This is a genomic window from Pseudomonas rhizoryzae (assembly GCF_005250615.1).
GTDB classification, from domain to species: domain Bacteria; phylum Pseudomonadota; class Gammaproteobacteria; order Pseudomonadales; family Pseudomonadaceae; genus Chryseomonas; species Chryseomonas rhizoryzae.
On record NZ_SULM01000021.1, the window covers coordinates 1 to 47,018 of the forward strand.

At 65.1% G+C, this 47,018-nt stretch carries 31 protein-coding genes and 2 pseudogenes; 20 read left to right on the plus strand and 13 right to left on the minus strand.

The genetic code is table 11. From position 1 onward, the window contains the following. The coding region (locus FAZ11_RS23340) for a non-ribosomal peptide synthetase (RefSeq protein WP_137283171.1) at window positions 1-4,941 on the plus strand (4,941 nt) is incomplete at its 5' end. 31 nt (window positions 4,942-4,972) lie between these two features. Next, a complete protein-coding gene (locus FAZ11_RS23345; protein ID WP_058761225.1) occupies window positions 4,973-5,917 on the plus strand; it encodes an alpha/beta hydrolase in 945 nt (314 codons plus the stop codon). Here FAZ11_RS23345 and fhuB read toward each other — a convergent pair. The 5 genes from fhuB to FAZ11_RS23370 form a co-directional block, all read right to left on the minus strand. Beyond that, complete coding sequence (gene fhuB / locus FAZ11_RS23350) at window positions 5,872-7,866, minus strand: Fe(3+)-hydroxamate ABC transporter permease FhuB (protein ID WP_058771992.1); 1,995 nt, start codon at window positions 7,864-7,866, stop codon at window positions 5,872-5,874. The genes FAZ11_RS23345 and fhuB overlap by 46 nt on opposite strands. Further along, window positions 7,859-8,752, minus strand: coding sequence for an ABC transporter substrate-binding protein (locus FAZ11_RS23355; protein ID WP_058771993.1), 894 nt, complete (start codon window positions 8,750-8,752; stop codon window positions 7,859-7,861). The genes fhuB and FAZ11_RS23355 overlap by 8 nt, the downstream gene beginning before the upstream one ends. An 80-nt stretch (window positions 8,753-8,832) precedes the next feature. Continuing rightward, entirely contained in the window at window positions 8,833-11,298 is a 2,466-nt protein-coding gene (locus tag FAZ11_RS23360) for a TonB-dependent siderophore receptor (RefSeq protein ID WP_081319945.1), read from the minus strand. A 117-nt stretch (window positions 11,299-11,415) separates the two neighbouring features. Beyond that, entirely contained in the window at window positions 11,416-13,092 is a 1,677-nt protein-coding gene (locus tag FAZ11_RS23365; protein WP_058771994.1) for a cyclic peptide export ABC transporter, read from the minus strand. 124 nt (window positions 13,093-13,216) lie between these two features. Next, window positions 13,217-14,167, minus strand: coding sequence for a FecR family protein (locus FAZ11_RS23370; protein WP_058761221.1), 951 nt, complete (start codon window positions 14,165-14,167; stop codon window positions 13,217-13,219). Window positions 14,168-14,288: 121 nt separating this feature from the next. Here FAZ11_RS23370 and FAZ11_RS23375 point away from each other — a divergent pair, with 121 nt between their 5' ends. The 4 genes from FAZ11_RS23375 (at window position 14,289) to FAZ11_RS23390 (ending at window position 18,660) form a co-directional block, all read left to right on the plus strand. Beyond that, entirely contained in the window at window positions 14,289-14,762 is a 474-nt protein-coding gene (locus FAZ11_RS23375; protein WP_058761220.1) for a sigma-70 family RNA polymerase sigma factor, read from the plus strand. A gap of 163 nt (window positions 14,763-14,925) precedes the next feature. Continuing rightward, entirely contained in the window at window positions 14,926-16,266 is a 1,341-nt protein-coding gene (locus FAZ11_RS23380; protein WP_058771995.1) for a lysine N(6)-hydroxylase/L-ornithine N(5)-oxygenase family protein, read from the plus strand. 118 nt (window positions 16,267-16,384) lie between these two features. Continuing rightward, window positions 16,385-17,620 carry an alpha/beta hydrolase gene (locus FAZ11_RS23385; protein WP_058771996.1) on the plus strand — a complete coding sequence of 412 codons (1,236 nt, stop codon included), beginning with the start codon at window positions 16,385-16,387 and terminating at the stop codon, window positions 17,618-17,620. 56 nt (window positions 17,621-17,676) lie between these two features. Beyond that, a complete protein-coding gene (locus tag FAZ11_RS23390; RefSeq protein WP_058761217.1) occupies window positions 17,677-18,660 on the plus strand; it encodes a GNAT family N-acetyltransferase in 984 nt (327 codons plus the stop codon). 29 nt (window positions 18,661-18,689) lie between these two features. Here the strand turns inward: FAZ11_RS23390 and FAZ11_RS23395 are convergent, their stop codons facing one another. Continuing rightward, window positions 18,690-19,457 carry an ATP-binding cassette domain-containing protein gene (locus FAZ11_RS23395; RefSeq protein WP_058761216.1) on the minus strand — a complete coding sequence of 256 codons (768 nt, stop codon included), beginning with the start codon at window positions 19,455-19,457 and terminating at the stop codon, window positions 18,690-18,692. 303 nt (window positions 19,458-19,760) lie between these two features. On the opposite strand from FAZ11_RS23395, the gene fhuF reads away from it, so the two are divergent. The 3 genes and pseudogenes from fhuF to FAZ11_RS23410 all read left to right on the plus strand — a co-directional run bounded on the left by fhuF (window position 19,761) and on the right by FAZ11_RS23410 (window position 24,188). Continuing rightward, window positions 19,761-20,507 (plus strand): siderophore-iron reductase FhuF, encoded by a 747-nt coding sequence (gene fhuF / locus FAZ11_RS23400; protein WP_058771997.1) that lies wholly within the window; start codon window positions 19,761-19,763, stop codon window positions 20,505-20,507. Between the two features lie 84 nt (window positions 20,508-20,591). Beyond that, a pseudogene (locus FAZ11_RS25105) lies at window positions 20,592-20,842 on the plus strand (DDE-type integrase/transposase/recombinase); the annotation flags it as partial. A gap of 1,714 nt (window positions 20,843-22,556) precedes the next feature. Beyond that, window positions 22,557-24,188, plus strand: a complete 1,632-nt coding sequence (locus FAZ11_RS23410; RefSeq protein ID WP_058761213.1) for a methyl-accepting chemotaxis protein — start codon at window positions 22,557-22,559, stop codon at window positions 24,186-24,188. Window positions 24,189-24,672: 484 nt separating this feature from the next. On the opposite strand, the gene FAZ11_RS23415 is transcribed toward FAZ11_RS23410, so the two are convergent. Beyond that, entirely contained in the window at window positions 24,673-24,885 is a 213-nt protein-coding gene (locus FAZ11_RS23415; protein ID WP_058761212.1) for a DUF7740 domain-containing protein, read from the minus strand. A 5-nt stretch (window positions 24,886-24,890) separates the two neighbouring features. After that, window positions 24,891-25,313, minus strand: coding sequence for an SOS response-associated peptidase family protein (locus FAZ11_RS23420; RefSeq protein WP_058771999.1), 423 nt, complete (start codon window positions 25,311-25,313; stop codon window positions 24,891-24,893). A 909-nt stretch (window positions 25,314-26,222) separates the two neighbouring features. On the opposite strand from FAZ11_RS23420, the gene FAZ11_RS23430 reads away from it, so the two are divergent. Continuing rightward, window positions 26,223-26,672, plus strand: coding sequence for a DMT family transporter (locus FAZ11_RS23430; protein WP_058772000.1), 450 nt, complete (start codon window positions 26,223-26,225; stop codon window positions 26,670-26,672). Window positions 26,673-26,807: 135 nt separating this feature from the next. Here the strand turns inward: FAZ11_RS23430 and FAZ11_RS23435 are convergent, their stop codons facing one another. After that, window positions 26,808-28,040: a sensor domain-containing phosphodiesterase gene (locus FAZ11_RS23435; RefSeq protein WP_099049410.1), complete on the minus strand. Its 1,233-nt coding sequence runs from the start codon at window positions 28,038-28,040 to the stop codon at window positions 26,808-26,810. A 505-nt stretch (window positions 28,041-28,545) separates the two neighbouring features. Between FAZ11_RS23435 and FAZ11_RS23440 the strand changes: the two genes are divergently transcribed. The 5 genes from FAZ11_RS23440 (at window position 28,546) to FAZ11_RS23460 (ending at window position 36,842) form a co-directional block, all read left to right on the plus strand. Then, window positions 28,546-28,809: a hypothetical protein gene (locus FAZ11_RS23440; protein WP_058761208.1), complete on the plus strand. Its 264-nt coding sequence runs from the start codon at window positions 28,546-28,548 to the stop codon at window positions 28,807-28,809. Window positions 28,810-29,132: 323 nt separating this feature from the next. Continuing rightward, entirely contained in the window at window positions 29,133-31,322 is a 2,190-nt protein-coding gene (locus tag FAZ11_RS23445; RefSeq protein ID WP_058772001.1) for a TonB-dependent siderophore receptor, read from the plus strand. Window positions 31,323-31,422: 100 nt separating this feature from the next. After that, entirely contained in the window at window positions 31,423-32,664 is a 1,242-nt protein-coding gene (fes, locus tag FAZ11_RS23450; protein ID WP_058772002.1) for an enterochelin esterase, read from the plus strand. A gap of 21 nt (window positions 32,665-32,685) precedes the next feature. Further along, window positions 32,686-32,892, plus strand: coding sequence for an MbtH family protein (locus tag FAZ11_RS23455; RefSeq protein ID WP_058772003.1), 207 nt, complete (start codon window positions 32,686-32,688; stop codon window positions 32,890-32,892). Window positions 32,893-32,903: 11 nt separating this feature from the next. Then, window positions 32,904-36,842, plus strand: a complete 3,939-nt coding sequence (locus FAZ11_RS23460) for an enterobactin synthase subunit F (RefSeq protein WP_058772004.1) — start codon at window positions 32,904-32,906, stop codon at window positions 36,840-36,842. Here FAZ11_RS23460 and FAZ11_RS23465 read toward each other — a convergent pair. The 3 genes and pseudogenes from FAZ11_RS23465 to fepD all read right to left on the minus strand — a co-directional run. Next, a pseudogene (locus FAZ11_RS23465) lies at window positions 36,839-37,564 on the minus strand (ATP-binding cassette domain-containing protein); the annotation flags it as partial. The gene FAZ11_RS23460 and the pseudogene FAZ11_RS23465 overlap by 4 nt on opposite strands. A 77-nt stretch (window positions 37,565-37,641) precedes the next feature. Beyond that, window positions 37,642-38,640 (minus strand): iron-enterobactin ABC transporter permease, encoded by a 999-nt coding sequence (fepG, locus tag FAZ11_RS23470; RefSeq protein WP_058772006.1) that lies wholly within the window; start codon window positions 38,638-38,640, stop codon window positions 37,642-37,644. Continuing rightward, on the minus strand, window positions 38,637-39,632 hold the full coding sequence (fepD, locus tag FAZ11_RS23475) for a Fe(3+)-siderophore ABC transporter permease (RefSeq protein WP_058772007.1): 996 nt from the start codon (window positions 39,630-39,632) through the stop codon (window positions 38,637-38,639). Before fepD ends, fepG begins: the two co-directional genes overlap by 4 nt. Before the next feature lie 126 nt (window positions 39,633-39,758). Here fepD and entS point away from each other — a divergent pair, with 126 nt between their 5' ends. Beyond that, window positions 39,759-40,988: an enterobactin transporter EntS gene (entS, locus tag FAZ11_RS23480; protein WP_058772008.1), complete on the plus strand. Its 1,230-nt coding sequence runs from the start codon at window positions 39,759-39,761 to the stop codon at window positions 40,986-40,988. On the opposite strand, the gene fepB is transcribed toward entS, so the two are convergent. Continuing rightward, window positions 40,989-42,062, minus strand: a complete 1,074-nt coding sequence (gene fepB / locus FAZ11_RS23485; protein ID WP_081319948.1) for a Fe2+-enterobactin ABC transporter substrate-binding protein — start codon at window positions 42,060-42,062, stop codon at window positions 40,989-40,991. A gap of 278 nt (window positions 42,063-42,340) precedes the next feature. On the opposite strand from fepB, the gene FAZ11_RS23490 reads away from it, so the two are divergent. From FAZ11_RS23490 to dhbA, 4 genes are read left to right on the plus strand one after another with little or no spacing between them, the layout of a single operon-like run. Then, window positions 42,341-43,528 carry an isochorismate synthase gene (locus FAZ11_RS23490; RefSeq protein ID WP_058772009.1) on the plus strand — a complete coding sequence of 396 codons (1,188 nt, stop codon included), beginning with the start codon at window positions 42,341-42,343 and terminating at the stop codon, window positions 43,526-43,528. Then, complete coding sequence (locus FAZ11_RS23495; protein WP_058772010.1) at window positions 43,525-45,150, plus strand: (2,3-dihydroxybenzoyl)adenylate synthase; 1,626 nt, start codon at window positions 43,525-43,527, stop codon at window positions 45,148-45,150. Before FAZ11_RS23490 ends, FAZ11_RS23495 begins: the two co-directional genes overlap by 4 nt. Window positions 45,151-45,158: 8 nt before the next feature. Beyond that, window positions 45,159-46,019 carry an isochorismatase gene (locus tag FAZ11_RS23500; RefSeq protein WP_058772011.1) on the plus strand — a complete coding sequence of 287 codons (861 nt, stop codon included), beginning with the start codon at window positions 45,159-45,161 and terminating at the stop codon, window positions 46,017-46,019. Window positions 46,020-46,029: 10 nt separating this feature from the next. Then, on the plus strand, window positions 46,030-46,785 hold the full coding sequence (dhbA, locus tag FAZ11_RS23505) for a 2,3-dihydro-2,3-dihydroxybenzoate dehydrogenase (RefSeq protein WP_058772012.1): 756 nt from the start codon (window positions 46,030-46,032) through the stop codon (window positions 46,783-46,785). Window positions 46,786-47,018: the final 233 nt, after the last annotated feature.

Sequence of the window (47,018 nt, forward strand, 5' to 3'; positions counted from 1 at the left end):
TACGTCACTGGCGCGGTCGCGGTCGACGAGCTGCGCGGCTGGCTGCGCGAAGCACTGCCGGACTTCATGGTGCCGGCGCAGTTGCTGGTGCTGGCGGCCATGCCGCTGTCGGCCAACGGCAAGCTGGATCGCAAGGCCCTGCCGGAGCCTGATCCGAGCCAGAGTCTCAGGCCCTATCGGGCCCCGGCCAGCGCCGCGGAGCGCACCCTGGCACCGCTCTGGCAGCGGCTGCTGGGCGTCGAGCGGGTTGGCCTGGACGACAACTTCTTCGAACTGGGGGGAGATTCCATCCTGTCCCTGCAACTGGTCAACCAGGCCCGCCAGGCCGGACTGGAAATCGCGCCGCGTCAGGTCTTCGAACTGCCGACACTCGCCGCCCTGGCCGCGGCCGCCACCTTGCCGCAAGAGACTCCGGCGGCCGCGCCGGCCCAGCGCTTCGCCTTGTTGACGGAGCCGCTGCCGGCGGACCTGGACGCGGCCGCCCTGGACGATGCCTATCCGCTGTCGCCCATGCAGCGCGGCATGCTGTTCCATGTCCTCGACGAACCGACGGCGGGGCTCTATGTCAACCAGCTCAGCGTCTGCGTCCAGGGCCTCGACAACGCCCGCTTCGCCGCCGCCTGGCAGGCCGTGGTGGCGCGCCACGCGGTCCTGCGCACGGCCTTCGTCTGGGAAGGTCTGCGCGATCCCCTCCAGGTGGTCCGCCGCCAGGCGCGGTTGGCGCTGCGCGAGATCGATGGTCGTCGCCACGCCCCGGACCTGGCCGCCCTCGCCGCCGAAGACCGCGGCCGGCCGTTCGACCTGGGCCGGCCGCCGCTGCAGCGCCTGACCCTGGTGCGCCTGGACGAGGACCGCCAGCAACTGATCTGGACCAGCCATCACCTGCTGCTGGATGGCTGGAGCGCCGCCCGCCTGATCAGCGAGGTACTCCAGGCCTATGCCGGCGAGGCCTTGCCGGAGGTGACCGGCCGCTATGCCGACTACCTGGCCTGGCTGGCGCGCCAGGATGCGGCCGCCGCCCAGGCCTTCTGGCAGCAGCGCCTGGCCGGTACCACGCCGACCCTGCTGGCCGAGAGCCTGCCGCGACCGCTCGGCGGCACGGGCCACGGCTTGACCTTCACCCGCCTGGACGCCCAGGCGACCCAGGCGCTGCAACGCTTCGCCCGGGCCGAGCGCATCACCCTCAACACCCTGATCCAGGGCGCCTGGCTGCTGCTGTTGCGACGCTACACCGGCCGCTCCCGGGTGATCTTCGGCAGCACCGTGGCCGGCCGTCCGGCCGAGCTGCCGGGCCTGGAAGAGGTGCTCGGCCTGTTCATCAATACCCTGCCGGTGGCCCAGGTGGTGGACGAAAACCGCCGCGTGGGCGACTGGCTGCGCGAGCTGCAGCAGGAGAACGCCCGCCTGCGCGACTTCGAACACAGCCCGCTGTACGACATCCAGCGCTGGGCCGGGCAGGGGGGACAGGCCCTGTTCGATAGCATCATCGTGTTCGAGAACTACCCGGTGGACGTGGCCCTGCGCCAGCGCACCGGGGCCGGGTTAGGCTTCGGCCCCCTGCAGGTCAAGGATGAGACCAGCGTGCCCATGGACCTGGCCGTACGCCTGGGTGAGACCCTGGAGATCGAATACCAGTACCTGCGCAGCCATTTCGCCGCGGCGGCGGTGGAGCGCATCCGTGCCAATCTGGAGCACCTGCTGTTCGCCCTGGCCACGGCGGCCGAGCGCCCCCTGGGCGAGATCGAAGCCCTTGGCGCCGGCGAGCAGGCCGCCTTGGCGCGGCTGCAAGGCGAGCCCTGGCGCGACTCGGCGACCAGCCTGGCGCCCCAGGCGATCCTGGCCCAGGCGCGCCGCCGGCCGGCGGTGCCGGTACTGGGCGATCCCGAGCGACGCCTGAGCTGGGGCGAGCTGGACGAGCGCAGCGGCCGGCTGGCGAGCTGGTTGCAGGGGCAGGGCGTCGGTGCGGAATCCCGGGTGGCGGTGGCGTTGCGCCGAGGCGTCGATTGGCCGGTGGCGCTGCTGGCCATCTGGCGTGCCGGCGGTGCCTATGTGCCGTTGGACGCCAGCTACCCGGCCGAACGCCTGAGCTATCAGCTGGAAGACGCCGGCGCCGCGCTGTTGCTGACCGAAAGCACCCTGGTCGAGCGCCTGCCGGAGGTGGCCGGTACGCCGCGCGTCTGCCTCGACCTCCTGGACCTGGCGACCTGCTCGCCGTGCCCGGTGGCGCCGCAACTGAGTCCCGAGCACCTGGCCTACGTCATCTATACCTCCGGTTCCACCGGCCGGCCCAAGGGGGTGGCCGTGGCCCATGGTGCCCTGGCCATGCATGGCCGCGCCATCGGCCAGCGCTATGCCCTCGACGAACGTACCCATGAGCTGCTGTTCATGTCCTTCGCCTTCGATGGGGCTCACGAGCGTTGGATCGCCCCGCTGATGCACGGCGGTCGGCTGTTCATCCGTGGCGAAGAGCTGTGGACGCCCGAACGCACCCTCGAGGTACTGGCCGAGGAAGCGATCGACGTGGCCGCCTTCCCGCCGGTCTACCTGCAGCAACTGGTGGCGCGGGTAGCCCGCAGCGGCAATCCGCCGCCCATGCGCATCTACTGCTTCGGCGGCGAGGCGGTGCCCGAGGCCAGCTTCCGCGAGGCGCAGCGGGTGCTCGGTGCCGCGCACCTGGTCAACGGCTATGGACCCACCGAAACCGTGGTCACGCCGCTGTTGTGGAAAGCCGCGCCAGACGACGCCTGCGGGGCGGCCTATGCCCCCATCGGTCAGGCGGTGGGCGAACGCCGGCTGTACATCCTCGACGAAGCCCTGGAGCCGGTGCCCCTGGGCGTGGCCGGGGAGCTCTACATCGGCGGCCGCGGCCTGGCCCGGGGCTACCTGGGCCGCCCGGCAGCCACCGCCGAGCGCTTCGTCGCCGATCCCTTCACCCCGGGCGGGCGTCTCTATCGCACCGGCGACCTGGTGCGGGGCCGGGAGGACGGGCTGATCGACTACGTCGGCCGCCTGGACCACCAGGTGAAGATCCGCGGCTTCCGGGTCGAGCTGGGCGAGATCGAAGCCTGCCTGCTGGAGCACCCGCAGGTACAAGAGGCGGTGGTGGACGCCCGCGCCGGTCTTTCCAGTCGGCAACTGATGGGCTATGTGGTGGGCGAGGTGGACCTCGGCGCGCTCAAGGGTTGGTTGCGCGAGCGCTTGCCCGAGCACCTGGTGCCGGCGCAATTGGTGACGCTCGAACGCCTGCCGCTGACCCCCGGCGGCAAGGTCGACCGGCGTGCGTTGCCGGAGCCCGAACGGGTCCAGGACGCCTACCAGGCCCCACGCAACGAGCTCGAACGGCAGTTGGCCGCGCTCTGGCAGGAGGTACTGCAGGTGGAACGCGTGGGCATCACCGATAACTTCTTCGAACTGGGCGGCGACTCCATTCTCAGTCTGCAACTGGTGTCACGCATTCGCGAGACCCTCGGCGAGCGGCTGCCGCTGCGCCTGCGCGATCTGCTGCAGCAACAGACCATCGCCGGCCTGCTGGCGCGGCAGCCCGAGCAGACCCAGGCGGCGCGTGCCGACCTGAGCCCTGAAGGTGTCGACTTCGGTCTGCTACCGATCCAGCAGTGGCTGTTCGAGCACAATCGCGCCGAGCCGGACCACTACAACCAGGCGGTCCTGCTGGCCTGTCGCGAGCCATTGCGGGCGGACTGCCTGGAGCAGGCGCTGCGCCTGTTGCTCGAACGCCATGCCAGCCTGCGCCTGGCGTTCCGCGAACGCGCCAATGGCCAGTGGGTGCAACGTGAGCGCAGCATGACCGAATTGGCCCCGACCATCGTCGAGGAACCGCTGGTCTGGCAGCGTCAGGCCGCCGACGAAGACGCTGCCGTGGCCATCGCCAACCAGGCGCAGCGCAGCCTCGATCTGGCCAGCGGGCGCCTGCTGCGCGCCGTACTGATCGACGCCGCTGACCGTGAGCAGCGGCTATTACTGGTCATCCACCACCTGGGGGTGGACGGGGTGTCCTGGCGCATCCTGTTGGACGAGCTGCAACGCCTCTACCTGGGCCTGGCCCGCGGCGAGACGCCGCGGCTGCCGGCGCCCAGCAGCAGCTATCGGGACTGGGTGCAGGCCCTGGGCGGCCAGGCCCAAGGGGCCGAGCTGACGGCGGAATTGCCCTACTGGCTCGCTCAACTCGCCGGCGAGGCGGGCGAGCCACCGCGGGACAATCCCCGAGGTCGCGCCAGCGTGGCCGAGGCGGAGACTGTCAGCCTGGAATTGTCCGCCGAGCAGACCCAGGCGCTGCTCAAGCGCGCACCCCAGGCCCATGGCACCCAGATCAACGACCTGCTGCTCGCCGCCCTGAGTCGCGTGCTGTGCCGCTGGCTGGACCGCGAATCGGTGCTGATCGCCCTGGAGGGCCATGGCCGCGAAGACCTGTTCGGCGACCTGGATCTGTCGCGTACCCTGGGTTGGTTCACCTCGCTGTTCCCGGTACGCCTGACCCCGGGGGCGGGCGGCCTGGCGACGGCCATTCCGGCGATCCGCGACCAACTCGCCGCCATCCCCAACCGTGGCCTGGGCTTCGGCGTGCTGCGCTACCTCGGCGCGCCCGAGGTGCAGGCGCAACTGCGCGACCAGCCCCAGGCCCGCATCACCTTCAACTACCTCGGCCAGTTCGACCAGAGCTTCGCCAGCGACGCCCCGTTCCGGCCCCTGGCCGAGCGTGCCGGAGACGTCTACAGCCCCCAGGCGCCGCTCGGCAACTGGCTCGAGATCGTCGGCCAGGTGTATGGCGGACGCCTGCGCCTGCGCTGTCTGTACAGCCGCCGCATGTTCCGCCACAGCACCGTGGAGCGCCTGATGCAGGCCTATCGCGAGGAGCTGCTGGCGGTGCTGGAGCACTGCCTGGCGCCAACGGCGACCAGGGTCGCCCAGGAGCTGCCGGCTTGAACCCCTTCATCCGTTCTGGGAGTTATCCGCGATGAACCTTCACCCTGACCTGGAAGCCTTTCTCGACCTGGTCGACCAGGGCCGCGCGGCGGGCCGACCGCCGTTGCACGCTCTGACCATCGATGCGGCCCGCGAAACCTTCCGCGAGGCCTCCCGGGGACTCGATCCGGCCGCTCCCGTGCTGGCCCATGAGCCCCTGAGCCTGCCGACGCGTGATGGCGCCACGCTGCCCGCGCGTCTCTACCTGCCCCGGGCCCTGCGCCCGGCACCCGCCATCCTGTATTTCCATGGCGGCGGCTACTGCGTGGGCGATCTGGAGACCCACGATGCCCTCTGCCGGCGCCTGGCGGTGGCCGTCGACGGCGCCGTGCTGGCGGTCGGCTATCGCCGCGCTCCCGAGCATCCCTTCCCGGGACCGGTGGACGACGCCCTGGATGCCTGGGACTGGTTGGTCGCCAAGGCCACCGACCTCGGCCTCGATCCGCAGCGCCTGGTGGTCGCTGGCGACAGCGCCGGGGCGGCCCTGGCCAGCCTGGTCGCCAGCACGACCGCCCGCCGTGGTGGTCCAGCGCCGCGTGCCCAGGTGCTCTGCTATCCCACCGCCGACGCCCTCGGCGACTACGAGTCACGCGTGCTCTTCGCCGACGGCTACCTGCTGGAGAGCGCTACCCTGGACTGGTTCTACGACCTGTACCTGCCAGACCGCGAACGTCGCTCAGATCCGCGCTGCTCGCCGCTGCGCGGATCGGTTCCGGACGGCCTGGCACCGGCGCTGGTGCTCCTGGCGCAGTTCGACCCGCTGCTGGACGAGGGCCGCGCCTACGTCGACCACCTGCTGGCGGCTGGGACCCCCGTCGACTGGGCGGTCTGCCCCGGCCTCACACATGACTTCCTGCGCTTGGCTAGTCTGGTACCGGACGTGGCCGAGCACTATGCGCGGATCGGTACCTTCCTGGCGGCGCGCGCGGGCTTCTGATCCCGGCGCATCAGCCAGAGGAAGTAGGGACAGCCGATGAAGGCGGCCAGCAGGCCAGCCGAGACCGGCCAGGGATAGGCCAGGTTGCGGCCGAGCCAATCGGCCACCAGCATCAGCCCGGCGCCGGCCAGGGCGCTCAGGGCCAGTTGCGGGCGGGCGCGATGGATGCCCAACTGGCGTGCCAGGTGGGGCGCGATCAGCCCGACGAAGCTCAGCGGCCCCACCACCAGGGTGGCGGTGGCCGTGAGCAGGGCGGCGCACAGCACCAGGGCCAGACGCGCCGCGCCCAGGCGCAGCCCCAGCGCCGCGGCCGCCGGCGCGCCGAGCGCGAGCAGGTCCAGGGGGCGCCCCAGGGCCAGCGCCAGCACCAGGCCCAGCAGCATGACCCCGTTGGCGAGCAGGGCGCGGGGGCCATCCACCGCATAGGTCGAGCCGGTCATCCAGCCGAGCAGTTGGGTTACCCGGGGGTCGCCACTGGCCAGCAGCAGGGTACCCAGGGCGCCCAGCAGGGTGGTCAGGCAGACGCCGGTCAGCAGCATGCGCTCGCTGCCGTAGCCATCGCGGCGCCCCATGGCCAACAGCGCACCCAGAGCGAGCAGCGCCCCGAGCAGGGCCGCCGGCAGTAGGTAGGGCTGGGGCGTGGCCACCAGCAGGAACAGCAGCATCACCGCCAGGGCGGCCCCGGAACTCACCCCGAGCACCTCCGGGCTGGCCATGGGGTTGCCGGTGAGACGCTGCACCAGGGCGCCGGCCACCGCCAGCATGGCTCCGGCGGCCAGGGCACCGGCCACCCGCGGCAGGCGCCAGTGCAGCACTACCTGGCTGCTGTCGCCGAGGCTCCAGCCCTGCGGCGTGCGGCCCAACAGCAGAGCCGGTATCAGCAACACGGCCAGCACCAGCAGGCCACCCCACAGCAAGGGTGCGACGCGCCGTGCCGCCCGAGCCGGTGGCGGCGGTACCGGCCGGAGGCGCGCAGCGCGCGGCTGGCGCCCCAGCAGCCAGAGCAGCAGCGGCACGCTCAGCACCGAAGTCAGCAGGCCGGCGGGGACCTCGCCGGCCAGCGCCGAGAGTTCGCGCGCGCCCTGGTCCACCAGCCATAGCAGCGCCGCGCCGAACAGTGGCGCCCAGAGCAGCCGCTGGGGCAGGCGGCGGGCTCCGCTGAGGCGGGCGATGGCCGGAGCGGCCAGGCCGATGAAGCCGATCGGGCCGACGCTGCCGACCACGCAGGCGCTGAGGGCCACCGCGATGGCCAGGGCCAGAACCCGGGTGCGCGCCAGATTCACTCCCAGGCTGGCGGCGCTCTCGTCGGCCAGGCCGAGGGTCGCCAGGGGCCGGGTCAGGAGCGCTGCCAACAGCGCCAGACCGAGCAGGCGCGGCAGCAGATAGGTGACGCCGCCCCAGCCATTCTGGCTCAGGGAGCCGGCCTGCCAGAGAAACAGATCGCTTAGGTAGTCATGGTTGAACAGGATCAGCAGCGAGTTGAGCGCACCGCAATAGAGACTGATCACCATGCCGGCGAGAATGAAGTTCATGGGCACCAGAGTGCGTTGCCAGGCGATGGCGAACAGCAGCAGGGTGGCGAGGGCGCCGCCGGCCAGGGCCACGCCCTCCAGGCCGTGGGCAAGCAGGCTTGGAGCCCAGATCAGGCACAGCGACAGGGCCAGGTTGGCCCCCGCCGAGACGCCCAGGGTGCCAGGTTCGGCCAGTGGATTGCGCAGCACTTGCTGGAACAGCGCCCCGGCCAGGCCCAGGGCGGCGCCGGCTAGCCAGGCCATGACCACCCGCGGGGCGAAGCTGTCGCGCAGCAGCACCGCCTGCAGGCTGGCGGCGGGGTCGCTGCCGCTGACACTCGGCCACAACGGCAGGAGCCCCTTGGCCGTGAGCAACGCCGCCAGGGCCAGAAGCAGCGCGAACAGCGGCCAGGGTGAAGAGCGCCGGGGTTCAGACATGCCCGCCCTCTTCGAGATGGCTGGTCAGCTGCTCGGCGAGGAACAGCGCCGAGGCCACGCCGCCATAGGGAAAGAAGCGTGGCAACGTCAGCACGCGACCGGCGCGCACCGCGGGCAGCGCCTGCCACAGCGTCCCTTCCTGGCGCAGGCGTTGCAGTTCGGCCAGGCGGGTTGGCAACTCCACGCACACCAGCAGGGCGTCGGGCGCCTCGGCCAGCCGCTCGATACCGACCAGGGTCACGCCCATGGCGTTGCTGCGGCCCTGCCAGCCGTTGCGCAGGCCCAGGCGGTCGAGCACCGATTGGATCAGGCTGCCACGCCCATAGAGGGTGGCGTGGCGGCCGTCGGCGTTGACCAAGGCCACCTGCACGGCGGGCCGTGGGCGACTGGCCAGACGCGCGGCCAGCTCGCTCAGGCGCCGGTCGACCCCGGCGAGATAGGCTTGGGCCGTGCGGACCCGGTCGAGGCGGGTACCCAGGGCCAGCAGCAGAGCGCTGGCCCGCGCATAGGGGTCGGCAGAGGGATAGAGGTCGACGATCTCGGTAGGGGCGATGCTGTGTAGCGCCCGGTCCACCACCGGCGCCAGCGGGTCGGTGAGGATCAGGCTCGGCTGCAGGCGCTGCAGCAATTCCAGGTTGGGCTCCCAGAAGGGCCCGATGTCCTGTACCTGCGGCGGCAGCGCGAAGGTCGGCATGCGCCGCCGGTAGTAACCGGTGTCCGAGCCGGCGAGGGGCGTTACGCCCAGCGCCAGCAGGGTCTCCAGCGCCGCCCAGTTGATGGCGACGATACCGGAGCTCTGGGCGTTGGCGGCGAGCAGGGGCGGCAGCCTGGTGAGCAACGCGCCCCCGAGTAACGCTTGGAGCAACTGACGACGAGCAAAAGCCATGGACGCTAGGTTCTCGCAGCAGACGATGAAGCCCCATAAGGGGCTTCGAGGTGAGGCGGCTGTGGATTGCCGATCAAGGCTTACCAGCTGTATTTGACCGAGCCGAGCAAGGTGCGGGTCTCGCCGGGATAACAGCTAGTCGTACCATCGCAGGTGCCCACATAGTGTTTATTCCCCAGGTTTTGCCCGTTGAGCGAGACGGTAACGTTGCGGTTGATGGGATAGCTCACGCCCGCATCGAACAGGGTATGGGGGTCGATCTTGTAGACATTGGCGTTGTCGCCATAGAAAGACCCGACGTACCGCAGGCCGCCACCTAGGCTCAAACCGCGTAGAGCGCCGTCGCGGAAGGTGTAGTTGAGCCATCCGGACGCCATGTGTTTGGGGACGTTGGCAAACTCGTTGCCCTCGTCGCCGTTATTGCTTTTGGTGATGTCGGTGTCCGTGTAGGTGTAGGAGGCTAGCAGATCCCAGTTGGCGTTCAGACGCGCCTTCGCCTCGGCCTCGATACCCTTGGAACGCACTTCACCAGTGGCCTCGCTGAAGCCGGTTGGAACACCGTTCACCAAAAGGTTGGTCAGGACGTTGGTCTTGGTGATATCGAAGGCGGCCAGGGTCAGCAGCAGGCCATCGTTGGGCTGGTACTTGAGGCCCGCTTCCCACTGATGCGCCTTGCTCGGATCGAAGGTGGCGCCACGGATATCGGTCCCGCTGTTGGGGACGAAGGATTCGGCATAGCTGACATAGGGCGCCAGGCCGAAATCGGTGAGGTAGGTCAGGCCGACCCGACCGGTGAAGTCCTGATCCTTCGCCAGGGCATCGCGACTGGTCAGATGGTTGGCTGTACTGGTGCGTACCTCGTCGTAGCGACCGCCGACGGTCATGATCCAGTGATCATCCAGATGGATCTGATCCTGGAGGTAGTAGCCGATCTGGTCTTGGGTTTGGTTTTGATCGACCGCCAAGGCATTTGGCCGGCCAATGTTGAGGCCATAGACGGGATTGGCCGGATTGAGCAGCAGTGGCAGCAGGGTGCCGAGGTAGGGCGTGGTCAGCGGCGTCTGATAGCGCTTAACGTCGGATTCAGTGCGGGCATAGTCGATCCCCGTCAGCAAGGTGTGCTGGAGGCTTGCGGTAGCGAAGTCGAACTGCAGCTGGTTGTCTACGGTGAGCGCATTGAGGTGCTCGTCGAAGCGACGGGGTTGGCGGACGACGTAGTTGGCCAGGGGGCCATTGACCAAGGCTGAGGTCTGGGCTGCTGGCAATCTAAGCAGCGGTGCCACGCCGGCCACGGTACCCTGGGGGAGCAGATTGTTGAGGACGAAGTCCACCTGGCCATAGCGCAGGTTTTGGCGGAATTCGACGTTGTCGTTGAAGCGATGGCGGAAGCGGTAACCCAGGGTGAACTGGCGCTGGTACGAATGGTTGAACGAATGATCGCCAAGCAGCACGTCTTCGTCGACGTGCTGGTAATAGGGCGTGTAGGCGGACACGGTGCCGCCATTGTCGTCCTTCAGGAAGTCCGCGAGTACGGTCAGACTGGTATCGTCATCTGGCGCCCAGGTAAAGGAGGGCGCGATGTAGAAGCGATCGTCGGGTACCTCGTGACCATCGGAGTACTCGAATTGGGTATCGCTTTTCCGCACGAGGCCCACCACGCGATAGAGCAGGGTGCCGTCGTCAGTCAGCCGATCACCGATATCGAAGCGTGCCTGGGTGCGATCATGGCTACCGTAGCCCAGCTCCACCTCATGGACGCCCGCGGCCGTCGGCAGCTTGCTTACCCGGTTGATGATGCCGCCAGCATCGCCCAGACCGAACAGGCTGGAGGACGGGCCGCGCACCACCTCTATGCTATCCAATCCGTAGGGCTCACTGCGGAAAAAGCTGTAGCTGTTGTTCAGCTGACGCAGGCCGTCGCGATAGTCGCTCGTGCTCTGGGCGTTGAAGCCGCGGATGTAGAGCCAATCGTAACCCTTGGGATCGACACCATAGGTCTCAGTCTTTACACCGGGTACGTAGCGCAGCGCCTGGGTCACGCTTTGGACGTTCTGGACATCCATCTGCTGCCGGGTGATCACGGAGATGGACTGAGGCGTTTCCAGCAGCGGTGCGCCGGTCTTGCTGCCGGCCTGACTGCTATTGGCGACAAAGCCCTCGGGCTCGTCCTGGGTCGTGGTGGCGATGGTGGTGGCGGGCAGGGCAGTGGTGTCGCCTGCCGCGCTGGCGCTTGCGCGGGCAAGCAGCGTGACGCGATCACCTTCGAGTTCGTAGCGGATCCCCGTGCCGCCCAGCAGGCGGTCCAGGGCCTGGCGAGGCGTCAGATCGCCCCGGACCGCCGGTGCGCGCAGACCACGGATCTGGGCGGCATCGAAGAGCACCTGCACGTTCGCCTGGCGTCCTAGGTCGGTCAGCGCTTGCGCAAGGGGCTGAGGCCGAATATCGAGCTGGACCGCCCAAGCATTGCCACTCAGGGCACCTAGGGTGGCCAGGGCGATGGTCATGGCGAGCCGATGGGGACGGGGGAGGTGAGGTGTAAAGCCCATGTGGCGAGTGCTCCTTGCAAAACGGCAATCGTTAATGTGAATTATTCGTCTTATAAGACGCATCACGCCGGAAAAACCGGAAGAAAATTTTTAGGAAACCTGCGCGGTAGAGCGTACTCAGTCGGACAGGCTGGGCTCGACAGGCGCCTTGACCGTCTGGGAGACGATGCGGCCCTGCTCCAGATGCAGGACCCGATCAGCCGCATCGAAGTAGCGGTCATCGTGGGAAATGACCACGATGGTTTTGCCGAGGCGCTGGAATTCGGGGAGCAGCTCTCGGTAAAAAATGCGCCGGAAGGCGGGGTCTTGGTCGGCCGCCCATTCGTCGAACACCAGGACCGGACGCCCTTCGAGCCAGGCCTGTAGTAGGGCTAGGCGCTTGCGCTGGCCGGTGGAAAGATCGGTGGTGGAAAAGCGTTGCTCGCGGATATCCACCTTGTGCCCGATCTCCAGGCGCGCCAAGTAGCTCAAGGCTTGCTCGGGAAGGGTCGCGGAATCCTGGAGCACGTCATCGAACAGGTAATAATCGGTGAATACCGTGGTAAACAGCTGGCGGTAGGCATCGCGATTCGCTGCGGTAACCGCTATCCCATCGTGCAGCAACTCGCCCTCGCGGGCCTCGTACAGGCCCAGCAGCACCTTGATCAAGGTGGTCTTACCGCAGCCGTTCTCGCCGGCGATGAAGAGGATCTCGCCTTGGCGAAGATGCAGGTCGATAGGGCCCAGCGCAAAGCCCGAACTCTGGTCGGCGGTGGGATAGCGGTAGGCCAGGCCGCGTAGTTCGATGCCTTGGCGTAGGTCTGCGGGCGGCGCGTCGACGGCGTGGAGCGGGAGCGACGGTTCCGGCGTGGAGAAGTCTGCGGACAACTCCGCGATGCGACCGAAGGCTACCTGGGCTCGACTGACGATAGGCAGATTACCGATCAGACTTTCCAGCGGTCCTTTCATGTACAGCAGCACCAGGATGAAGCCGCTCAAGGTGCCTTTGTCGGTGCTCGGCCAGAGCGACTCGTAGGTCAGGGCGACACCGATGACGATGAAAAAGAGCGTCGAGCCAAAGCCTTTGGCAATGACAAACAGGTTGATGGCGCTGAGCTGGATGGAGCAAATCCTGTCTGCGGTCCCCTTGAGTCGACCATCGTAGTGGCGCTCCCGCCGCTGACGGTTGATGCGTAGTTCCTTGGCGCCCTCCATCAGTGCCTGGTAGTGCTTCTGCAACTCGTCTTCCTGCTCGCGTGCGGCGAAGAAGCCGCGGATGCCGCGGCTCCGCGCGAAGTATTGGATGGCGCTGCCGATGATGATGGCCACGGCAGTGACCAGGAACATGCTCCACGACAGGAAGGCCATGTACAGCAGGCAGCTGAGCGAGATGGTGAAGGACACCGCCAAAGGCGCGAAGGCGAAGGCGAAGTCGCTGATGGTATCCACGTCGTGCGTAAGTACCGGGATCAACCGATGGCTCCGATAGCGTTCCAGCTGGTCCATCGGCGCGCTGATGATCTTGCGGCCCAGCTCCTTGCGGAGCCTGGCGATGACATGCTGGCCCACGTAGTTGGTGCCGATGTCAGAAAGGATGGAGCCGACCAGCGCGAGCAGGCAGAAACCGCCAAAGGCGAGCAGCAGGGTGCTTGGCACCATGCCCTCGGCATGCAGGCTGCGATTGATGGTGGCCAGCAGCGCGGTAATGCTCAAGCCACCGAGGATGCCCAGCAGGACGGACAGGAGGAGGATCGGCCAGAACGGCCGCAGCAGCCCCAGGAGTTCGACGAGGGCCGTGGAGGGTTTTGCGCGCATGAAGAATTCCTGTAGTGACGGACCAGGAGGAACCTGGTTCAACGGACGGCTCAGGAGGTGACGAATGGCGCGCGCGAAAAATTAACGGAGTCGCGAGGCGTGGTGGCATGCGCTGGCTGAGCCATCACAAGGTCTTGTAGCGGCTCGCGACGAGCACGCTACCATCCGCCTGGGTGGTCACCTCTACCGGCAGTATTTTCGGTAACTGGTACAGCAGGCGTTCCAGCGATCCTATGGCGTAGATACCCCCCGGACGCATGGCGGCGGCCTGGTCATCGGCCGCCCTCACGTCGCGCTGAAGGTAGCGACCAATCAACGGGAGTACCTCACCCAGCGATTGCCCATCCAGCACAAACTGGCCCTGACGCCACGCCAGCAGCGCCTGCACATCGGCTTGGCGGATCTCGGGACGCTGCTGAGCTAGGTAGCGAGCCTGCATGCCAGCGGTCAACTCAAAAACCTGAGCCTGACCTTCTGGAGTGACCCGTACCCGGCCGTCAGCGACGGTAACAATGAGATCATGACGGGTATTCCAGACGTTGAAGCGTGTCCCGGTAACTCTAATTTCACCCTGTGGCGTGTTGACCGTGAAGGGATGAAGTCGATCATGGTGAACGTCGAAGAAGGCCTCGCCACCAGGCAGGTAAACATCACGGCGATCAATGAACTCGCCGTAAAAGAGCGCGGTATGGGTGTTGAGGCTGACCTGAGAACCGTCCGGGAGGTTGATCCTTTGCAATTCGGCCTTGGCGCTATAATACCGCACCGCGCTGGGTAGCAGGCCACCATACCAGCCGGCCAGCCAGAGTCCGCAACAGGTGGCCACCGCGCAGCCCAGGCGCATCAGGCCGAGGCGCCGCTGGCGGGGCCTTTCCTTTACGGCAGTGGGTGGCAAGTCCCCCGCCAGGCCCCACAGTGCTTCGATCGCCTGGTACTCCGCCAGGTGGCGTGGATCTTCGGCGCACCAGCTGCTGAAGGCTTCGCGCTCGGCGACGGAGCAGTCTTCCGCCTGCAGGCGCAGATGCCAGGTGGCAGCTTCTTCACTCAGGCGCTTCTGTTCTGCAGGCCAGGTCAAAGGCGGGAGTCCGTAGTCAGCAATGCAAGGGGGCGGCAAGCTACGTTGCCGACACCGTCAGAGTAAAGCATAGTGGCAATCTGCAACATTGGGCGACATCAAGTGGTATCGGAGGTAGGGATTGATAGGCTATTACCAGGAACTGCTCAAGTTTCTGACGCGCACGACCGGCGATCGCCATACAGCGGCCGACCTCGTTCAGGCGGCCTATCTTCGTCTTCTCGACCGTTCGTCCACTGCCGAGATTCAGGAGCCACGAGCGCTGCTGTATCGAACCGCCATTAACCTTTCCATTGATTTGCATCGTCGTGAGCGGGTACGTCAGGACGAGGTGGCCGACTTCGATGCTGAAGGCATGCCGACCGAGGACTGCCCCCAGGAAGGCTTGGCGCGCGACCAGCAACTCGTCCTGCTGCAGCGGGCCCTCGATGAGCTTTCGCCGGCCTGTCGTGAGGCCTTTCTCTTACGCAAGCTCGAAGGCCTTAGCCATGGCCAGATCGCTGAGCAGTTAGGGCTTTCCAAGGCGTCCGTGGAAAAACACATCGTCAACGCCATGCGCCACTGTCGGCTGCGATTATTGGATTGGAACGCCTGATTCTCAACAGGCTCCCACCTGGCCGAAAGAGCGGCATTGGCTTAGGCGGAAGCCCTCAGTTGTTCAACTCAGGCTAAATCCTGGCTCCGTCCTGTCGTCCCTCCTAGTGCACCCCGAACGCCTCCGGCGCCTCGGGTCTTCCGATTTCCAGAGGACGGCACTCATGGCACAGCACGACAGTGCATCGAGCACACCTTACGATCTGCTTGGGGTCGGCTTCGGCCCTTCCAATCTGGCGCTAGCTATTGCGTTGCATGAACAAGGGGAGCGCACGGGTCGGCCACTGCGCTCGTTATTCATTGATCGCCAGGCTGACTATCGCTGGCATGGCAATACGCTGGTTACCCAGAGCGAGCTGCAGATTTCCTTCCTGAAGGATCTGGTGACGCTACGTAATCCCACCAGTCCCTTTAGCTTCGTCAACTACCTGCATAGCCAGGAGCGCCTGGTCGATTTCATCAATCTGGGTACGTTTTATCCCTGCCGCTTGGAGTTCAACGACTACCTACGCTGGGTGGCGGAACACTTTTCCGACTTGAGTCGCTATGGTGAAGAGGTGGTGCGAGTCGAGCCGGCTGCTGCGGAGGCAGATGGCACTGTCCGTCAGCTAGCCGTCGTTGCGCGCGATGCTGAAGGACGGGAGCGACGCTACCAGACCCGCGCGTTGGCATTGAGTACCGGAGGTACACCACGCATTCCGCAGGTTTTCCGTGCGCTACGCCAGTATCCACAGGTATTTCACCATGCGCAGTACCTTGAGCGCGTGGCTGCGCTGCCCTGCGCCCAAGGTAAGGCGATGCGCATCGCGGTCGTTGGTGGTGGCCAGAGCGCCGCCGAGGCGTTCATCGATCTGAATGACAGCTATCCCCATGTCCAGGTCGACATGGTGCTCCGCGGCGCGGTGCTCAAGCCCGCCGACGACAGTCCCTTTGTCAATGAGATCTTTGCCCCGGCGTACACCGATCTCGTTTTCAATCAGCCACCCGAGGAGCGTGAAAGGCTGATCAACGAGTATCACAACACCAACTATTCGGTGGTTGACCTCGATCTCATCGAGCGCATCTACGGCATCTTCTATCGGCAGAAAGTTGCCAAGAGCCAGCGTCATGGTTTCCTGTGCCGTCGCAATATCGAGGCGGCTCATCGAGTCGAGGAGAAGGTGGAGTTGCGCTTGCGTGATGTGGCGACTGGTACGGTGGAGAATCATCGTTACGATGCGGTGATTCTGGCGACCGGCTATGAGCGCACGTCCCATCGTCACTTGCTCGAACCCCTATCGCCCCTGTTGCAGGAGTTCGATGTGGATCGAGCGTACCGTCTGCAAACGGACGAACGCCTGCAGGTACCTATCTATCTGCAGGGCTTCTGTCAGCACAGTCATGGACTCAGCGACACCTTGCTCTCGGTGCTACCGGCCAGGGCCGGTGAGATCGCCGAGGCGCTGCATGCGACACTCGAAGCTGCCGCGCAGCACCCTCAGCGAGTCGAGTTGGCCCATGCCTGATCGCGGGTGGCAGCGCCCAGGCGTTGCCACCATCGTCCCCCTTGGATTGTTGGGAGAACGAGTGCCTGTTTTTCGTTTGCTATGCCGTGTTTCGCTCTCTATCTGTCTGATCCTACCCATGGAGGTACGTGCGGACTCCCCACCAGGCGAGGTGCTGAATGAAAGCACCCTGCGGCTATTCAAGGCCGATGCCCTGGCGGCGCGGCTTGGGGATCGGGTCCGCAGTGTCGGTCGGCCGCGCTGCGACGTTCGGCTGATCGAGATTACCTACCGCACCCGCGGCGTTCACGAGGAGCTGGCTGATGCCTCCGCGATGCTCCTGTTGCCCGAAGGGCCCCACTGCTTAGAGCCGAAGCCGTTGCTTGGCTGGGCGCGGGGGACGGAGACCCAGAGATCATCAGCCCAGGCGGAGGCCGTGGCGCAGGCCGGCAGCAGTCCCTTGATCGCGCTCTATGCTGCCCAGGGCTATGTAGTGGTGGCTACCGACTATCTCGGACTGGGCCGCTCCCGCTATCCCTTCCATCCCTATTTGCACGCCCCCTCTGAAGCAACCGCCGTAATCGATTCTTTACGGGCGGCACGTCGAGTTACGGCGCGCCACGGCGTGGCGCTGTCTGGCCAGGTCATGTTGGCTGGCTATTCCCAAGGTGGACATGCCACCTTGGCTGCGCAACGGGCCATTGAGCAGCGCGAAGCCCAGGAATTCGATCTCGTCGCCAGTGCACCTATGTCCGGGCCCTATGCGTTGAGTCAGACCTTCCTCGATAACTGGTCAGGGCGTACGCCCGCCGGGGCCAATGTGCTGGCGCCTTATCTGTTCAGCTATACCTTGGTCGCCATGCAGCGGGTCTATGGGAATATCTACCGCCGCCCTGATGAGCTTCTGCAGCAGCCGTGGGCGGATCGTGTGGAGAGGCTTCTGCCCGGGGCGGACACTATTTTCAAGCTGCTGCGCGACAACGCCCTGCCCACGTCGGATCACCTTGACCGCTTGCGGCAGCCGGCCTTCACCCGAGCGTTCGTTGAAAATCCGCAACAGCCGTTCCGCCAGGCCCTGCGGCGCAATGACCTGCTGGACTGGACGCCGCGCGCCCCAACGCTGCTATGTGGCGCTACGCGGGATACGGTGGTTGAGTTCCGTAACGCGCGCACTGCTGCGCAAGCGTTCAAGGCGCGCGGCGCGCCGGTCCGGCTGCTGGATGTGGACGAGCGCATTCCGCCTGGGGTGGACGGGCTGCGGATACATACCCAGGCGGCTGCCGCAGCCTGCCTGCTGGCCACGCGTCAGGCTCTGCTCAATCCGATGCGCCACCCCGCGCCTGCCCAGTCGTTAGAGGGCAGAGGGGCAGGGTAGTAATTTCTTGAGGTCATGCTTCGTCTTTCCAACTGCTGCCCTTTGGAGAAAATGCCATGACCACCCCAACTACCCTGTCGCTTCCTTCCGGCCAAGACCTCCATGGAGAGTGGAGGGAGGCTGTGCTGACCCTGAGCTTGAACGGGCGTTTTGTAGCGTCAGCGACTGGCGCGGAGGGTTGTTGGCAGATCAAGGAACTGGCGGTCGATCAAGAGTCCAGTCTCTGGTGCCTGGCCTATTGGCTGCTGTTGCGCAGCACCGTTGACAGTCTTGAATGGCGAGGCGTGTCGCCGGAGTTGGCGAATCGTAGTGGGTTGATGATCCGCCGTGCCGACGGCAGCCTGGTGACCGAGCGCACGGCGTTCTGGCAATTACCGTCCCCATGGTTGCGCCAGCCGGCCGCTACCCCTTGGCCGCAGACCTGGATATCGAGCGGCACGACCCGCCATCTTCGCCGGCCGCCCAAGCCGGACGGCGAAGTCTATCGGCGCTTCGATACCCGTTTAGCAAGCTGGATCTCCCTGCGGACGCTGGATCTGAGGATCGACCTGCCGCGCTTCAGTCGCTGGCAGAATTCGGCGCGCGTCGCTGCCTTCTGGCAGGAGGAGGGCAGTTTGGAGCAACATCGTGCCTATCTACAGCGACTCGCCGAGGATCCTCACGTCCAGCCACTGATCGGCTGCTTCGACGACGAGCCCTTCGCCTACTTCGAAGTCTACTGGGCCAAGGAGGACCGCATTGGCCCTTACTATGGTGTCGGTGACCATGATCGCGGCCTGCACATGCTGGTCGGTGAAGAGGCGCACCGCGGACCGCACAAGGTCGCCGGTTGGCTGCCCGCCGTGGCGCACTTTCTATTCTTGGACGAGCCTCGTACTCAGCGGCTGGTTTGCGAGCCCCGTGCCGACAATGAGCGCATGATCGCTCACTTGCAGCGACAGGGCTTCTATCGACAGAAAGACTTCGATTTTCCTCACAAGCGGGCTGCTCTGATGCTCTTGGAGCGCGAGCGCTTCTTTGACCGTTGCGTGTTGGCCTGAGCCGATGCCTGGGTAGGAGCCGAAGTCGCTCAGAGATGGAAACTGAGGGGCTGGCCACTCACCGGATGCGGAATGACGCCCATGGGAATGCCATAGATCGACTCGAGCGTTGGGCCGTCCATCAGAGCTTGTGGACTGCCTTGGACCAGCAGACGGCCGCTGTGCAAAGCCACCAGATGGTCGCAATAGCGCGCTGCCATGTTGATCTCGTGAAGCACTACCACCACGCCCAATTGAAAGCGATGACTGAGTTCGCGGATCAACTGCAGGACCTCGACTTGGTGCGCGATGTCCAGCGCCGAGGTCGGCTCGTCCAGCAGCAGATAATTCGTCTCCTGGGCAAGCAGCATGGCCAGCCAGACGCGTTGGCGCTCGCCGCCGGACAGACTGTCTACCAGCCGTTCTGCGAATGCCTCGGTATGGGTGAGCTGCAGCGCACGCTCGATGGCTTGGCGATCCGCCGTGCCGAAGCGACCCAGGGCGCCATGCCAGGGATAACGGCCGAAGCTGATCAGCTCCCGCACGGTGAGGCCATCGGCAGCTGGCAGCTGCTGCGGCAGATAAGCTACCCGACGGGCGAAGTCCCGATTACTCCACTGGCTCAGCGAGACCCCCTCAAAGCTAATGTCGCCAGCACTGAGCTCCTGCTGACGAGCGAGCAGTTTGATAAGTGTCGATTTGCCTGAGCCGTTGTGGCCAATGAGGCCGACGACCTGGCCATCCGGCAATTGCAGATCGAGCGGCTGCAACAGAACGCGGTCACCGAGGGTAAAGGAGGCGCCTTGGAGTTCGAACATGGAAAAAGCCGCATGGAAAAGTAGAACCGGCAGCCTAAAACAAGCGAGAATGCTTATCAATGTTGCTGCTGGTGGCAAGGTGCCACTTGGCAGAAGACGATTCTGGAGTCTATCAACATGCTGGCGACGTATCCGTTCTCTTGCTTGGTCGGAGCCGCCTCCGTGTCGAGTCGAGCCGGTGGCGGACATGCCTGCGTCAGCCCCTGGATACCGCAAGCAGGCCTCGGGCGCCGCTACGCCACGACCCTGACCCAAGGCAAGTCTGATGAAACCTGATCTTCTTTTTGCCGGATCGCCGCGCCCATGATTCCCGCCCTTGCCACCTTGTTCACGGGGCCTCTTGAACCGCTATCCACAATGCTGCGCTTGCCTGAAGCGGGTAAGGATGTGGTTCCCCTCGGCCGCCTTCTGGAAGAAGGTCTGCCGGAACTCTTGCAACGCTATGGTGGCAGCCCGGATCTAGACCAACGGGCGCTGCTTTCGGTCTGGACCAAGTTCTATTTCTCCCGGCTGATCCCTCCTGTCGTTGCGGCCTCGCTACTGCGCCGCTGGCGGCTGCCAGTCGCGGTTGATCAGTTGGGGCTAGTCTTGAATGAGGCCGGGGTGCCGGAAGCCTTCGTGCTACCCCACGGCGGCGCTGCGTTCGATGAGGCTCACCTGGACGTTCTCCAGCCATTGGTACTGGACAATCTACGGCCGTTCATCGAAAGGGCCTGTGCGCAAATAAAGCTTTCTCCGAAGGTGCTCTGGAGCAATGCGGGCAACTATCTGGAATGGTTCGTAAGCGAGTTGCGCAAAGCAGGATTCACTCCGAATCTGTTGCCGCCTTTCGAGCACTGGCTTGAGCAGCCAAGTGACGCTCAGGGTGGCCGTAATCCGCTATTCAAACCGGTAATCTACGTTGATCTGCCGCTGGCAAATGGCGCGGAGCTCTCGTCGTGGCAATGGCGGCAGCGGCGTGTCTGTTGCATCCGCTATCGGCTGCCTGGGGAAGAACTCTGCAGTAACTGTCCTCTTCTCAAAGATCCACAGCCGATGTCTTCGAGTTAGGGCTGCTCTGTAGTGGTCTACTCACCCCGGACACCTTTTTAGGCGAAGACATTAGACCTTTCGAGACTTCGTCACCGAACCAAGTGTGGCGAGCTGATCTATGTCTGGGCGCAGGGCCGCTGGCATTAGGTTGCGGTGGTCATTGATTGGTTTGCCCGTCGTGTCGTGGGTTGGTCGCTCTCTGCCACGCCCGATGCCGACCTGGTCATCCAGGCCTTGAAAAGGGCTTACGAGCAGCGCGGTCGGCCCCAAGAGGTGCTCTTTCACGCCAATATGGCAATCGACGCTTTCGCCAGCGGCTCTGGCGCTACCGCTTCACCCAGAGCGTGGGTAGAGCGCTTGGTTGGTCATCATCGAGTAGGGATGCATGCAGCCCGGCTAATACGCTTTCGATACCCGCTGCTTAGGCGGTAGGCCGCCGACATCCAGAATACCTAAGCAACCCCAGGCGAACGATGGCGGGCTGGGTGAGCCTTGGTCGAGGAGCCTCGCTGCTCCCGCTGTGCTCACTATAATCGGCGTCTGCTAGGGTGTCTCACTCCTGCTGTGCTGCAGCGGGGCAGCGCCCCGGCGCCGAGCGGTGTAACGATGATAAAGACTAAGGGATTAGGAACATGGCAATGAATGCTGAGCCCGACGATGCCCCTGACTGGCTCGTCCATAAACGCAGCAAGGCGCGTCCGCTGGGTATCGTTACCTGTCTGGTGATCGGGAGTCTGGTTACCGTCGGCGCCCTTGAGTTGGCCAGCAAAGCGTTGCCCAAGCACAGGGTGACCGAGACAACCGCACAGCCAAATCCGTCTGTCGAAGTACTAGATCCCCAGTCCCCGAGCTCAATACCGGCCTCGAGCGGCATGGTCACCCGGACTCCGCCAATGCCAGCGGAGCCAGCCTTGGCGGCTGCAACCGCCGCGCGTCAGGAAGACCCGCGGCCTGCCGTAACCTATGGCAGGCAAACCGTCTTCAACGATCAGAACTTCACCCCTAGAGGGGCTGACAACGTGCTTCGGCTAAGCCAGCCTGCCCAGGCTCTCACACCTCCAGAAGCGCCCCCACAAAGGATGAAAGTCACCATCGTCCGGCAGACGCCTAGCATGAAGGATCGGGCCTGCTGGCCTTTCAAGTCTGGCAGCCTTGAGCAGCGCAACTGTCGCTCCTCGGTAGGGCTCAACTACCGGGATTAGGTTAGGTACGAAAAGTCGTCGAGCGAAGGTCAGGCGAGGCGAAAAGCGCTGAGGACGCGGATCGGACTCGCGCACGAGTTCACGAGCGGTAGGTAAATGAGCATTGCGACGGGGCCGCCTAGGCGGGGCTAACCATCCAGGCGTTCTTCAACGAAGCATCAGCAAGTGCAGGCATTTTTCGTACAGAACCTAGTCGCTTGCAGGCATTCGAGACGATGGTGGTTGCCTGCTCGTCGGTCATTGCCGAGTAGTCTCCCAAGGCCTTAATACCACCCCTATATTAGATCCAGGGTTGTCGTCTAGGGCGACGTGCATCGGCTCAATAGCGCGGGCTGAATGGTTAGCATTCGCTCTAGAGCTTGTAGAGGTCGTAAAGGAGATACGTATGTTGCGTTTTGATGTCATTTTGATATGGGAATGGTGTCAATCGCACCTAGCCGTTGGACTGTTACCTTCACAGGGATGATTTCGAAGGAGCTGGCGTCTGTATGTTCATGGCAAGCCTCGGATCCATGATTCATGGCAGAGGATGGCAAGCGTCGACGTAGCGGTCAGCGGGAAGCCGTAATTCCATCGTAATAGGTTGCGTCTCCGCGGGTTTTCCAGGCTCTGGCGTGTACGGCAGATGGAAGCATCTGGATTAGGGCTAGGCAACGCTGGGCTCCGTTGGCGCTCATCCCGCGCAGCTACACCCGACTGCGCCTCATCGTATGTATCTCTTATTGGGGCCGAGTGGATTGCGATTCTGTCCGCAATGTCCAGCGGCTATCTATCCATTAAATCTTACTCTTGCACGAAGTTCTCGAAGTACGCCGCGTCCTGCCTGGCAGGCCTTTTTTCCACGACAAAAGCGCGTGAGGAACCCATGCTGCAACGATTGACTATCTCGAAAAAACTCAGCCTCAGCTTCGGTACAATCCTGGCCATTATCCTGGTGCTGATTCTGTCTACCGTGTGGGGCTTCAGACAGGTGAACCAGGCCTTCCGAGCCAACCTCCGATCGCATGAGATATTGCAGGACACCACTGCCGTATTGCTGGCCTTGGTCAATATCGAGACGGGTATGCGTGGCTTTGCTTTGACCGGTAAGGATCTCTTTCTGGGACCGCTCATCGCAGGTGGACAACAGTTCGGCGAGCGATTCCAAGAACTGCTGAAGTTGACGTCTGGCGACCCAGAGCAGCAGCGTAGGGTCACCCAGCTGGGTACCGCTGAGGCGGATTGGAATAGCCAGTCGATCCAGCCACTACTGGACATGCGGCGTCAGGTGAATGCCGGAGCAGTGCCACTGAGCGACCTTATCGCGCGCATCGCCACGGCCCAAGACAAGGCCAAGATGGCGGTGATGCGTGACTTAGTGGCCCAGTTAAAGGCCCGCGAGACCGAACTCCTGAACGAACATACTCAGTCGATGGACGATGCCAGAAGCCAAGTCTTGCAGGTGCTCATCATCGGCGGTGTGCTTGCAGCGCTTCTCGCCTTGGGCATCGCCTGGTCGCTGTCGCGGACCATCAGCGGTCGCCTGACCCAGGCGGTGGTGGTGGCACGCAACATCGCCGATGGGCGCCTGGATTCGTCCATTCCTGCGAGTGGGCAGGACGAGGTGGGCCAGCTACTGGGCGCCTTCGGCCTGATGCAAGAGAAGCTGCGCGAGATGATCCAGCGCATCAAGCAGGGCACTGAACAACTGGTTGCCGCCTCCCATAGCATTTCCACCAACGCGCAGCAGCTGTCTACCGCAGCGCGGGAGCAATCTAGCGCCGCCTCCAGCATGGCGGCGACCGTCGAGGAACTGACGGTGAGCATCAATCACGTTTCGGACAACGCCAATGAGGCCCATGGCCTGTCTAGCGAATCAGGCCGCCTGGCCCAGGACGGTGGCAAGACCATCCAGGCCTCGGTGGACAGCATGAAGTCCATCGCCGGCGCGGTGCAGTCCTCGGCTGCGCGAATTGGCGAGCTAGGCGAGCATTCCGAGCGGGTATCCTCCATCGTCAGTGTGATCAAAGGCATCGCTGACCAAACCAACCTGCTGGCACTCAATGCCGCCATTGAGGCCGCTCGCGCAGGCGATCAGGGTCGCGGCTTCGCCGTGGTGGCCGACGAGGTACGTCAGCTGGCGCAGCGCACCGCCAATTCCACCCAGGAGATCGCCACCATGATCGAGAAGATCCAGGTCGCCACCCAGACGGCCATGGACGATATGGATGTTGGTGTGCGCCAGGTCAACGGTGGCGTCAGTCTGGCCAACCAGGCCGGTGACGCAGTGGTCAGCATCAACAATTCCTCGGGCAGTGTGGTCCGCGTAGTCAATCAGATTTCCCTCGCCCTGCGCGAACAAACTGCCGCCAGCCAGGACGTGGCGCGCACCGTGGAACGCATCGCTCAGATGGCGCAGCAGAACAGCGAGGCCATCGGCGAGACGGTACAGACTGCGGTCTCGCTGGATGCCCTGGCCAATGAGCTGAATCGGCACATCGGACACTTCAGGCTATAGACGCTCAAGGTGGCAATGACCCTTAGTGAGGTGTTTCAGAAGTTACCTGCACAATGTTGGCGGGGCTTTTCGCCGCAGAGGGGTACCTCCCTGGCGGCGTTGCCACTCCTCGCCATAGCCCTGCTATGACTCGTCACGGCGCCTGATCAGGTCGGAGCGCCGACCCGCCAAAAAATCACTCGCCAATTCTTGTACGAACTTTTGAAACACCGCACTAGGGCACCCTGTGGGAACTCTGTTTTTACCGCTTACATTGGTGAGCTGGAGCTGGGTGCCTGAGGGAAATTCGGCGCGCTGAAGGCCTTTGCGGCTCGGTGCGTGAAGGTAGGGCTGTGTTTCAGCGCTCACGCACCGTCCAGCCCATGCTCAAGAGAGCTGGCAAGCGCGGCTAAAGTAGCTCGGTGCCTCGGGTAGCCATTGGCCGAGGTACTGAGCAAGGGGGCGCGGCTCAGGGTCACCTGACGATGATCGTGAGCCTTGACCGTCATTCCAGCTTGCGGGCGATGCTACGAACCATCTGCAAGGGCTGGCGACTCTGGATCACGTCGAGCAAGAGGTCCCGCTGACGCTTCGGCAACTGTTTGATGCAGCGTCTCGCGGTTGCGCGGACCGCTTCATCGGTGCCGTGAATACGGGCGGCCAGTAGAAGGGCTAGCGTGCAGTAGGACAGGTCGCGCTCTGGGGTGACGTTGGGCATTGTGCTCACAGTAGGGGATTGTCGATCAGGGTCAGAAGGTCGGGCCCGTCGTTTTTCACGTTGCCCACGGCCTTGCTCACGGGATACCACTCGAAAGCGTCCACGGGCGTCGCTGCCTCGCGGCCGATTTCGGCGGCACGATCTGCGCAAAGCTCTGGGTCGATCCATTCGCGGGCGACGTCTGGTGGTAAAACCAGGGGTCGACGGTCATGGAGGTCGATCATGCCGGCTTCGGAGCCCAGAAGTGGCCGATGGCAGCGAAGAACATAGGCTCCGCAGATTTCAACCGGATGAAATAGGGCGGCTTGCGCTTGGGCTCTCCAGATCCATTCGTACCAGCCGTCCGCGATCGCCAGGGCGCGTGCGATGCGCCAGACTCCCTGAAACAGCTTGCTCGTTGGCACCGTCTCGACGCGGGCGTTGATCATGGGCGGCCGCCTGGTCTGATTCGCTCAGAAGGGCCTTGTGGAGCATCATGGCCTTGATGAGGGCACCTCTTAGGTCTCCCGCCGCTGGAGACTGGCAGTCATAGGCATCGGCTCTTCCAAACAGGTAACATTCATAATGTATTCTTGCAGGATGTACCATTCCTGAGTCTTGTTAGCAGTTGCCTGTTTTTATGACCGCCTCACGAAGACCCTCCCGCGCTACAGGCCGTACGGCCAACCCGGATTCACTCCGCGCTGCTCATGAGCAGATCACTCGTAACAGCGGTACCCTTGCCGACATTGCCAATCTCGTCGAGATGGAAGGCAAGGCCAACCCCTCGCGTCGGCAGCCCAGCCAGCCATCGCGCGCTCAGACCGAACCCGTTTCCCGCTCCGGGGAATCTCCCAAGCCGGTGCCTGCGGCGGCCAGTCGCGGCCATTTCCTGACACAGCCGCTGTTTGGAATACCGGTCCTGGCGATCCTGGGCTGCGCTTTGATCGTAGGTGCAGCCGTGGGAATACCGCTCGGCGTCCTTACCTATGGCACCGAGATCTATTCCTTGGTGATGGACGGCCTGGCTGTCTTCTAGCCCAGGTAGCTAGCCAGGGTGTACGGCTCGATCAGGACCTGAGCGAGCCTTTTTGTCTTGTGGCATCTAGGCGACACGTCCTTTCCCAAAGGGGCAAAGTGTACCCTTCGCGGACGAGCACCCTATCAGCGCAGGTCTCGACCAGGTGCGAAGACGAAAAAGAAAGTCTGTTGTGTAGCCTGCTAAATCCACGTGGCAGAGCCGTTCAGCGGGAGTGAGTGGCACTTTTAGCGTAGCTGTCCAGTCGTAACTCGGACCCCATCGGGCCAGCGAACCGCTCCGGCTTTCTTACTCAAGGCTCCGCACCGAGATAACGTCAATGAATACAGCGAATTGGGCTTACAGTCTCATCATAGTTGCTGGATTTTTGCAGGCCGCAGGAGCGGCAATGAATGGTTCTCTCAATAAGGCCCTGGTCAATCCTTGGCTGGCTACCTCGGTGTCCTTTGTGATGGTCACCTTCGTGGCCATCGGCCTGCTGATTTGCCTGCCCAAGCCATTACCCTCGGTTAGCCAGCTCGGTGAGATGCCATGGTGGGCACCCTTGGGAGGCATTGCCGGTGCCGTAGCGGTCTTTGCTGGCCTTGTTTTCATTCAGCGCCTCGGAGCGGCACCCGTCAATGGCGTCACCATTACTGCAAATCTTATCGCTAGTTTGGTCATCGACCATTTCGGCCTGTTCGCGATGGAACAGCACGCGATCAATGGATGGCGGCTATTGGGTGCGGTATTGATGATTGCCGGTGTCGTGCTGATCGCCCGTTTTTGACGATAGGCCCTGCTGAGAATCGTTATTCGAGACCGGGCCGCGGGCCCCGATCCGATGGCCAGGATTTAACGGGTGAGCCCGAAAGGTCAGAGGCAACTTCGGGTCAGTTCGTCATGATGCTGCTTGAGCCGATCATTATGTCTTGCGGGCGAGTGCCAGAGCATCGGCGGCGGCCATGGGCCTTGCCAGGTGATAACCCTGTGCGAAGTCGACTTGCAAATCGCGCAGGCAAACGAGCTCTTCAGCGGCTTCCACGCCTTCCGCGACGACCTGCGAACCGATCTCGTGCGCGAAGTTGACCAAGCCCCGGGCGAGAGCGCGTCGACTACGATCCTCATGGATATGTTGGGTGAGGCTCATGTCGAGTTTGATGATGTCCGGTTGCAGCTGCAGGATATGTCTCATGCTGGAGTAGCCGGCACCGGCATCGTCCACGGCGATCTTTACACCCAAACGACGCAATGGGGTCAAGGCATCGGCAAGGGCGACATAGTCCTTGACGATGGCATGCTCGGTAATTTCCAGGGCCAAGCGGGACAAATCCGGTACGGCCTGGAGTAACGGCTCCAGCTGACCCGAGGTGACGAGTTCCGGTGAGACGTTGACGTTGAGCGTCAGGGGCGCGACGAAATCTCGCTGGTAGGCGAACGTCTTGCACAGAACGTGCTCCTCGAGCTTGATACCGATGCCAGCGGTGGAGGCACGGTGAAACCATTGGTCCGGCGACCGCTGGGGCGCCACTTCGAAGCGCGACAGGCACTCGAAGCCGTGGAGCGTCAGGTCGGGTAACCGGAACACCGGCTGGAAGACGATGCGTGGCGCGCCTTGGATCAAGGCGCCTTCTATTTCCTCAATGATGTTCCGCTGTGCCGAGCGATTGACCTCCACCTCGTGCAGGCGCAACGCGAGGATCTCGGCAAAGGCGCGCAGCATCTTGATATCACGCTCGTCGAGCCGATTGTTGGGCTCGAAACCCAGGCAGCACAGCGTGCCATAGACTTGGCCCCCCACCTCGACCGGTACGCTCAGATGCGAGCCGATGGGCAGGGACGCGGTCGCCGGAATACGCTGAGCGGCGGGAAGTTGAGAGGTGTCAGGAATCAGCTCCGGCAATTCCCCGTTGATGATGCCCAGACAATAGCCTTCCGCCAGAGGGATGATCTGCCCCTGCTGAAGCGGACAGTCCGGCGGGCTGTCGACATGCTCGAGTATCCGATCCGTGTCTCGAAAGCGCGACAGAAAGGCCACATCCATCCCCAGGTACTGGCGCACCACCCGTAGTGACTGACGCAGCTCGCGGTCATTGATGTCGTCAGCCAGCAACTGGATCAAGGGATGTTGGGTAACGTGTTCAGGAGACATCAACATTGGACCGTTCCTCTACCGCTGTGGTCGTTTCCTTGTTGGGTCGTACCAGGCATTTCCTCTAGGCCTGGGTGTCAGATTTTGACCTATGAGTCACATCCAAGAATCCGGATTCTTACTTCTTCCGTCAAAGGGTTTCGTGCTGTGGGTGTGTTTAGGACAAGGTTTTCAGCGATTCGGTCGAGTTGATTGGTAGTGCTATTTAAATAAATAACTTCGGCCAGCTAACTTCGACGACCGATGGGAGATTAGCGCTATTGCAGATCAGGGATGAACTCGCGCTTCTTTGTGAAGGCAATAGAAAGAACAGCTATAGCGTTCGAGAAAGGAAAAGCCAGCGCAGAAGGCAAGGCCCTCCGTTAGCCTGGCCGACTCGCCAGGGCAGGGGAGGGCATAGGCCACCAGCGACGCCACCCGTCCACCGAGCAATGGCTGTTTACATTCATGGTAGGGCGATTAGAGTAGGGAACCCTCAAGCCATCATTCGTCCATCTTCCATGGAGCAACCATGAGCCCTTCGCGACCGATCCACTGGTATCGTGCCCGCACTACGCTCGAAATCGTCGCCCTGGGTTTTGGCGTCATTGCCTTGGTGGTCGCCCTTGAACTGGGATTGCGCAATTCGCCTGCCGAACACCTGGCTGACTATCACGCCTGCAAGGGTGATGGTGGGCTGGCACGGATGAACGCCATCGGCGAAATCGTCTGCCGTCTGCCTAGTCCGGTGCTGGGTAAGGTGACGGACAAGACACCCGCGGTCAGCGGTCTCTAAGCGGTTCTCGGTCTAACAGCTAGCCACCTCGCCCCTTTGCCCTCCTGCCTGCTCAGGCAATAACCACCCAAATCCTTCCGCGCCCTCGCATCCTTCGCGCCTTCGCGCAGGATGTCCTGCCGTTCCTGTCATTTACTTCCCGTTTGCGCAAACTGCTGCTTTGGCTATGTGGCAGGGGCACGCGGCTGTCCGCCAAAAGTTTAACGTAACATTTGATAATGAGAGTTTTTATCATTTAAAGTGCTGGCCCTCGCGCATGCGCCGCGAGCAGCAGCCTTCTTGTGTACGGCGTCGGCTGCAACGCCTCGGTAACAAGGATCACCATGAACACCCAAGGAACCCGCTGTCAGCCCATCCGCGCCTCTCGTGGGGGGCTTCGTCACCTGCTCCTGCTCGGAGCGCTGATTCCCTTTCCCCTGACGGCCCTGGCCGCCTCGGTCGCCGGGCAGAGCGCTACCGAGCTGGACACCCTGACCATCGAAGGCAATCGCCTCTATGACATGGCGCCCTCGGAGCAGACCGGCGGCTACACCGTGGATTCGGCGACCGTAGGGACGAAGACGCCGGCGGCCTTGCGCGACATTCCCCAGTCGATCACCTCGTACACCAACGATTACATCAAGGATCGCAACTTCAACACCCTGGACGACCTGGCCAAGTCCACCGCCGGATTGCGGGTACTGACCAACGACAGCGGGCGTTCCTCCATCTATTCGCGCGGCTACGAGTACGACGAGTACAACATCGACGGCCTGCCGGCGCCCATGACCAGCATCTTTGGCACCGTGCCCATCCTCTCGCCCTTTGACCGGGTCGAGATCATGCGTGGCCCCTCCGGGCTGTTCAACAGCACCAGCGAGTTGGGCGGCATCGTCAACATGGTGCGCAAGCGCGGTACCGAAGACTTCCAGGGACACATCACCGGGCGCTACGGCTCCTGGGACACCAACTATCAGGAAATCGACCTGGCCGGGCCGCTCACCGAGAGCAAGAATGTCCGCGGCCGCTTCGTCGCCTCCCGGGCCGATACCAATGGTGAGGTGGACTACAACGCCAGCACCAATGAGAGCTACTACGGCGACCTGGACATCGATCTATCCGATTCCACCCAGGTGTCCTTCGGCCTGATCCATCAGGTCAAGAACATCACGCCCAACAATGGCTACCCCACCAATGCCCAGGGCCAACTGCTCGACTTCAGCCATTCACGCTTCTTCGGCGCCGACTGGAACTACTTCGATGGCCAGACCACCGACGGCATCTTCGAACTGACCCACAGATTTGATAACGGCGGCTATGGTCGTATCGCAGCACGGGCTTCGCGTCGCGAGACGGATTACCTCTATGCCTTCACGGGTAGCGCGGTGCAGGCCAACGGCAACACCAGTATCCGTACCACCACCCGCGATTTCGAGCAGGACGCCTATTCGCTGGATGCCAGTTACAGCCAGCCCTTCGAGGCCCTGGGGCAGGTCAGTGAATTCGTCGTGGGGACCGACTACAAGCACTACGACACCGACTACAGCAATGGCAACGGCATGCTGGGCACGGTCAACGTAAACACCTATTCACCCAGCCGCTTCGCCAAGCCGGCCCGTGTCTATCAGACCGACTTCGACAGCGAGGATCGTGAATTCGGCCTCTACTCCAAGGTGACCTTCCGGCCCATCGAGCGCCTTGCGCTGATCGGCGGGGCGCGTGTCTCCTGGTACAAGGGCGATGCCTACACCACCACCCTGGCCAGCGGCGCCGAGGCCGGCGAGAGCCAGGAGCACAACGCCTTCGTCACTCCCTATGCCGGTACCGTCTACGACCTGGACGACTACCATTCGCTGTATGCCAGCTATTCCAAGGTCTATAAGCCGCAGAGCCAGCTGGATGCCCAGGGCAAGGCCCTCGATCCGCGTGAGGGCGACCAGTATGAGGTCGGCATCAAGGGCAGCTACTTCAACGGCGATATGAACGCGCGCCTGTCGGTCTTCCAGTTGACCGATGAACATCGTGCGTCCACGCCTTTCACCGCCAATGGCGTGGCCATCACCGGCTATTCCGTGGATTCCGGCAAGACACGGGTGAAAGGCGCCGAGATCGAGGTCAGCGGCAAGCTCACCGAGCAGTGGGAAATGCTCGCCGGCTACACCTACATGGATACCCAGAGTCTCAGTGGCGACAGTAATACCCTGTTCGAAGCCATGCCCAAGCACATGGCCTCGCTGTGGACCAAGTACACCCTGGCAGGCGGCCCGCTGACCGGCCTGACCATCGGCGGCGGGGTGAACGCGATGAGCGATTTCTCCCAGACCAACCAGACCTCCGGCGTCACCATCTCCGCCCCTGGCTATGCCACGGTCGATGCCAAGCTCGCCTATCCAGTCACCAAGCAGCTCACCGCGACCCTGGACGTCAACAACCTGCTCGACAAGGATTATTGGTCCCGCGTAGGTTCGGTCTCCACCTTCAACTTCCAGGGGCCGTCGCGCAGCGTGATGGTCGGGGCGCGTTACGACTTCTGACGGCCGCGCTATTCGGGTGGCGCCGTAGGCGTGCCGCCCGGATAGCGGTTGCAGAACGCGTGACTTCCGACGAGCTGCCAACACGATGCACGGCAATGCAATGAACGATTCTTTCTTCCAGCGTGACGACGTGGGCAGCGAAGCCTGGTGGCAGGCGGTGGCGAGCCGGGGCACGCCGCTGATCGAGCCCACCGACGGTGGGCGCTACCGCCTGACCTTTCTCTGGCGCGATCCCGCCGGAGCGGCGTCCGGCACCCAGCGGGTCTGGCTCAATATCACGGGCGTGACCGATCACCATCAACCGGGCCTGCCGCAGAGTCTCACGCGCGTGCCAGGCACCGATGTCTGGGCCTGGGAGACCGAACTGGACGGTTGCTGGCGAGGTAGCTACTGCCTGATTCCCAGCGGGGAGCCGGCGCCTTTCGAAGGTGAGGGCAAGGTCGATCCGCAGCGCGTTCGCCTGTGGTGGCGCAGTGTCTTTCCGCTGGCCCAGGCCGACCGGCTCAATCCTCGCCGTGCCTGGCAGGGCGGACGGGGCCTGGCGGTCTCGGGGGTGCATCTGCCGGACGCGCCGGCGCAAGCGGCTTGGACGGCATTCGACGAGGGGCTCGACGGGCGTGAAGCCGGGGCGCCCGAGCTTCGGCAATACCGCTGGGAAAGCGCTCGGCTGGGCAATAGTCGCCCCGTCTGGGTACTGACCATCGGTAATACCACCCCTAAAGAGCGCCCCCTGGCTATCTTGCTGGATGGGCAGTTCTGGGCGCAGGCGATGCCTATCGCCGGACCACTGCAACAGCTCACCGAGCGGGGCCTTTTGCCGGAGGCGGTCTATCTGTTGATCGATAACAGCGATCGCGCCCTGCGGGGCAGCGAGCTGCCCTGCAATCCCGAGTTCTGGCTCGCGGTGCAGGAAGAGCTGCTGCCGCAGATTATGGCCTGCGCGCCCCATGCCCAGAGCCCAGCCTCGACCGTCGTGGCCGGGCAGAGCTTTGGCGGGCTGGCGGCGCTCTATGCCGCGCTGCACTGGCCGGAGCGCTTCGGTTGTGCCCTGAGCCAGTCCGGCTCGTTTTGGTGGCCGCAGCGCGGCGCGCCGGGGCGGCTGTTCGAGGCGTTGGCGGCCGGTAAGGGCGCCGGGCAACCGTTGCGATTGTTCATCGAGGCCGGGCTGCGTGAGCCGGCGATTCTCGAAGCTTCCCGTGCCCTGGTCCCGCGTCTGCGCGAGCAGGGTCACGCACTCGACTATCGCGAGATCGATGGGGGCCATGACGCCCTCTGGTGGCGCGGCGGCTTGCTCGATGGTCTGGTCCGCCTCTGGCAACCCTTGGTCGCGCCCGACCGTTAATTCTTTCCGCCAGGAGGTCCGATGGACGCTCTCAACCCCTTCGACGATCCCGCGCAGACGTTGCTGATCCTGCGCAACGCCAGCGGCCAATGCAGCCTCTGGCCGGAAGCCATGGCCTGTCCCGCCGGTTGGCAACCGGTATTCGGCCCGGCGCCGCGTGCCGCCTGCGACGACTGGTTGACGAGCCACTGGCGTGACATTCGCCCGGCCGTCTCCCCGCATTCCTGACAGGAGTTATCGTGTCCTTCTCTGCCCGTTCCGCCGCTGTCGAACTCCCCCTGGTCGCTGCCCAGCCCGGCATCTGGCTGGCCGATCAACTGTCGCCCCATGCCAATGCCTTCGCCGTGGCCCACCTGGTCGAGCTGCGCGGACCTGTGCAGGCTGAGGCGCTGGTGTCGGCCATCGTCCAGGGGCTGGGTGAGCTGGACAGCCTGAGGCTCAACTTCGCCGAGCGCGAGGGCGAGTTGGTGCAGTGGATCGACACCGACGCCGGGATCGCCGCGCCCGAGTGGCTGGATCTGCGCACGGCGGCCGATCCGGAAGCGGCGGCGCGGGCGGCCATCCGCGCTGATCTCGAGGGCGACCTGCGCGCCACCAGCGGCGGACCTCTGTGGCTCAACCAGATCTTTCAGCTGGGCGAGGACCATCTGTATTGGTACCAGCGCTATCACCACCTGCTGATCGATGGCTATGGCTTCGCCGCCCTGGCCAAGCGGGTCGCCGCGCTCTACAGCGCCCGGGTGCGCGGCGAGACGGCCGAGGCCTCGCCCTTCGTGTCCTTCGCCGAGGTGGTGCGCGAATACCAGGATTACCAGCAGTCCGCCGTTCGCGAGCGCGATGCAGCCTTCTGGCGCGAGCGGGGCGCGGCCCTGCCACCGGCGGCCTCCCTGGCGCCGGGTGGGCTGGCTGGCCAGGCGCCCACGCCAAGGGTGGTGGAGGCGCGCGCGCGCGTGCCTGCCGGGGTGTTTGCGTCTCTGGCCGAGCAGGGCAAGGCCCAGGGCGTGACGCCGGCCGATCTGGCCGTGGCCCTGGGTGCTACCTGGTTCGCCCGCCTGAGCGGCCAGCCAGCCTTCAGTGCCGGTTTCATCTTCATGCGGCGTATGGGATCGGTGGCGCTCAAGTCGGGCGGTGCGACGCTCAACGTCCTGCCATTGGGCATCGACGCCGACCCGACTCGAACGCTGCCGCAACTCGCCGCAGCGGTCGCCGCCGAGCTCAAGAAGATCCGCCGCCACCAGCGCTACGACGCCGAGCAGATCGCCCGCGACCTGGGTCGGCCAGGCGATGCCGAGCCCCTGACCGGGCCGGTGATCAATCTCAAGCTGTTCGATTTCGCCCTGGATTTCGCCGGGGTGCCCGGTATCACCCACGAGCTGGCCTCGGGGCCGGTGCGCGATCTGGAAATCGCTCTTTATCTAGAAGCGAGCGGTGCCCTGGACATCAAGTTGCTGGGCAATGCCGAGCGCTATGCCGCCGATCTCCTGCAGGGGCACGCCGAGCGCTTCGGCCTGCTGGCGCAGCAGTTCGCCGCGCAGCCTGGGCTCACCCTGGGCGAAGCCGATCTGTTGTCGCCCACTGACCGGCATTGGCTGGCCGCCATCAATGCCACCGAGCGCACTCTGCCCGCCACCACCCTGGCCGCGCTGCTGGCCGAGCAAGCGGCGCGGACGCCCGCGGCGCCGGCGCTGGCCGATCTGCACCATGCCTTCAGCTATCGGGAAACGCGCCAGCAGGTCCTGGCCCTGGCCCAGCGCCTGAGTGCAGCCGGGGTAGGGCGCGGCGACATCGTCGCGGTGGCGTTGCCTCGTTCGGTATTCCTGTCTCTCGCCTTGCTGGCCACGGTGGAGCTGGGCGCGGCCTATCTACCCTTGGACAGCGGTTATCCCGACGAACGCCTGCAGCTGATGCTCGACGATGCCCGCCCACGGGTGCTGGTAACCGATGCCAGCCAACGCGGACGCTTCCCCGGACTGGGCGACGACCAGGTGCTGATCCTCGATGCGCCCCTGGCGGGGTTGGAGGAAGAGCCAAGCTTCGCGGGACCGCGCCCCAGCGATCCGGCCTATGTGCTCTATACCTCCGGTTCCACCGGGCGGCCCAAGGGCGTGGTGGTGGGGCACGCGGCCATCGTCAATCGCCTGCTGTGGATGCAGGACAGCTATCCGATCGGCGCTGGCGATACCGTGCTGCAGAAAACACCGAGCAGCTTCGATGTCTCGGTCTGGGAATTCTTCTGGCCGCTGCTGGTGGGCGCCCGGCTGTATCTCGCGCCGCCCGAGGCCCACCGCGATCCCGAAGCCCTGCAAGAGTTGTTCGCCCGTGAGCGAGTAACCACGGTGCATTTCGTGCCCTCGATGCTGGCGGCCTTCGTTGCCAGCCTGGACGAGCCGGAAGCGGTGGCCCGCTGCGCCAGCCTGCGCCAGGTGTTCTGCAGCGGCGAGGCTCTGCCCACCGAGCTGGCGCGCACCTGGGAGCGCCGGGTCGGCGCACCGTTGCACAATCTCTATGGCCCTACCGAGGCGGCGGTGGACGTCTCCTATCATCCGGCCCACGGCGTCGACCTGGCGGCTGTCAGCGGCAGCAGCGTGCCCATCGGCAAGCCGGTGTGGAACACCGGGCTGCACATCCTCGACGAACGCCTGCGTCCGGTGCCACCGGGCGTGGCCGGCGACCTCTATCTGAGTGGGGTGCAACTGGCCGACGGTTACCTGGGCCGCCCGGAGCTGACCGCCGCGCGCTTCATCGCCGCGCCTGCCGGCCAGGGCGAGCGGCTCTATCGCACCGGCGACGTTGCCCGCTGGCTGCCCGAGGGGGTCGTCGAATACCTGGGCCGTAGCGACGACCAGGTGAAGATCCGCGGCCAGCGCATCGAACTGGCGGAGATCGATCACGCCTTGCTGGCTTTGCCGGGCGTCGCCCAGGCGGTCACCCATGCCCGGGTGCTGGGCGAGACGGCCACCCGCAGCGGTGGCGATGGCCGCCAACTGGTGGGCTATCTGATCGCCCAACCCGGTGCCGCTCTGGACCTGGAACGCCTGCGCGCCCGCCTGAACGAAAGTCTGCCGCCGCACCTGGTGCCGGTGGCCCTGGTCGAGCTGGAAGAATTTCCCCTGGGCGCCACTGGCAAGCTGGATCGCAAGGCGCTGCCGGCACCTCAGGGCATCACCCGCGCGGCGAGCCGGCCGTTGGTACCGGGGCTGGAAAGCGAATTGGCGGCGGCTTTTTCCGAGGTGCTCGGCTGCGCCATCGTCGGCGCGGACGATGACTTCTTCGCCCTCGGCGGCCATTCGCTGCTGGCCATGACCCTGGCGGCCAACCTGCGGCGGCGCCTGGGGCGGCCGGTATCCATCGGCCAGATCATGGTGGCGTCCAGCGTGGCGCGTCTGGCGCAGCAACTCGAACAGGACGGCGCCCGCGAGACCCGCGCCGGTTTCGAGACCCTGCTGCCTCTGCGTCAGGGCGAAGGACCGACGCTGTTCTGCTTCCATCCGGCCTCGGGCTTCGCCTGGCAATTCAGCGTGCTGCAACGCCATCTCGATCCGCGTTGGTCGCTGCTCGGCATCCAGTCACCGCGGCCCGACGGCCCCCTGGCCCAGGGCGTCGACCTGGAAGCCGTCATCCAGCGCCATCTGCGCACCTTGCGCGAGGTACAGCCCCGCGGGCCCTATCACCTGCTCGGCTATTCCCTGGGCGGCACCCTGGCCCAGGGGCTGGCGGCGCGGCTGCAGGCAGCAGGGGAGACGGTCGCCTTCCTCGGCCTGCTCGACACCTATCCGCCGGAGACGCAGAACTGGCAGGAGCGCGAGGGCCAGCGCGAGCTGGACCCGGAGGTGCTGGCCGAGGTGAATCGCGAGCGGGAGGCCTTCCTCGCTGCCCAGCAGGGCCTGGCCGATCCGGCACTGGGGGAGGGCGCAGAGCTGTTCGCCACCATCGAGGGCAACTACGCCGATTCGGTACGGCTGCTGGCTACCGCGCGTAGCGCGCGCTTCGACGGCGAGGCGCTGATGTTCGTCGCCCGGCGCACCCTGCCGGCGGGAATGGACGTCAAGGCCACCTGGGCGCCCTGGATCACCCGGCTGCAGGCCCACGAGGTGGATTGCGCCCACGTCGACATCATCGCTCCAGCCCAACTGGCGCAGATCGGGCCGGTGCTCAATCGGGCGCTAAAGGCGCTCTAGCTAGCCGAACGCCGCGCCAGGGGCACCACCATGGGGGTCCTGGCCACCGGGTCGTCGATGATCAGGCAGTCGAGGTCGTAGACCGCCTTGATCAACTCGGGGGTGACCACCTCGCGTGGGCGGCCGCTGGCCAGCACCTTACCGCCGCGCATGGCCACCAGGTGGGTGGCGTAGCGGCAGGCGTGGTTGAGGTCATGCAGCACCATGACCAGGGTGTGCCCCTGCTGGCGGTTGAGGTCTTGCAGCAATTCCAGCAGGTCGATCTGGTGGGTGATGTCGAGCCAGGTGGTGGGCTCGTCGAGCAGCAGCAGCGGGGTCTCCTGGGCCAGGGCCATGGCGATCCATACCCGCTGGCGTTGGCCGCCGGACAGGGTGTCCACCGCGCGGTCGGCCAGTTCGAAGACGCCGGTGGCCTGCATGGCCTGGGTCACCGCGCGCTCGTCATCGGCACGCACGCCGCCGAACAGCGACTGGTGCGGATAGCGCCCGCGTGCCACCAGGTCGCGGACACAGATATCGCCCGGCGCCTGGGAGCTCTGCGGCAAGAGCCCCAATCGGCGCGCGACCTCTTTGGTGCGATAGCTCTGGATCACCTGGCCATCCAGCCAGACCTGGCCACTGCTGGGCGCCAGCAGCCGGCTCAGGGTGCGCAGCAGGGTCGACTTGCCGCAGCCATTGGGGCCGATGATGACCGTCAGCTCGCCGTCGGGAATGGTCAGCGAGAGGTCCTCGGCGATCAATTTGCGGCCATAGCCCAGGGTCAGGCGGTCGGCGCGCAGGCGCGAGGAGGGGGCGTCGTTCATGAGCGGCGGGACTCCCAGATGAGCAGGCCGATCAGGTAGAGCCCACCGAGGCTCACCGTGACCAGGCCTACCGGCAGGACATAGGGTAGGAACAGGCGTTGGGCGATGAGATCCGCGCCCAGCAGCAGGACCGCGCCAGTGAGGGCGGCGGCAGGCAGCGCCAGGCGCTGGGTGCCGGTCAGGCGGCGGGCGATCTGCGGTGCGGCCAGGGCGATGAAGGAGATGGGGCCAGCCACCGCCGTACCGGCGGCGGTGAGCACCACGCCCAGGCCGAGCAGCGACAGCCGGGTGCGTTCCACCGGCACGCCCAGAGCGCAGGCAGTGTCGTCGCCCATTTCCAGCAGGAATAGCCGGCGACTGAGCGCCAGGCTGGCCGCGCCTGCCAGCAGGATGAAGACCACCGCCGGCCAGGCCTTGGCCCAGGTCAGCCCATTGAGCGAGCCGGCACTCCACAGACCGGCGCTGAAAGCGGCCTCCAGGGAGGCATGGACGATCAGCCAGGTGTTGAGAGCCATCAGCAGGGCGCGCACGCCGATGCCGACGATGATGAGTCTCAGGGTATCCACGCCGCTGCCGCGCCAGGTGAGGACATAGACCAGGGCGGCGCTGGCCAGGCCGCCGATCAGGGCGGCGGTAGTGCTCCAGAGGATGCTGGCCTGGAACAGCACCAGGGCCACCAGCACCCCGCTGTAGGCGCCGGTATTGAAGCCCATGATGTCCGGGCTGCCGAGGGGATTACGCAGCAATGACTGGAACAGCGCGCCACTGAGCCCCAGAGCGGCGCCGATCAGCAGCGCCAGGGCCACTCGCGGCAGGCGCCATTGGGTAACCACCAGCTCGATACCCCGCGGCGCCTCGCCCAGCAGGGCGGCCAGCACCTGGGACGGACTCAGGGCCAGGCTGCCGCTACCTAGGGCGAATATCGCCAGCAGCAGGGCGGCGCCGCCCAAGGCCAGCAGCACCCAGAGCAGGCGCAGGCTGTCGGGGCGCCTCATGGGCGGACTCCCTGGCGTTGGCGGCGGGCCAGCCAGATCAGCAGGGGGGCGCCGAGGAAGGCGGTCACCACCGAGACGCGCAATTCACCCGTTACCAGCAGCCGGCCGACGATGTCGGCGGTCAGCAGCAGGCTGGGGGTGAACAGCAGGGCGAAAGGCAACAGCCAGCGATGATCCTCGCCGATGGCCCAACGACCCAGGTGCGGCACCATGAGGCCGACGAAGGCGATGGGTCCGACCGCCGCCGCGGCGGCGCCACAGAGCAGGGTGATGGCCAGCAGGCCGAACAACTGGGTCTGGCGCACCCGGGTGCCGAGGGCGACGGCGAGGTCGGTGCCCAGGCTCAGGGCGTTCAAGGCCGGCGCCAGCAGCAGGGCGATGATCACCCCGCCCAGCACTGGCAGGCTGGCGCTACGCAGCAGGTCGAGCTGGCGCACGTCCAGGGAGCCGAATTGCCAGAATCTCAGCTGGTCGTAGACCTGGGGATCGAGCAGGGCGATGCCGGAGCTGACGCCTTCGAGCATGGCCCCCAGCGCCACCCCCACCAGCACCAGGCGCATGGGATTGAAACCGCCGCCACCGGCGACGCCGGCCAACAGCACCACCAGGCTGGCCAGCAGGGCGCCGCCGAAGGCATAGCCCAGGTACTGCTCGGGGCCGCTGGCACCGAACAGGGCGATACCCAGCACCACGGCGAAGCTGGCACCGGCATTGACGCCGAGGATGCCGGGGTCGGCCAGGGGGTTGCGCGTCAGCGCCTGCATCAGGGTGCCGGCTACGCCCAGCGCCGCACCGGCCAGCAGCCCGGCCAGGGTCCGCGGCAAGCGCGCCTCGCGCACGATGAGGCAGGCGGGATCGCCGCAGCCTTGCCCCAGTGCCTGCCAGACCTCGGACAGCGGAATGGCGGTGGAGCCGAGCGCCAGGCTCGCGGCCATCACCAGGAGCAGTAACGAAGCGGCGCAGCCGAGAAGGAGGAAGCGGCGCATGATCATCCGCGACGCCAGGCGAGAAGGGGAGTAGATGAGAACAAGGCTTATTAACACATGCTAGTCTGTATTACATGCTAACAGCCTTGCCTCGGCGGCTCGATAGCGTCTCCTGTGTTTTTCCGGTGATTCATGTCCAAGACGTCCTTCCTGCTCGACTTCGGCCTGCTCAGGTCCCACCCCGCCTTTCGCACCCTGTTCATCGCCCGCCTGGTCTCCGTGCTGTCCCTCGGGCTGCTGGCCGTGGCGGTGCCCATCCAGGTCCAGGCGCTGACCGACTCGCCGCTCAAGGTGGGGTTGGCCCTCACCATGGCCGGCATCGGCATGTTCGTTGGCCTGCTCACCGGCGGAGTGCTGGCCGACCGCCTGGAACGCCGCCGGCTGATCCTGGCGGCGCGCTCCATCTGCGGCCTGGGCTTCATCGGCCTGGCCATCAATGCCAGCCTGCCCGAGCCGTCGCTAGTGGCCATCTACCTGTTGGCGCTGTGGGACGGCTTCTTCGGTGCCCTGGGGGTGACCGCGCTGCTGGCGGTGACGCCGATCCTGGTCGGGCGGGAATCTATGGTGCAGGCCGGCGCCCTCAACATGCTCAGCGTGCGGCTGGCGGCTATCGTCGCGCCGCCGCTGGGGACGCTGCTGATCGCGCAGAGCGGCGTGGTCTGGAACTATGGCCTGACCGCCTTCGGCACCCTCATCACCCTGCTGGTGCTCTTGCGTCTGCCGCCCTTGCCGCCGCCGGAGCAGCCACGCGAATCGCCCTGGCAGGCGCTCGGTGGCGGTTTCGCCTTCCTGTTCGAGAACCGGCTGCTTGGCGCCGTGGCCCTGGTCGGTGCCCTGGTGACCATGGCCAATGCGGTGCGGGTGCTCTATCCGGCACTGGGGGAGGGCTGGGGCCTGGATACCGGGCACCTGGGCTGGCTCTATGCCGCCGCGCCCCTGGGGGCCGCGCTTGGTGCCCTGACCAGCGGCCGGCTGAACCAGGCGGCCCGACCGGGGCGGACCCTGCTGATGACCGCGGTGGCGACCTTCCTGGCCGTGGCGGTCTTCGCCCTGTTGCCCAGCTTCTGGCTGGCGGCAGCTTGCCTGGTGCTGTTCGGCTACCTGGGGGCGCTGAATTCCCTGATGCAGTACGCGCTGATCCAGCGGCTAACCCCGGATCGGCTGCTGGGGCGCATCAATGCGCTGTGGACCGCGCAGAATATCGGGGGCGAGGCCATCGGTGCGGCGCTGTTCGGCGGCCTGGCCAGCCTGGTGCTGCCGGCTCACGCCGCGCTGATCTTCGGTCTGGTCGCCATGCTGGTGGCCGCGCTGTGCTGGGCGCTGGCCACTGGTCTGCGCCGGGCGGAGCGGCTGGGCGCCTGATCAGAACGTAGTGCCGTTTTTGCGTAGCGTGGAAAACCGCGCAGCGTTTTCCACTGACTCAGGGTGATGAGGGGTGGACAAGGCTGCGCCGTTGTCCACGCTTCGGATCGATCGGGGCTTGGCGTACAGCTTTTCCAGCCGGTCCAGCAGCAGGTTGGCGCTGTAGGGATCGAGGCGGAAGGTCTCGGCGCCCAGGGCTTCCACCCGGTTGTCCTTGACCGCCGGCAGGTGCGCCAGCAGTGGATTGCTGCGCACCGCCTCGGCTTCCTTGGCGTCCGCGGCGAACAGCAGGAAGGTCTGGCCGTTGAGACCAGTGGCGACGTTCTCGCCGGCCAGCTGGAGGATGTCGTGGCGCTGGCCCTGGCTGTGGCTGGTGTTCAGACCGGCCGGCACCTCTGCCAGCTGGAAGCCCAGGCTTTCCAGTAGCTGGCCTTGGGAAGAGGCGGCGGTCCAGAGATTGGCCTGGCGCGTCGCCGGGTTGTAGACGAAGGCGGAGACCGGTTGCGGCGGCAGCTGCAGCCGCCCGTTGAGGTCGGCCACGCGTTGGGCGAAGTCGTCGACCACCTTCTTCGCCGCGGCCTCGCGCCCGGTGGCCTGGCCAAGAAGCTCCACCACCTGTTGCCAGCTGTGGTTGTCGTAGCTCACCACCAGCACCGGGGCGATGGCCTTCAACTGGTCGACCAGGCGCAGCGCCGAGTCGTTACCCGCGGCACTGACCAGGATCAGGTCCGGCGCCTCGGCGGCCACGGCCTCGGCATTGGCTTCGCCGATGTACAGCCGCTTCACCCCCCGCTGCTTGGCCACTGCCCCCCATTGGCGCAGGAAGCCCTGGTCGTCGGCGAATCTGTTATTGGGCGAGGTGGCGCCACTGGCGACCACGGGTGCGCCGATGGCGAGCAGGGAGCCGGTGAGGGTGACGCTGGTGGAGACGATGCGCTGCGGCGGCGCCGGCAGGGTCACGGCTGCGCCGTCACCGGTGATTTCGCGCGGCCAGTCCGCCGCCTGGGCGGTACCGACTGCCAGCAGGATGGCCAAGGCGGTGAGAATGCGAAACGGTAACAACAAGCTGAACATGGACGCCTTCCAGTTGTAAGATAATCACTCTCATTTTCAAAGAAGCCTCCCTTGGCAGCAAGCTATTCCGGGTAACCGCTCAAGCCTGCGTCTCTGCGCCGGCAGGCGTCATGCCCGGACGATCAAGTAGGCCGCTCAGTGGAAATCTGTCAGTGATTTCAAGGGGTTGGCGGTGCGGTAGAGATACCGTTCGGTCCCTAACGAATTGACTTTTCCAGACACAAAAGTTAGCTTGAAATTATTGATAAGCATTATCATTCGTGTAGAGGTTGGCAGTGATGACGAGCAAAAGGGCAGGCACGGTCGGGCAGTTGGACGCCGATCGTCAGGAACAGGCAGCCTTCCTGTTCCAGTCGGGTGATCGCGTCCTGCATGGACGCGGCATCTGTGCCCGGGTCGAAACACCCGCCAGCGGTGGGGCCCATGGCGACAGCCTGTTCCTGCACGCCGTGGAGCAGGCCTTCGCCCGCGCCCGTCAGGCGGGTATCGCCGAGCCGGTGATCATGGGTGCCATCCCTTTCGATACCACCAAGGCCTCCTGCCTGTACGTGCCGCTGGAGCATGCCTGGGCGGCCCGACCGGCCCCGGTCGCCGCTGCGCCCATCGCGCCCGCCCTGGTGCGCGAGGTACGCAATCTGCCCAGCGCCGAGGGCTTCTGCCTGGCGGTCGAGGAGGCCATCGATGCCTTCCGCCGTGGCGAGCTGAGCAAGGCGGTGCTGTCGCGCATCCAGGAGATCCGCCTGGCCGAGCCTGCCGACGTGGAGACCATCCTCGCCAATCTGGCGTGGCAAAATCCCACCGGCTATCAATTCCGCATCCCCACCGCCGACGGCGGCGAGCTGGTCGGGGTCAGTCCCGAGTTGCTGGTGCGCAAGCAGGGCGCCCGCGTCCATACCAATCCGCTGGCCGGTTCGGCCAAGCGCCGCGTCGATCCCCAGGAAGACGAAAGGGTCGCCCGCGAACTGCTGGATTCCAGCAAGGATCACTACGAACACCGCCTGGTGATCGAGGACATCCGCCAGCAACTGGCGCCGCTGTGCAACCGCTTGGACGTGCCCGAGGGGCCCTCGCTGCTCAGCACCAACGCCATGTGGCACCTGTCCACCGCCATCGACGGCGAACTGGCCGATAGCCGCACCTCGGCGCTGCAACTCGCCTGCCGCCTGCATCCCACCCCGGCCGTCTGTGGTTATCCCACGGCGGCAGCGCGCCAGCTGATCCAGCGCATCGAACCCTTCGATCGCGGCCTGTTCACCGGCATGGTCGGCTGGTGCGATGCCCAGGGCAACGGTGAGTGGGTGGTGACCATCCGCTGCGGCACGGTGCAGGGCGATCTGCTGCGGCTGTTCGCCGGTGCCGGCATCGTCGAGGCCTCCGATCCGGCCGCGGAGTGGGCCGAGGTCACCGCCAAACTGGGTACCATGCGTGCCGCCTGTGGTTTGCTCGACGAGGAGAACCCCGCGTGAGTCTGGAATTCACCCCCTGGCCGGAAGAGCTGGCGGCCCGCTATCGCGCCCTCGGCTACTGGCTCGATCTGCCGATGACCGAGATCCTGGCTCGCAGCCGCGCGGCCTTGCCCGAGGCCCCGGCGATCCTCTGCGGCGAGCGCCAATTGAGCTACGCCGAGCTGGACGAACGCTCCAGTCGCCTGGCCGCCCACCTGCAGGCCGCCGGGCTGCGCCGTCACGACACGGCATTGGTACAGCTGCCCAACGTGGCCGAGTTCTATGTGGTGTTCTTCGCGCTGCTCAAGGCCGGCATCGCCCCGGTCAATGCGCTGTTCAGCCACCAGAAGCTGGAGCTGCTGGCCTATGCAAAACAGATCCAGCCCAGGCTGCTGATCGCCTCCACCGAGCACAACCTGTTCCGCGACGACAACTTCCTCGCCGAGCTGCGTGACGTCGTGCCGGGCCTTAGCGAAGTACTGCTGGATGGCGCAGCTGATGCGCGCAGCCTGCAGCAGCGGCTGGATACCCCGCGCGAAGGCTATCAACTGACGCCCACCGCCGGTGGCGAAGTCGCCTTCTTCCAGCTCTCCGGCGGCAGCACCGGTACCCCCAAGCTGATCCCGCGTACCCACAACGACTACTACTACAGCCTCAGACGCAGCGTGGAAATCTGCCAGCTGAGTCCAGCCACGCGCTTTCTCTGCGCCCTGCCGGCGGGGCACAACTACACCCTCAGCTCGCCCGGCGCCCTGGGCGTCTTCATCGCCGGTGGCTGCGTGGTCATGGCGCGGGATCCCGAACCGCTGCGCTGCTTCGCGCTGATCGAGCAGCACCAGGTGGACTGGGTAGCCCTGGTGCCGCCAGCGGTGGCGCTCTGGCTACAGGCGGCAGCCGCGCCGGAGCAGCGCGCCAAACTCGCCAGCCTGCGGATGGTACAGGTGGGCGGTGCCAGCTTCGCCGAGGCCCAGGCCCGTCGTGTGCCCAGTGAACTGGGTTGCCAGTTGCAGCAGGTGTTCGGCATGGCCGAGGGGCTGGTCAACTACACCCGGCTGAATGACGACTCCGAGCGCATCTTCACCACCCAGGGTTGCCCCATGAGTCCGGACGATGAGGTGCGCATCACCGATGAGGACGGCAACCCGGTCCCCGATGGCGAACCCGGCCTGCTGTCCACCCGCGGCCCTTACACCTTCCGCGGCTACTACCGCAGCCCCGAGCACAACGCCCAGGTGTTCGATGCCGAGGGCTTCTACTTCTCCGGCGACGTGGTCCAGCGCGACGCCGCCGGCTACCTCAAGGTGGTCGGCCGGGTGAAGGACCAGATCAACCGCGGGGGCGAGAAGATCGCCGCCGCCGAGATCGAAGGCCTGCTGCTGCGCCACCCCGGCATCACCCATGCGGCCCTGGTGGCCATCGCCGATGAGCTGATGGGCGAGAAGAGCTGTGCCTGCCTGGTGGTCAGCGATCCGGCGCTCAAGCCGGTGGCCCTGCGCCACTATCTGCGCGAGCAGGGCGTGGCCGACTACAAGCTGCCCGACCGCTTCCAATTCCTCGACCAGCTGCCGCTCACCGCTGTCGGCAAGATCGACAAGCGTCGCCTGCGCGAGCAGCTGCAGACCCCCTCAACCGAGCGTTCCTAAGGTTTCCCATGGCTATCCCCCGTCTCGCCTCCTATCCCTTGCCCCAGCCCGAGGGCTTTCCCGCCAACAAGGTCGCCTGGAAACCCGTGGCTGATCGCGCCGTGCTGCTGATCCACGACATGCAGCGCTACTTCGTCGAGTTCTATGGCGACAGCAGTCCGCTGATCGCCCAGGTGGTGGCCAACATCGCCGCCCTGCGCGCCTGGGCCGATGCTCAGGGCGTGCCGGTGGTCTACACCGCCCAGCCCACCGACCAGCCGCCGGCCGATCGCGCGCTGCTCAACGACATGTGGGGGCCGGGCCTGACCCAGGCCGATCCCGCCCTGCAGCAGGTGGTGGACGAGCTGGCGCCCAAGGCTGACGACGTGGTGCTGACCAAGTGGCGTTACAGCGCCTTCCACCGTTCCAACCTGCAGGATCTGATGACCGAGTGGCGTCGCGACCAGTTGATCGTCTGCGGCGTCTACGCCCACATCGGTTGCCTGACCACCTGCACCGACGCCTTCATGAGGGATATCCAGGCCTTCCTGATCGGCGACGCCGTGGCCGACTTCAGCGAAGAAGAGCACCGCATGGCGCTGCGCTACGTGGCCACCCGCTGCGGCAGCACCCTCAGCACCGCCCAGGTCACCGGCGGCGCGGTAGCCCTGGACGAAGCCTGGCTGCGTGCCCAGGTCCAGCCGCTGCTGGACGCCGACGACGAAGAGCCGGCGCTGGACGACAATCTCACCGACTTCGGCCTGGATTCGGTACAGGTCATGACCCTGGTGGGCGAATGGCAAAAACGTGGCCTACCGGTGACCTTCGCCGATCTCGCCGCCCAGCCGACCCTGCAGGGCTGGCTGGATCTGCTGCGCGCTCGCGCCTAGGGAGCCTCTGATGACGCAATTGGATTTCACCGGCAAGCGCGTCTGGGTGACCGGCGCGGGGCAGGGCATCGGCCTGCAGGTGGCGCGGCGCTTCCAGGAAGCGGGCGCCGAGGTGATCGGCCTCGACCGGCAATTCGCCGAGAGTAGCTATCCCTTCCGCACCCAATTGTTGGATGTCGCCGATGCGGCCCAGGTGGAGGAAGTTTGCCAGGCCCTGCTGGCGGAAGAGCGCCGCCTGGACGTGTTGGTCAACGGCGCCGGCGTCTTGCGCCTGGGCACCAGCGACAGCCTGAGTCTGGACGACTGGCAGGCGCTGCTGGACGTCAACGTCTCCGGGCCCTTCTACCTGTTCCGCCAACTGGTACCGCTGTTCAAGGCCCAGGGCCGCGGCGCCATCGTCAACATCGCCTCCAATGCTGCCCATGTGCCGCGGCTGCAGATGGCCGGTTACTGCACCTCCAAGGCGGCGCTGGTGTCCCTGAGCCACTGTGTGGCCCTGGAGCTGGCGGGCTCGGGTGTGCGTTGCAACGTGGTCTCGCCCGGATCGACGGCGACCCCCATGCTGGCCGGCATGCTCGGCTCGCCCGAGGGCTACCAGCGCCTGGTGGACGGTCTGCCGGACGACTTCAAGCTGGGCATCCCGCTGCGCAAGATCGCCCAGCCCGACGAGATCGCCAACACCGTCCTGTTCCTGGCCTCGGACCTGGCCAGTCATATCACCATGCAGGACATCGTGGTGGACGGCGGCGCGACCCTGGCGGCCTGAGGGTTTTTCGTAGGTTGGGTTGAGCGCCAGCGAAGCCCAACGCGGCGGGTTCGACTCCGGCTGTTGGGCTTCGACGATAGAGCTGTCTCAACCCAACCTTGTATCTCTCCTGGGTAATGAGATTAGCTACCTCATTACCCGGAGCCGGCTGAGCACCTACCCAACCTGAGCACTCGATGCTGTTTCGTAGAATGTGCCTGCCGGCTCCCTTTCTCCACATCCTGAATGGTATC

Excerpts from the sequence above, each read along its gene's own strand:
- FAZ11_RS23345 (WP_058761225.1), top strand. The coding sequence starts at position 4,973 with ATGAACCTTCACCCTGACCTGGAAGCCTTTCTCGACCTGGTCGACCAG.
- fhuB (WP_058771992.1), bottom strand. The coding sequence starts at position 7,866 with ATGTCTGAACCCCGGCGCTCTTCACCCTGGCCGCTGTTCGCGCTGCTT.
- FAZ11_RS23355 (WP_058771993.1), bottom strand. The coding sequence starts at position 8,752 with ATGGCTTTTGCTCGTCGTCAGTTGCTCCAAGCGTTACTCGGGGGCGCG.
- FAZ11_RS23360 (WP_081319945.1), bottom strand. The coding sequence starts at position 11,298 with ATGGGCTTTACACCTCACCTCCCCCGTCCCCATCGGCTCGCCATGACC.
- FAZ11_RS23365 (WP_058771994.1), bottom strand. The coding sequence starts at position 13,092 with ATGCGCGCAAAACCCTCCACGGCCCTCGTCGAACTCCTGGGGCTGCTG.
- FAZ11_RS23380 (WP_058771995.1), top strand. The coding sequence starts at position 14,926 with ATGGCACAGCACGACAGTGCATCGAGCACACCTTACGATCTGCTTGGG.
- FAZ11_RS23385 (WP_058771996.1), top strand. The coding sequence starts at position 16,385 with ATGGAGGTACGTGCGGACTCCCCACCAGGCGAGGTGCTGAATGAAAGC.
- FAZ11_RS23390 (WP_058761217.1), top strand. The coding sequence starts at position 17,677 with ATGACCACCCCAACTACCCTGTCGCTTCCTTCCGGCCAAGACCTCCAT.
- FAZ11_RS23395 (WP_058761216.1), bottom strand. The coding sequence starts at position 19,457 with ATGTTCGAACTCCAAGGCGCCTCCTTTACCCTCGGTGACCGCGTTCTG.
- fhuF (WP_058771997.1), top strand. The coding sequence starts at position 19,761 with ATGATTCCCGCCCTTGCCACCTTGTTCACGGGGCCTCTTGAACCGCTA.
- FAZ11_RS23410 (WP_058761213.1), top strand. The coding sequence starts at position 22,557 with ATGCTGCAACGATTGACTATCTCGAAAAAACTCAGCCTCAGCTTCGGT.
- FAZ11_RS23415 (WP_058761212.1), bottom strand. The coding sequence starts at position 24,885 with ATGCCCAACGTCACCCCAGAGCGCGACCTGTCCTACTGCACGCTAGCC.
- FAZ11_RS23420 (WP_058771999.1), bottom strand. The coding sequence starts at position 25,313 with ATGATCAACGCCCGCGTCGAGACGGTGCCAACGAGCAAGCTGTTTCAG.
- FAZ11_RS23430 (WP_058772000.1), top strand. The coding sequence starts at position 26,223 with ATGAATACAGCGAATTGGGCTTACAGTCTCATCATAGTTGCTGGATTT.
- FAZ11_RS23435 (WP_099049410.1), bottom strand. The coding sequence starts at position 28,040 with ATGTTGATGTCTCCTGAACACGTTACCCAACATCCCTTGATCCAGTTG.
- FAZ11_RS23440 (WP_058761208.1), top strand. The coding sequence starts at position 28,546 with ATGAGCCCTTCGCGACCGATCCACTGGTATCGTGCCCGCACTACGCTC.
- FAZ11_RS23445 (WP_058772001.1), top strand. The coding sequence starts at position 29,133 with ATGAACACCCAAGGAACCCGCTGTCAGCCCATCCGCGCCTCTCGTGGG.
- fes (WP_058772002.1), top strand. The coding sequence starts at position 31,423 with ATGAACGATTCTTTCTTCCAGCGTGACGACGTGGGCAGCGAAGCCTGG.
- FAZ11_RS23455 (WP_058772003.1), top strand. The coding sequence starts at position 32,686 with ATGGACGCTCTCAACCCCTTCGACGATCCCGCGCAGACGTTGCTGATC.
- fepG (WP_058772006.1), bottom strand. The coding sequence starts at position 38,640 with ATGAGGCGCCCCGACAGCCTGCGCCTGCTCTGGGTGCTGCTGGCCTTG.
- fepD (WP_058772007.1), bottom strand. The coding sequence starts at position 39,632 with ATGATCATGCGCCGCTTCCTCCTTCTCGGCTGCGCCGCTTCGTTACTG.
- entS (WP_058772008.1), top strand. The coding sequence starts at position 39,759 with ATGTCCAAGACGTCCTTCCTGCTCGACTTCGGCCTGCTCAGGTCCCAC.
- fepB (WP_081319948.1), bottom strand. The coding sequence starts at position 42,062 with ATGTTCAGCTTGTTGTTACCGTTTCGCATTCTCACCGCCTTGGCCATC.
- FAZ11_RS23490 (WP_058772009.1), top strand. The coding sequence starts at position 42,341 with ATGACGAGCAAAAGGGCAGGCACGGTCGGGCAGTTGGACGCCGATCGT.
- FAZ11_RS23500 (WP_058772011.1), top strand. The coding sequence starts at position 45,159 with ATGGCTATCCCCCGTCTCGCCTCCTATCCCTTGCCCCAGCCCGAGGGC.
- dhbA (WP_058772012.1), top strand. The coding sequence starts at position 46,030 with ATGACGCAATTGGATTTCACCGGCAAGCGCGTCTGGGTGACCGGCGCG.